A 57275-nucleotide genomic window follows, 5' to 3' on the forward strand; every position below is an offset into this window, starting at 1 on the left:
GCGCTAATCTATCTCTCCATGACCAAGCGCATGCTCACCAGAATCGCGGCCTGAGCATTTTTCAGACAGCCTCTAAGGAATGCCGCGCCGTTGGCGCTGAGAACGCAGGCCGCGCGTTGGCGGTTTGATTCGGCACAGGGTCTTCATGGCGGCGATCGTGAATGAATGGAAACGAGCGGCCGATGATAGGGCACGGGACCTGCATTTTCTAGGTGCAGCCGGTTGGCCAGCGGTCTTGAGCGCTTGCCATCCCCAACAGACAACTTCACGCCGCGGCGGCATTCTCATGGAATGCGGGTTCATGGGTCCTTCGAATCCCGCCGAAGCACGCTGAATCTCGAAATTGATGAACACGTCATCCATGGTCCGCCTGCTGGCGTCTTTGTTCTTCGGGCTCTTGCTTGCCGCGGATTTGCCCGCGCAGGCCGAGCCGGCGGCGCTGCCGATCAGCACGATCTGGCTCAGGCGCTTCGACACGGGATGGTGTATCAGCGTCGGTCAGGGTGGGGCGGGCGGTGTGGTGTACGGTTCTTCCGGCGGAGATGTGGCATCGTTTCCCAAGGGAACGGTGGACTTCGCGGCCTTGCTGGAAGCCGCCAGGACCCGGAAGATCGTGGATCACGAGGATCCAGAGTGCGTCAGAGTAGCTCTTAGAACTCCGTGGGACACCTCGGTTGCGGCAAAGCCGCTGGCCATGGCCGCAGATTGGGACGCGCTATGCCGGCAGATCCAGCCTCATCTGCGGGCGAGTAATCCGGAGCGTCTCAACTATCTGATAAAAAGGAATCCGATGGCGAAGGATCTTCCGGAGGTTCCCGTGAAGATGAGGGAGTCGCCACCCAAGATCCCGAAGCCCCTGCGGATCACCTTCCGCCGGCCCGGCTCGGAGTGGCTGCTCATGGTCCGGCATGATGGCTCGGGCACCGTGACCTACGGGGCAACCCGCGGAGATGTCGCGATCTTCCCGAAGGGGACCGTGGCCTTCGCGCCCTTGCTGGAGCATGCCAAGAGCCACGCACTGGTGGAGGCTGCGGATGCTGCGAGCGTCGAGGTGACGATTGGCATGTCGGCAGGCCTCCCGCCCGCGGCGGAGAGCCGCGACATGACGGCGGATTGGGATGCGATCGCACGGCAGATCCAGCCGCATCTGCGCGCGCCGAACCCGGACCGGCTCACCCAACTGATGAAGGAGCATCCGCTGGCGAAGGATCTCCCGGAGGTCCCTGTTAGGATCCTGGAGATTCCGCCGAGAAGCGCGAATTTGCCGCCCCGCGAGGCCAAGTGAGAAGGCTGACACAGACCGGCCCTTGCCAAACCGCCTCGTTCGCCTAACAGGTGAAAACGCATGGCGGCCGGGCAATTTGCCTCCGCCTTGGCTTCCGGTTGCAATCCCGCGATGCCTCGCTTGGTTGCAGTGGGTGAGCCCGGGCGCACGGTCGCGGGTTTGCCACCTTCTGAAAAGTCACCATGAACATCGCAGCCCTTTTCGACATTCCGCCGGAGCTAACAGGAGAGCAGCGCGGCCGCTTGAACGCTGAACTCCAGATTGCCGGTTTTTCCCGCGTCCGCGAGGTGCCGTCCTTCTGGCTATGCCGGTCGCGCTACGAGGACTTGCGCGCGGCACGCCATGCGTTCCGGAACGTCTTCCAGGCCTGCGGTCTCGGTTTGCCCCACACGTTCCTCATTCCGTTCTCGGAATTGAGCGAGCTGTCGTAGCGGTCCGCACTGCGCCCGGAGGTTGTGGATGGAACAACGAAATTGGCGAAAAGAGCGAAAATGAAGGCGGGATCCATCGGGATGCCAGAACCAAGTTGCACGTCGTCCGGGCTTTGACCGGACAGGGCAGTTCGCCTGAAGGCCAATGCCTTTAAGGATTAGACCCTAGGAGAGGGAACCCAGGATCAGGTTGGACTAATTTACCGCGGATTGCGCGGATAGCACGGATGGATAAAATGGCAACGAGAGCGATGCCGGGAGCTTGGAGGTATCTGGCCTGCCATTTTCCATATCTCTTATTATCAGTGCTATCCGCGTAATCCGCGGTCATGCTTTTTCCAATCCTTAAAGGCATTGGCCTGAAGGCGGGACTACGTGCCTCCGAGGCGGGCTTGGCATTGGATGACCATCCATCCGGGTCGGGCTGGGCTCGGAGAAACCGTCGGCACGCCACCTGCGAAAGCCGTGGGGATGAATCGCCCAACCCACCGCCCTGACCCCACCCTCGTTGCCATGATCGTGAGCACCGGAATCCTCATCGCATGGGCCTACGCCGCGGCCCGCAGCACCTACCATGGCGACCTTCAATCGGGAGTCGTCCCGATGGTCCCCGCGCTGCTCGAGGGGGATTAATTGCACCGTCCGAGTGCAGGATGCAAAAGGGCGATGTTTACACAGCCGCCCAAGAGCTGCCGAGGCCAGCTCGCCTCCGAGCCCGCCTGTCACGGCCCACCAGTACCGGGGTTACCGGGGTTGTCGGTCGGGTTGCCCGGGGGTTGGCCATTCGGATTGGTGCGGACGATCGGCGGCGGTGGCAGGCGGCCAGCTTCAGGGAGCTGGACCACGTTGCTGCCGGGACCGACGATCGCGAGATTGGTGGGCACGAAACCTTTCCGCGATTGTTGCGCGATGGCCTGGTCGATCAGGACCTTGTCGAGAGCCACGCCCCACTTGCCACTCGCCAGCTTCGAGGTTTTCACCAGCACGTCGAGATTGATCACCACCGGGGCGGGGGCCTTCTGCGCCTCATTCGGCAGGATCACCTCCTGGCCGGCCTTGACGTTCGTCTTGCGCTTCCGCTTGTCGCCATGGGGCGTGATCCAGGCGCTGCCTTCCAGGACGATGAGCTTGGTGAAGCCGGGGCTCGCCTCCAACATGATCGTCGTGCCGGTCACGGCGGCGGTCACGGCGGCGGTGCGGATTTCCGCGCCACCGGCACCCTTCGGCACCTGGAGCAGGATCACGCCATTCTTCAGCTCCATGTTGCGGGTGCCTTCGGTGAAGGAGAAGTGCGAGTTCGCCCCGATGCGGGTCAGCGTGTTGTCGTTGAACAACAGCTCGGTGCGCGAGGCGATGCCGGTCCGCACGGACTGCTCGGTATTGAGCTTTTCCCGCAGCTTGGCCGGACGCGGGGCCTTCTGGGGATCGACGGTGCGGACGTCTTTGACGATGTAGGTGATCTGCGCCTCGCTCAGCGGGGAGGCGAGCAGCGGACCGGTCAGCGCAAGCAGGGTGATCGCGGTGGTCGCGGCGAAGGAAAGTCGTGCTTTCATGGCGAATTCTCGGGAGAGGGATGGGGATTTGTTAGAACTGCACCTTGAGCCCGAGTCCGCCGCCTGCAGAGAGGGCATCGTAGTCGAAAAGGTCGCGGTTCGAGCGATTCAGGACGAAGCTGAGCGAGGCGTTGAGTTCGCACCACTCGTTGAAGCGATACGTCAGCGATGGCACGATCATGTAGTTCCAATCGTGCTGGCCGGAGTCGTAGTCGAAGAACGCGAACCGCGAGTAGAGGTCGGCGTGGAGGCACTCGGTCAGTTGCCAGCGGGCACCGCCATACAGGCCGTGCTCATCGCGCTCCGCCGCCGATGGATCGGCGAAGCCGAAGCTGCTGGCGTAGCCGAGGTAGTAGAGGCTCGATGCCGGGGTGACCCACGATTTTTGCAGGCCGAGGCTCACGGTCTGGTTCAGGAAAAACTGGTCGTCGAGATCGTCAGCGGTCAGGCGCTCGCAGTTGTAGCGGGAGAAGAACATGAGAGACGGGTCCTGCGGCAGCCGGTAGCTGATCCCCGCGCCGGCATTGAGGCTCTCGAAGTCCAGATTGGAAAAGTCGTCGTAGCGGAAGAAGGCCTGCCGCACGGTCGCCTCGACGTTCCACTGCTCGGTTAGCTTGCCTTCGTAGCGCGCGCCGACTTCGGTGAAGAGGTAGGCGTCGGATTCCGGATTGAAATTCGTCAGCCGGACGTTGTCCGTGAAGTAGACTTGGGAGGTGGCGAAGAGGCGCAGCAGATGGGCTCGCTCTTGCTCCTTCATAATGAGTTGCACGCCGAGGTCCAGATCGCCCGGGGTCGCGACCGCCTCGCCTTCGACGTTGTCGGGCACGCCATCGCCATCTTTATCCTCGTCCAGCATTCCCGGCTGCACGTCCAGCAGCGCGGAGCGCATGCGGGCTTGGTCGATGAGGGCGGCGGATTGGGCGTGGCAGGGCATCGCCAGGCAGCCGGCCCATGCCAGCACGGCGAGACGGCTGGTGGGCGACCGGAAAGACGGGAGGGTCATTTTCATTCGGCGAGAAATTGAAGGGTTGGCGACAGTCTTCCGCTACAGAAGGAGTGCGAATGTTGACAGCTTAGGAAAATGGGCCCCCCTATGCCGAGACATTTATATCCGCTGCGATTTCGTGCACATGCGGCTGTGGATCGACAGATGTTCCGACGGCGATCTCGTATTTCCGCCGGTTGGAGCGGTATTTGTTAAGAAATCCGTCGGAGATTGCCGGATCTCTGCGGATGGCTAGAATGGCCCGCATGCGACCTACGGGCGGGGAACCGAAAGCGTTGGCCACTGGAACTTCCGCCCGGATCTCCCGGTTCAAACGCCTTTCCCGCAAGCCCCTGATCGCGATCTGCGGCTTCTGCGCGGCGGCGGTGGCCGTGGTGCATCTGCTGGAATACGTGAACTTAAGGAAGGACACGCCGTTGATGCCGTCCAAGCCGTTGATGGAGTCGCAACTCGCCGCCGAGGATTTCCTGCAACGATCCGTCGGCCGGCGCGCGAAGGTGGATCCGGAGCTGGTGTTTCTGGCGATGGATACGGCGTCGGTTCGCCTCGACCACTTTCGCGAGGAGGATATTGCCGCGTCACCGGCCCTCCAGATGATGCAGCAGGAATGGCCGTGGCCACGTGCCGTCCATGTGAAGATTTTGGAACGCCTGATGGACGCCGGGGCGAAAGTCGTGGTGATCGATGTGCTGTTTCCGTCAGAGAGGGAAGGCGATGAGGAGTTCCGGGCGGCGCTCGATCGGTATCGCGACCGGGTCGTGATCGGGTGCAATTTCGGAAGCGGGGAACGTGAGAAGGGCGGAACCGACACGCTGGAGCTTCCTTCGGCGTCGCTCATCGATCGCACCGCACCGCTCGACGACCGGGTCGCGTTCGTCAACTTTTGGCCGGACACGGACTCGGTCATCCGCCACGGGGTCTCCCGCACCACCCGGGCGGAAGTGGACGGTCACTTGCCCGCGCCCGATGAAGAGGTGCTCGATTCCCTTGCCGCCAAGGCATTGAAGAAAAGCGGCCGCGCCGATGCCGTGGCCGGCGACCCGCGGCGACGGATCCGACTCGCCGGCCCCATGAAGACCTTCCGGCCGATCTCGGTGTGCGACCTCTTCGACGAGCGGAGATGGAACTCGCCCGATGAATTTCGCCAGGGTGATTTCTTTCGCGGCAAGATCGTGGTCCTCGGCGCGGAGGGGAACTCGGCGAAGGATGAGGTACTCACCCCGATGGGGTTCATGGGGGGGCCGGAGCTGCATCTCAATGCCATCAATGCCGGGCTCCAAGGGGAATACCTCCGCAGCACCTCCCGCCTGGCCAGCCTGTGGTTCATCGGGGCAGGCGGTGTCGTGGCGCTGATGCTGTGCTACTGGGCCCGCGGGCCGCTGCTGCGGCTGGGACTGCTGGTTGCCACCTGCGCGGGCTGGGTGGGTGCGGCGATTCTTGCGTATGGCCAGGCGGGGCTCTTCATCCCCACGGTCGGCCCCTTGGTCGCACTGGCGTCGGGCGGGGTCGCTTGCCTGGGCTGGGACTTCTTCCTCGAACGTCGCGACCGGGTGAGGGTGCGTTCCATCCTCGACCGCTATGTCGCGAAAAACGTGGTGGAACTGGTTGTTGCGGAAAGCGACGCCTTCTCCGCCGCGCTGAAAGGCCAGCGACGATACGTGGCGACGCTCTTTTCGGACATCCGCGGGTTCACCACCATGACCGAGGAGTCGGACCCGGAAGAACTGGTCGCCCAGCTCAATGAATACTTCTTCGCGATGGTCGAGGGAGTCTTGGCAGAGGGCGGGACGCTGCAGGACTACATCGGCGACGCCATCATGGCCGTCTGGGGTGACACCCGGACGCTGTCGCGCGAGGAGAGTGCTTTTCACGGCGTCCGGACCGCCCTGCTCATGGAGACGGCGCTCGTGGATCTCAACCGGCGCTGGGCCAGCGTCCCCGGTCGCCGCCAGTTTGAGATCGGCATCGGCATCAATCAGGGGGATGTGGTCGTCGGCAGCCTGGGGCACCCGATGCGGTTGCGCTTCGCGGCGGTGGGGGACGGCATCAACACCGCCGCCCGCTTGGAAACGGCCACCAAGCACTTCGGCTGCCGCATCCTCGTCGGCGAGACGGTGGAAAGTGTGACCCGCGGGCGCTTCCACTACCGGCGGGTGGACCGCGTGAGGTTCAAGGGCAAGGGCGTGCCCATCGAGGTGTATACCCCGCTGGGCGATGCTTCTTCCCCCGTGCCGCCGTGGCTCGATAACTACGAGCAAGCGGTCACCCTCTACCGGGAGCGACGGTTTGCCGAGGCGGCCGGGATGTTCCAAGCCGTGGCCGACGCCATCGGCGGGGAGGATGCGCTGTGCCGGATGTATCTCGGCCGCTGCGAGCATTTCGCGGCCGAGCCACCGGAGCCGGATTGGGATGGTTCCTACACGATGAGTGAGAAGTAGCGAAGATTACCGGGGCAATCCCGAATGGTGCTGGAAGGCATCGACCTAATCGATACTCGCCCTCGTTCTATCGATACACCACTCACCCCGTTTCAAGGCAGACTAGATAAGTCCGCGACTTGAAACCATGACTCAAACCTCGAAGCCCACCGACAGACGCGCCCGGCAACTCGCCCTTGCCTCCTTTTTCCTGGTCCCCCTCCACATACCGCCGTTCATGCTCTCAGGCTCGAACAGTCTCACCTCCGCCCTCATCGGCACTGGCGCAGTCCTCAACGTCGCCCTCGTCGCCGTCGCGTGGTTCACCGGCAATCGCGCCCCCGCCATCATCGCCCTCCTCATGCCCTTTGCCGGCATCGCCCTCGGCATCCTTGGCTTCCTCAGTGGCTTCAGCCAAAGCTGGTAAGCCCATCAACCATTGCGGAACGGGATGCACTGCCCTCCGATTCGCCAAAGAAGAGCGACTCCAGCGGCGTTCGGGAGAAGTGGAAATGAAAAAAGCGCACGGAGCCCGGAAGCTGTCGTTGGGAGTGAGTGTGACTTGGTTGACGCTGGGCTTCCTTTGGCTTGCGGGCGTTTTCGTTCTGCAAGCGCAGGAAGACCAGTCGCTGCCCTTCCGGCCTCTGGAAGGAGAATTGAAAAGGAAGCAGCTCGATGAATTCAAAGGCTGGAGCGAGGAGGATTTCGCACGTCTGGATGTCAATGATCCGCAATTGAAGAGGGCGTATCTCGATCTCTTTGGCACAGTCGCGGGCCTCGTCATTCATCCCTCTGAAGCGCACATGCAGGCGGCATTGGCGGATTTGAAAAAACGGGGAAACTTGGTCACTCCGATGTTTCTGGAGGTGATGAGGGAGAATCCCGAGACTAGGTATGAATTACTTATTCTCCTCCATGTCCCGAAGATCGAAGGCCTGGATCTGAAACTTTACTTGGACTACTCGAGACAAGTCCTGCGCAAAAGAAGCATGACGATGAACGATACCCTCGCTTCGGCATCATCCATGTTGATCGCTTCGCAGGGAGACGTGTCGGACCGCGAACTTCTGGAATGGGTCATCGAGACGCGGCCATTCGTTGCTTATTCGGTTTCGAAGCAGCTTGATGTTTTGAATCAACACATTCCCCTGAAAGAAGAAACCGGGGCTAGTCTTCCAAATCGGGATCCGATCACCGATTCCGCCACGGCGACGGAACGGAAGGGCCCTTCTGGAGAGCCTGCCCATGAGTCTGCCAATCCCAAGGCGGTGAATGAGCGGACGAATTTCGTGAAATGGCCCACGGCACTGGGCCTTCTAACCGCAGTTCTCGCGATCGCTGCCGCGGTGGTGCTGTGGCTCCGGCGCGGGAAGGCGCGGATCTGAGGGGCAAGCCTTCCGATGGCTCACGGCAGCAGCGTCACGTGGTCGATCAAACGCACGTCGCCATAGAAGACGGCGGTGGCGAGCACGGCGGGGCGCTTGATCTGGCCGACGGGTTGCAGCGTTTCGGCATCCACGAGTTCGAGGTAATCGATCCGCAGGAAAGGGGAGTCCTCGAGGTGCTTGCGGGCGGCGGCGAGGAAGGGGGCGGCGGCGCGTTCGCCGAATTGGAGCAGCGAGCGCGCGCCATCGAGCGCCCGGCGGATGCGCGGGGCATCGGCGCGGTGCTCGGGGGCGAGGCGGACATTGCGCGATGACATGGCGAGGCCATCGGGCTCGCGCACCGTGGGGTAGCCGATGATCTCCACCGGCACGTCGAGGTCGCGGACCATCCGGCGGAGGATGGCGAGCTGTTGGACGTCCTTTTCTCCGAAGACGGCGGCGTCGGGCTGGAAGAGATTGAAGAGCTTCAGCACCACCGTGCAGACGCCGTCGAAGTGCCCCGGCCGGGTCGCCCCGCAAAGGTGTTGGGAAAGCAGCGACTCCGTCACCGTGATCGAGCGGTCGGGGAAATACATGCTGCCCGCGCCCGGGGTGAAGACCAGATCCACGCCCCCGGCCTCGCACTTCTCCAGATCCTCCGCCAGCGGCTGCGGGTAGGCGGCGAGGTCGCCGGGGCGGTCAAATTGGATGGGATTGACGAAGATCGACATCGCCACGGTGCCCTCCGCACCGGCGGCCTCGCGGGCGCGGCGGACCAGCGCGAGGTGGCCCTCGTGGAGCGCGCCCATAGTCGGCACCAGCACCAGCGGGCGGGGCAGGGAGGCGATTTCGCGGCGCAGTTCTTCAGTTGTGGCGGCCAGACGCATGGCCGGAAGGTGGCGGGCCCGCCGACCGCCCGCAATCTCCCATCTGGCGTCTTCCATCTGCGATCCAACATCCCCCATCAGCCCGCTTTTGTTCCCCGCATGGGGCGTTGACGCTGCCGGAAAATCGGTGCAGCCTCCGCCTCATCCCAAGGGGAACCCCATTCATTTCATGACCATCATCCGCCGGATTTCTGCCCTCATCGCCGCCGTCGCCCTCTGCGGGACCGCCGTGGCCCAGGAAGGCAAGCTGAAGATCGCGACTGTCGATATGCAGCAGCTTTTCAAGGAGTATCACCGCACCAACGAGGCGCAGAAGGAGATCAACGTGGAGCGCGCGCGGATCCAGAAGGACAACAACGACCGCCTCGCGACCATCCGCGAGCTGGACACCCAGCTCCAGAACATGCGCAAGCAACTGGAGGACCCGACCATCGCCCAGTCCAAGAAGGAGTCCGTCTTCACCGAGTGGAACGTCAAGCAGCAGGAAGGCATCGCGCTCGACCGTGAGCGCCGCGAGTTCCTCCAGCGCCGCAACCAGTCGCTCAACGAGAAGATGGTCCAGCGCATGAAGGGCATCCTCGAGGAAATCCGCAAGCTGGTGGAAGAGAAGGCCAAGGCCGAGGACTACGACTACGTTTTCGACAAGTCCGGCCTCAGCACCTCCCAGGTTCCTTTCTTCCTCTACACCAAGGACGCCACCGACATCACCGCGGTGCTGCTGAAGGAACTCAACAAGGACGCCCCGGCCGAAAGCACGCCTTCCGAAGAAGCCCCGACGCTTGAGCCCGGGAAGCCGGTCGGCGAGGAGTGATTCCGCGTTTCCCGTGCCCCTGACCCTCTCCGAACTGGCCCGCCTCGTCGATGGTGACATCGTCCGTGGCGGGCCTGATCTTTTGATCGAAGGCATCGCCGCGCTCGATGAAGCCGGCGGCTCCGAGCTGTCGTTCCTCGGCAACGAGAAGTACCGGGCCCAGTATCTGGCAACCCGGGCAGGCGCGGTGATCGTGCCGCGCGGCGTGACCGAAGGCCCGGAAACGAGCGCCCTGATCGCCGCCGACAATCCGTCCTTCGCCTTCGGGCTGGCGGTGAAGCATTTCGTCGCGGCCACGGCGCGGGTTTTCACGCCCGGCATTCACCCGCGGGCGATCGTCGATGAGTCGGCAAAGCTCGACCCCACCAAGGTCCGTGTCCACGCTGGCGCGGTGGTCATGGCCGGAGCCGAGATCGGCGACGGCAGCGAGATCGGGCCGAATACGGTGGTCGGCGAGCAGGTGAAGGTCGGCCGCGATTGCCTCTTTTACGCCAATGTCACCATCCGCGAGCGTTGCCTGATTGGCGACCGGGTGATTCTCCAGCCCGGCTGCGTGATCGGCTCGGATGGCTACGGCTACGAAGTTGTCGATGGCCGCCATGTGAAGGTCGATCAGGTCGGCATCGTCGAGGTGCAGGACGACGTGGAGATCGGCGCGAATACCGCCATCGACCGCGCGCGGTTCGGCCGCACCGTGATCGGGCAGGGGAGCAAGATCGACAATCTCGTTCAGGTCGCCCACAACGTGCAGCTCGGTAGTCATTGCCTGCTCGTGTCGCAGTGCGGCCTGGCAGGCAGCTCTCGGCTCGGCGATTACGTCGTGGTGGCAGCCCAAGCCGGCGTCGGCGGCCATGTGAAGATCGATGACAAGGCGGTCCTTGCAGGACGTGCCGGGGCGACGACCGATCTCGAAGGCGGCAAGACCTACAGCGGCCATCCCGCGCGGCCCTACATGGAGGAGCAGCGCTCCCGTGCCATGATCCGCCAGTTGCCGAAGCTGGTGGACCGGGTGAAGGCGTTGGAGAAGAAGAAGGACTGAGACCGAACGCCACGGCCCACTGGGAGCGCGGAATTATTCCGCCTGGACAGTCGGGCGAAGTGCCATTCGGGCGGAATGAATTCCGCGTTCCCAGTAGCGGGACGACTGCGTCGTTCCGGCGGGGTAGGGGCCGCAACGCGAATCAAAGCGGCGATTGATCTCGGCACCGCGCCCAGCCGGAATGGCGCAGCCATTCCGCTACGAATCTGCCGGGGATCTCCGAGGGGCTGTGAGAGCTGCTTCGACCGCACGCGGAGCGTGCGGACCACCACGCTCAGCGCGCCGCGGTCTCGGCGTGGGCGTTCGTCTTGGCGCGAATGATCTTCACCGGTATCAATTGGCTGGCGTCTTCCAGGAGGCGGCGGCGGGCCAGCAGGCCGACCTTGGCATTCTGGTGCGGGGTCCAGTCGTCACCGGCCGCGACGCTTTCCGCAGGACTGAGCAGGGCCGGGGCGATTTGATCGACCCACGGGGAAAGCAGGACCAGCTCCTCACGCGTGAATCGGTGGAAGACCGGCTCCTTGAAGGCCACGATCAGATCCCCCTCGCTGGTCGGCTCGGGCACGAAGGGCGCGTCGGCTTCGGCACAGGCGGCGATCCGCTTGCGGGCATCGGCCAGAGGGTCGGTGCAGGGTTCATCCACCACCACACAGGTGCCGCGGCGGAAGAGGACAAAGGAACGCTTCGCGCTGACGTGCTGCGAACAGAACTCCACCAGCTCTTCCGTGGAGACGGCCATCGGCGCGCTGCTCTCCATGCCTTCGAGGGTGGTCGTGTGGCTGACCGGCACGATCGCGTTCACGGCATGCTGCTGCTGTTGCACATTCTTTTTAAAAGAGGGCGAGGGCAGCAGGATCGCCACGGCGAGCCCGAAAATGCCTGCCAGCAGCAGCGCAAACGACAAGGCGATCCGGGAGGAGAGCGGACTCTTGGATGCGGCGGAAGGATTAAGCATGCCGAAGTTTTAAAAAATCTTGACGTTTTAGCAAGCTTAAGTTTCTTTCACCACGTTGCTTGCCCCTTACCTCCATGAAAAATGCGACCCTCCCAGGTCGCAGCTTTCGTTCGAAGCTATCCACCCTCGGCGCGCTCACTGCGGGCGTCGTGGGCTTTGGGTGGCCTCAACAAGCTGCGGCTGAATCCGTCGATAGCGAATTACTGCTCTTGGTGGACTCCACCCAGCGCGGTCTGAATAACCGCGACTTCGACGCGCTGATGGACAGCTATGCCGACGCTTTCACGAGCTCGGACGTTATGAATGCGATCCAATCCGGCTCGTACGGACGGATCGCGGTCTCGCTGATGTTTTTTGGAAATGCCAATACCCAAGTGGTCGGCATTCCCTGGATGAGCATCGGCAGTGCAGCAGAAGCGCAGACCTTCTCGCTGCTGCTCCGTGCGATCAATCGCCCGTCCTCGCCTGGCTCGATCCAGGTGGACGACGCGCTGTTGGCCGCGATCCCGTTGTTCGGCACCGAGACCGGAGCTGCCGGGAATGGCTTCGAAAGCTCCGCCCAGCTTCTGGAAGTGGTTGCGGCCTCGACGCCTGCCGGTGGCAGCACCGCCGGGGTGCCGGGAGCGCGGAATCAAGCGCTTGCGACCGGGGTGGACGTGATCAATGCGATCGCCGTGGGAAACCAGGCGGGAAGCATTTCCACCTACTTCGCGACCAATGTCATTGGCGGTGAAGCCGGTGGTGTGGCGGCTAGCAGCAGCACCTCGGCCGTGAATGGCAATCTGGGAGCGTTCCTCGCTTCCCAGGTGTCCGGACAGGTCAATGCAGGGGCCGCTGAATCGCTGACGGCGGTGCCGGAGCCTTCTTCCGTGCTCGCACTGGTTTCGGGGCTCGGCCTGCTGTGCCTGCGCCGCCGGAGAATCGGCTAAGCGGTTTGTTTCCAACCTCCTCTCCCCTTATGAGCAGCGCTGCCCAGTCACGCCGCATTGAACGGCTCTACCCGGATGATGCCGAGATCGATCCTGAAATCGCCGAATTGGTCGGCCAGGAGATCTTGCGCGATCGCTTGGAACCCGCCGCCTGGGCACGGGCGCTGGCGTCCAGTGGCGGGAGAAAACAGGATGCCCTGGCCACCTATGCCCGCATCCGGATGCAGCATGTCGCCTCCCACCGGCGGCTCCGCCGGGCGAAGTCGCAGTCCTTCGAGGCACGGCGGCTCACCACCTGCCTCGGCATCAAGACCGTGCAGGATCTCCTCCAGCGCTCGAACCGCGGGGGACAGCTCAATCTCATCAAGCCCCGCCTTTCCTACGTCTGGCTCGCCATCCTGATGCTCGGCTGCTCGGGCTCGGTCGCCAGCCTCGGCCGCCTGATGGGCCGCTTCTTGCCGGAGTCCATCGGCGCGTGGTTGCCCGCGATCGCGCTGCTGTGCGGGATCGTCGCCGTGGCCGGCGTCCTCGGGCTTCGTGCCTTGCTCCCGAAGCGCTGGGTCATGCTCGGCTGGAACACCGGCTTTGCCATGGTGTGCACGCTCGCCTGCTTCGGATCCTTGTCGCTGGGCGCGAAATTGATCGCTCGCACCTCCCCGGATGTGATCCAGAGGCTGACCACCGGGATGGATGATGCCGCGCCGGAACCGGTTCCTGCGGCGTCTAGCGCCAAGCCGCTGCTGGTGAAGCCGAAGCTCGCCCCCCCGGCCTCCTCGACTTCGACGCGTGCGACCGCTTTGATCGGGGCCGAGGAGGACGAATAACGGTTTCCCTCCGCGCCGTGCCTGCTACATCCGGCGCGTGAACGAAGAACGCGAGCGAGGCACGCAGCCGCTGGACGGGATGCTGGGGCTGCCCAAGCGAGACGTTTCATTTCAAACTCCTGCACGATGAGCGAAGACGAGAGAGAATTCGGGACGCAGCCGCTGGTTGCGGTCATGGAACGCTGGCACCTGGAGAACCACGATCTGGTCGAGGCTTCCCCCGAGCAGCTCACGCACAAGCAGGTGCAGCGCGCACGGAGCGGCCGAAAGCTGACCCTGAAAATGATGATGAAGATGGCCCGATCGCTCAATATCGCGATCTGGAACCGTCTGAAGACGGCGGAGAAGGAAAAGTTCGTCGAATACCTCCACAAGGATATCTTCTCGTATTCGAAGGGCTTCGATCCGGACAAGGATGATCCGAACCGGGAGCTCCTCCCCAAATAGAACAGAATCCGGCCGGGAGTTACCGGCGTTCCTCAAGCGGACGCGAATCTGGTGCCGCGGGAGCGTAGGGCTCCGCCGCGCCTGCCCGTGGCAGCACGATGGTGAAGACCGTCGTTCCTTCCGCCGAGGAACTCGCGCTGATCGTTCCCCGGTGGGCCCGGACGATCTCACGGCATATGTACAGCCCCAGTCCCATGCTGCCGATCTCCTCGGGCGCTCCCGGCTGAATGTGCCGGACCATCGGCTCGAACAGAAAGTTCAGGAGGTCCTTCGGGATCGGTCGGCCTTCATTCTGGACCTTCAGCTCGACCGAGTCGCCTTCCGCGCAGAGCGACAGGTGGACTGCGCCGGCGGTGTCGCCGTGGCTGACCGCGTTGCCCAGTAGGTTGGAGAGGAGTTGCCGCAGGCGGTAGGGATCCCACCGGCCGGAAAGGTCTCCTTCCGTGGCGAGCGTGAATGCCTTGTCAGGACGCACGGTCTCCATCCGTGCCACCATCTCGTGCGCCAGTTCCCGGAGGTCCACCATGGCGGGATACATGGTCATCGGCTTTCCCAACTGCGAGCCGCTGAGGTCGAGGAGATCCCGAACCAGCGCGTCCATGGCATCCACGCCACTCTGGATCTTCGACGCAATCGTCGGGAAGTCGGCACCGGGTCCGCTCCGGACCAGGACCGAAGCGAGCAAACGGACAGAACTCAAGGGCTGGCGAAGGTCGTGACCGATGATTCCGAGGAACAGGCGCCGCCCCTGCTCAACTCGCGCGCTGTGGGTCTCGACCGACGTGGCCACCAGGTGGTCGATCGCTTCGTTGAAGCGCACGAGTTCGTTTCCCTGTTCTGCGTCGCGCGGCGTCCCCTGAGCCTGCCACATGCGCATGACGGACGCCCGCAAGGCCCGGAATTCCGCCACCACCTTGACGATGTCGAAGCCTGCGGCCAGTCGCTCCTTGGCGTGCTTGAGGGCTGCCCCGTCGAGCGCCGGATCGGCAACGTTTCCCTCGGACTTTTGCTTCTGATCTTCCAGGGATTGCGCCGACTTCATGTCGGCGGCGACGGCGCGGAGCATGTTGTCGGCATTGTCGCGAAGATCGACGGGATCGGGGGCTTCGTCCGTGGGCCAGTTGGCGCGGGCGAATTCCTCCCATGCCGACACGATGGCCTCCAAGTTCGTCAGGATGAAATCTGCGAGCCGCTCGGATGCGGGATGCGGCGTGTCCATTTGGGAAGGGTGTTGCATGCTGCTATCCAAAGCAACCCCGGGAAAAAATCATGCGGTCGGTTTTCCGGGCGTCTCCATTGCGCTGCGCCCGCAAACCCTTCCCGAGGCACCGCTCATGGGTTAGGGGCGGAACCACAGCGCGAAATTTATCAGCCGGGAGCTGTGGATGTTGAGGAAAGGCCCGTCACCCCCTCTTCGCCTCCGGGCGAGGCCTTGATTTCCGCTGCAAATGGTGACGTTCCCTACCAGGGTCACCATGCTCAGACGTCTGGCAGGTGCACGATGCCACGGCGCAGTGCAACCGTGACAGCCTCCGTGCGGTCGCGGACCTGCAGCTTCGCGAGGATGTTTTTCATGTGCGACTTCACCGTGAGTTCGGTGATGCCGAGCGCGCTGCCGATCTGCTTGTTCGCCTCACCAAGGACCAGCAGGCGAACGATCTCCCGTTCGCGTTCGGAGAGGATCTCACCGCGCTCCCGTGACGCGAGGTGGCTGGCAATCTCCGAGGGGATCCAGCGCTTTCCCTTTAACAAGGCGCGGACGGCCGGCGTGATCTGGTCGCCGGAGCTGTGCTTGAGCATGTAGCCCATCGCCCCGGCGGCAAGGGCGGCGTGAATGTCTTCGTCCCCATCGAAGCTGCTCAGCACCAGAATGCGCGCCTCTGGATGTTTCCCACGGATCAGCCGGATGGCCTCCACGCCGCCACAGACCGGCATGCGGAGGTCCATGACGGTCACGTCCGGCAGGAGCCGCGAGAAGGCTTCGACGGCTTCGTGGCCATTGGACGCTTCGCCCACCACCAGCAGGTCAGGCTCATGATGAAGGATGTCGCGCAGTCCCGCACGGACGACGAAGTGATCGTCCACGACGAGGATCTTGAAGGAGGTTTTCATGTGGGTTTGTTAGAAAGGGAAGGGGTTGTCGGCAGGGGGACTTCGATGCGGACGAGAGCGCCTCCGCCGGGACGGTTCCCAATGCTAAGCCTCCCGCCGATGCGTTCCGCGCGCTCGTCCATGCCGACGAGTCCGAAGTGTGCCCCGCCCTTGTTCTCCGGGCTACGATCCGCAAGGCCTCGCCCGTCATCGCTGATGGTGAGGGTAACGCTTCCGCTGGCGACTGTTAGATCGATCCCGATCATACCCGCCTGCGAATGCTTGAGAACATTGGTCATCGCCTCTTGTCCGATCCGCAGCAGGTTGTCGCCGATCAGGCCGGGGATATGCCCTCCTCCCCGCTGTTGCTTGAACTCCACGCGGATGCCGGAGCCGAGGAAATGGGACTGCGCCATGCGGTGCAAGGCCTCGCCCAGGTCGAAATGTTCGAGCGCCTCTGCCCTAAGGTCCCAGATGGACTGGCGAACTTCGGTGTGGCAGTGCTGAACCATTTGGCGCATCGCGGCGAGGCGGTCGCGCGTTTGCGGTGGGGCTTCCTTCAGCGAGAGGCCGATGCCGTGGATCTGAAGCTGGATGCCGGTCAGGCCTTGTTCCAAGGTGTCGTGAAGGTCGCGAGCCAACCGTCCCCGTTCTGATGCGACCGCCTGGCGCTCCCTCACTTCGGCTCGCAGGCTGGCGTTCCTGCGGGCCAGGAAAAATCCCGCGAGGGCTGCCAGCAGCAGGACGCCAAGCATCACGCTCAGCAAGATGAGCATGCGCCTTACCGTGAAGTACGGCGCCGGTTCCAGGACGGTGATCGATGCTGGATCCGGGAGCGCCATTTTGAACCCCACCGGGTCGCCGGCAGCATCCGTCTGCACCAGGCAGATCCCCGCGACGCGTAGCAGGCTACCGGGCTCGATCGGTTTGGTATCCGAGGTCGTGTTCAGTTCCGCGGTGAAAACCCCTCGCGGCGACTGGAGGGCCAACACCAGATGCCGGCCTCCGCCCGCGGCGGGTGTTTCGATCCGGTCTAACAAGTGCCCCGACACCGCAACGAAATCCGCGTGATGAAGCCCGTTCTGAAGCTGCCAGGCGGGCATATCTTTCGCCTGCAACGTGATCGCCGGTCCGCTGTCCGGCCTGATGACGACGTCCGATAGGACGGGGAGGAAGCTCTCGAGGTCACGGAACCCCACCGCTTGGATTTGCTCTCCGGGCTTCAGGTTTCTGGCTTCCTTGCCGCGAATCGCCAAGCCGGCATCGCCGTCGTGCAGCCAGCCCACGCCGTCGGCCACGTGTATGACCTTTCCCCGCACATGCAGACGTTCGCCTCGGGTTTGCCCCGGGTGATACTGGAACGCGTTGCGCAACGGGGTGGTAGGGAGTTCCCATGGCGAGGCGGTTTCGCGCTGCTCCGAGCGGAAGTCCTCCTCGCCGTTGACGAGCAACTGTACTTCCACCAGTTGCCGGATCGTCCCGCGCGAACGGACGGGGCTGGCGACACCGCGCACCCAAGCCTTGGCCGCGATGAGTTTTTCCGGGTTCAGGGTTTTCACGTTGCTGATCCGGAAGCTGATCCGCGACGCCCCGGAATCTAACAGTCCAATCATCGTCGTGGCATCGGTCATCTCCGCCGAGCGGATCCAGCCATCTGTTTCCACGCGTTCGCCGTTGAAGGAACCGTTGAGCAGGCCTCCGCCGGACGCTCTCACCACATAGGGCAACGCAGCCGGCCCGAGGCCTTGGTATTCCGCGCGCCCGATCACCGGGGCGAAATCTCCACGTGCCAGCATTCCCCTGACCCGCACCCGCTCGGCGATCTTCGGGCCGGGACCTTGCTCCCGTGTCACCAGCAGTCCGCCGCTTGGATCCTGGATGTAAAAGCCGAGGCCCGTGCCGCCATCAACCCAGGTCACCACCCCCTCCGCGCTCACTTGGGATTCCTTGAAGGGCTCGACCGTCGAGGCGGTTTGGATTTCCCGGATGGGCCGCACTTCGGCAGCAGGAAGATCGGCTGCGGAGGAAAGGCGGCCGAAGCAAAGCATCACCGGCAGTAGCCACGGGATTTTCATGCTTGGAGAGATCTCCTGATTATACGGGACAAACCCTTGCCCGGGGCGAGGGAAAAAAACCTCCAACGCTCGCCCAAAAGAGGGATTTCAAGTCCTCCGTCCGGACCGAGTCTCGGGTTACTGCTGCAAGTTCCAACCCATGTCTCGTTTCAGCATTTCACTTCTCTTGTCCCCGCGGAGGATCCTTGTCCGGCTATTCGTTTGTGCAGGTCTCTCTGTCGCGTTCGTATCCGCCCATCCCGAGGAGTTCGATGTCGTGGTGTACGGCGGCACCTCCGGCGGCATCACCGCCGCAGTGGCGAGTGCGAGGATGGGGAAGAGAGTCGCGCTGGTTTCTCCCACGGCCTACCTCGGCGGACTTACCACCAGCGGCCTCGGGTGGACCGACTTGAAAAACGCCGCGATTCTCGGCGGCCTCAGCAAGGAGTTCTACCACCGCGTCTATCTCCACTACGCCGCCCAGCCGAACTGGAACTCGGTCAAATCGATGGCTGGCCAGCACATGGCGGGCTTCGATCATACGAAGCAGCTTGGCATCATCTTCGAGCCGAAGGTGGCGACGCAGATCTACGATGAGATGCTCGCCGAGACCACGGTGCAGATCTTCACCGGTCTTCTCGATCTCACCGATGGCGTGGCGATGAATGGCCAGAGGATCACTTCGATCAAGCTGGAGGACGGCCGGGTCTTTACCGGGAAGATGTTCATCGACGCCAGTTACGAAGGCGATGTCATGGCCGGGGCCGGGGTGAGCTTCTATGTCGGCCGAGAGGCGAATTCCGTTTACGGGGAAACGATCAACGGGGTGCAGAACCCTGCGACCAATGACGTGGTCGCAGGCTTGGATCCCTACAACGTGAAGGGAAATCCGGCGAGCGGATTGCTGCCCGGCATCAAGGCGAGCATCGCGGCTAACGGAACCGCTGACGGGAACCTCCAGGCATACTGCTACCGGATGTGCCTCACAAACAATCCCGCGAATCGCGTGATGGTGGCGCAACCCGCGAACTACGCGGACGAGGATTTCGAGCTCGTACTCCGTGCCGTCGAAGCCGGGCAGACGCAGTTCATGAAGATGGATGGCATGCCGAATGCCAAAACGGACTCTAACAACCTGTCCGGCGTCTCCCTCGACTACATCGGGAAAAACTGGGGACCGGGCTGGGACTGGTCCACACTGAACCATCAGGAGCGTGCAGCGCTGGCCGCTGAACACATCTATTGGCAACTGGGCCTTTTGTGGACCATCCAGAACCACCCGAGGGTGCTGGCGAAAGTAGGAGCGAACGGACTCTACCCTGGCTGGGGGCTGGCGGCAGACGAATTCACCGATACCGGCAATTTCCCTCCCCAGCTCTACGTCCGCGAGGCGCGGAGGATGGTCTCCGACTATGTGATGACCACGAAGAACTGCGCGGGCTCGGTCGTTGCCCCGGATTCCGTGGGGATGGGTGCCTACGCCATGGACTCCCATCACACGCAGCGCTTCAACAGCAACGGTTCCGTGAAGAACGAGGGCGGGGTTTACGAAATCCCCCCGGCACCTTATCCGATCTCCTACCGCTCGCTGGTCCCGAAGGTGGGTCAGTGCGAGAATCTGCTGGTCCCTTGGTGTCTCTCGACCTCGCACATGGCCTTCGGATCGGCCCGGATGGAACCCGTCTTCATGACGATGGGCCAGTCCGCGGCCACCGCCGCCGCGCTGGCGATCAATGACGGCACCACCGTGCAACAGGTTCCCTACGAGAAACTGGCCGCGGTGCTCAGGGCCGATGGTCAAGTGCTCAGCCTGCAACCCGAGGCCTATGGCATCATCGTCGATTCCGAAGATGCCACCGGCGCCGTCATCACCGGGAACTGGACCGCCTCCTCCTCGGTGCCGGGATTCAACGGCACCAGCTATCTTCACGACGGCGGCGAAGGACGTGGCCAGAAATCCGTCCGCTTCACCCCCGTCATCCCCACGGCAGGAAGTTACCGCGTCTCCCTCCGCTGGAACGCCAACTCCAACCGCGCCACCAATGTTCCCATCGCCATCACCCATGGCGGCGGCGTGACCAACACCACGGTGAACCAGCAGGCGAACGGCAGCACCTGGTTTGACCTCGGGGTGTTCTCCTTCACTCCGGGAGGAGGAGGAAATCTCCTGCTCTCTAACACCGGCGTCAATGGCCACGTCATCGCCGACGCCGCCATGTGGACGCGGATCGGACAGTTGCCTACTGTCCGGATCTACAGCCCGGTTCCCGGTGCTATCCGGGGCGGTTCGGTGCCGGCCACCCTCGTCTTCACCCGTGAGGGCGATGCCGCCGCGCCGCTGCAGGTGTTCTACCAGCTTTCGGGCAGCGCCCAGGGATCCGCCTTCACGCCGCAACCCACCGGCTCGGTCACCATCCCTGCCGGCAAGCGCGAGTTCAAGCTGCCGCTTGCCGCGCTCTCTTCCACGCTTCCGATGGGGGAGAAAGCCCTCGTGCTCCAGCTTTCCGCCCACGCATCCTACTCGCTGGGTGGAAACAATTCGGCCACGATCCTCGTGCGCGATACACCCTTCGACTCCTGGCGTTTCGCTCGCTTCAACTCCGCGGAGCTCGCCGATCCCTCCATCTCCGGCCCTTTGGCCGATCCGGATGGCAGCGGTGCCGTGAATCTCCTCCGCTTCTTCAGCGGCACCGAGAGCTGGCCCCGCACCTCCCTGCTCGCGCAGGGAAACATTCTCTACTTCGAGTTCGACCGCCACCGCGCCGCCGCCGGCCTCGGATATGACATCGAGGAATCCGACGATCTCCAGGAGTGGAATCCCTCTCCGCGGCTGACCATGCACGCCCCCACCCAAGACCAGGGCGAGGTCCAGAAGATCCAGATCCCGGTCCGTTCGTCAGGTCCGCCGGCGGAGGGGCGGAAATTCTTCCGCCTCAATGTCGCTCCCTGACCGCTTTCCAAGCCGGCCAGCGGAAACCCTTCCAACCGTTAGAAACCCAAGACCCATGAAACCCAGCATCAATCCATTCCTCGCCTTGCTCACCCTCACCACCGGCGTCCACGGGGCCGCCAAGATCTGGGACATCGTCCCGGGTGATGGAGCCACGATCACCGCCGGCAGCGGGACCTGGCTCACCGGTGGTCCCAACTGGAACACCGGAGCCGCGGACTCGACCTGGGTCGCAGGAGACACGGCGACCTTCCAGGCGGCGGACGATCTTGGAAACCACCTCGTCACGGTGGGCGGTGCGATCACCACGGGCCAAGCCGTGCCGGCAATCACCCTCAGCAATTCCGGCTTCACCTTGCTGGCCACCTCCGCCCAGATCGTCACGATGGGTTCCTCGACCTCCGACTCCTCCCTCAGTGTGGCAGCCGGGAAGACCGCCACCATCGGTGACAACCTGACCATCCGTAAAGGCAGCACCGCGGGAATCCTCGGTCTCTTTGGTGGCGGGACTTTGAATCTCGGTTCCGGTCTCCTTAATGGCGGAGCAGTTCTTCAAAACAGTGGCACCAGCACCAGTTTGGAAATGCGCAACGGCACCACGCTGGACATCAAAACCGGTGGCTTGTTGTCATGCGCGAGAAGTATCGTCGTCGGCTCCACCGTGGCTGACACCAATACCCATCGGCTGAAGATTTCGGGAGGCACCGCCCTGTTGGCCAATAGCTCGGCGGTTGCTGCAAACATTGTGATCGGCAACACCACCGGTGGCCAGACCTCCACCGCCATCCTGGACATGACGGGCGGTGAACTCAACAGCCAGACGACCGACGGGTCCGTGCGTTTCGGTCCGGCAACAGCGAACAACAGCACCAACTGCACCGCCACCCTGAACCTAGACGGCGGCACCCTGATCATCGGCCGGGTTTTCCAAGGGACCCAATCCGGCACGGGCGTGGTGACCTCCACCTTCAACTTCAACGGCGGCACCCTCAAGGTGCTGCCCGGCACCAGCAATGCGACCCAGTTCATGGCGGGTCTCGATTTCGCCTACGTGAAAGCCGGCGGCGCGATCATCGATACCAACGGGATCATCACTAACAACGGCAATGCGGTCATCGCCCAGCCGTTGCTGGACGGCACCGGCGGCGGGGGACTCACGAAGCAAGGAGCCGGCATCCTCACTCTCACCGGCGCGAATACCTACACCGGCCCCACCATCGTCAACGGCGGCAAGCTGGCCATCACCGCCCCCTACAATGCCATCACCGCCACGACGGTGAATGACACCGGCCGCCTCAAGGTCAACTCGTCCGGTGCCGGCGCGTCAGCCTTGGGCACCGTCACGCTGAATACCGGTGGCGGCCTGGAATTCGACGTGGGCACCTTCAATCCCGCCAACCAGCCCGCGCTCGACATCGGCACGCTCAATGCGAATGCCAACTACGCCATCGACCTGAGCGGCGCGAGTATCCCGAGCAGCACGACCATCACCCTGCTGACCTACACCTCGAAAACCGGTTCCGGCATTCCCACGATAGGCAGCCTGCCGCCGGGAGTGACGCTCAGTGGCCCCCCGGTCGATACCGGCTCGTCCATCCAGATCACGATCAATGGCGGATCGCCCAGTATCTTCAGTTGGTCGAGGGGCGATGGGGAATGGGACACCATTTCCCTCAACTGGAATGCCAATGCGGCCGCCTATTCCGAGCCGGCCGTGGTGACATTCCCCGGCCTGGCCGATGCGGTGGATGGCATCAATACCGTCACCCTGACTGCCGACCGCGCTCCCTTCTCGGTGGCGATCTCGAACAACGGCGACCACGACTCCAGCGCCTATCTCTTCACCGGCCCCGGCGCGCTCACCGGCACCACGGGCGTCACCAAGACCGGCACGGGAGTCGTGAGATTCGCCAATGACGACAACTCCTATTCGGGGGCGCTCGCCATCAATACCGGAGCGGTGGTCAAGGAAGCGGAGGACAGCACCACTGGCGACATCTCCGTCGCGAACGAAGCCACCTTCGCCATCTCGGGCGGCATCACCGCCGGCAGCGACCAGACGCTCACCATCTCCGGTCCGGGCCAAATCACCACCAACTATTTCTACAGCGGCTCCCTGAACCAACGCGGTGCGCTCCAGGCCCACACGGGCGAAAACACCTGGGCTGGCGACATCCTCCTGTCCGGCACCGCGGGCACCGCCGGAAACACCCGCCTCGGGGTCCAGAACGGTTCCAGCCTCATCCTCGCCGGAGCCATCTCGGAAGCGGTGGCCGGAATGAGCCCGTATTTCCGCGCGGGCGACAGCACCTTCGATAACATCACCATCGCAGGTATTGGCTCATGGACCGGTCCCACCCGCATCTACTCAAATGGCGGCAGCCTCGCGCTTGCCGGCAATAACCGGCTGCCCACAGCCGTGGACTTGATCGTGGGGCCATCCGCGGGCGCAAGCGGCTCACCGACCTTTGATCTCGCCGGATTCAACCAGACCGTGGCCGGTCTCAGCGGGGTGGCCACGACCCATGTTCCCGTCATCAAGAATTCCGGCTCCGTCCAGTCCACCCTGACACTCAGTCCCACGGCGTCTAGCAGCTTCCCCGGTAGCATTCAGGATGACGTGAAACTCGTGATCGGCGGAACCGCTCCGCAGACTCTCACCGGTGACAGTGTCCACACCGGCAACACGCTCGTGAATACCGGCGCGAATCTGGTCATCAGCAGTAGCGGCGAGCTGCAGTTCTATCCCGCGGCAAACGGCATCACCAACTCGGTGGGCGGGACAGGCACTCTCAAATTTGACGGCACGCTCCGGATCAATTTCTCCAACATCGATGCCACGCCCGGGAATTCGTGGACGCTGGTGAATGTGGGCAGCTTGGCTAGTGCCACCTATGACTCCACTTTCGCGGTGGCCGGTGGGGCCGGTGCCTTCGCGGAGACGGCTTTGGATTCCGGAGTCTGGGAGCAGGTGGATGGTGCCGTCGTCTGGACCTTCACTGAGTCCACCGGGGTCTTCTCGGTCGCGACGTATGTCCCGCAACCCTTCCAAGTCTGGATCGATACTTACTTCCTCGGTCAATCCGACCCCGATGTCGTCGGCAAGGATGCGGATCCCGATGGCGATGGCACCGACAACCTCGCAGAGTTCGCATTGAACGGTAACCCTGACGACGGCTCGAATAACGGCTATCGAGCCATCGCACTCGAAGACACCGACGCGGACGGGCAAAAGGAACTGACTCTCACCATCGCGGTTCGCAAGGGCGGTAGTTCGCCCGTCTTCGCGGGTTCACCGCTGTCCGCTACCTCGGATGGAGTGAAATACACGATCGAAGGATCTCTCGATCTGGTGTTCCCGACCAGTGCCGTCAGTGAAGCCGCGCCCGCCGCCGGTCCCGGCGGACTCCCGGCGGAGTATGAATACCGCCGCTTCCGGCTGGATGCCTCCGAGGGTCTTCCCAGCAAAGGCTTCCTCCGGGTGAAGACCGAACCACAATCCTGATCTAAGACTGCCAGGCTTCACCGGCCCCTTCGTGGATTCCCAATGGAATCCACGAAGGACCGCTGGTGGCGGCGCGTAATGGCAGCGGGAAGATCATCCCCCGCAAGCTGTAACACACGGCTCGCCGGTGAAATCCATTGGAACCGCGGTCTTCTCGAGGCCGCGGTTCCGACGGTGAAGGTCAACCTGATTTCCATGCGATGATCCGCAGATTTGCAGAGAAATCAGGTCTTTCAGTGTCGTATTGGCTTGAGATCGAGATCCGGGGTGTTACCCGGGGCTTGAAACGACACCCGCAAAGACCATGACCGAAAAAACCAATCTCGCCGACCGCCGCGGCTTCTTGAAGTCCGGCGCCCTGATTGCCACCGCGACCGCCATGCCGGGAATTCTCCGCGCCCAAGGTGGTGCCGCGGACGAGCTCAAGATCGCACTGGTCGGTTGTGGCGGCCGGGGCAGCGGTGCCGCCGCGCAATCGCTCAATGTCCCCGGCACCCGGCTGGTCGCGATGGCCGATGCGTTCCCGGACAACATCGATGCCGCGCACGATAGCCTGAAGAAGCAGTACGGCGATCGCGTGGACGTGCCGAAGGAGCGCCGCTTCGTCGGCTTCGAAGCCTACAAGGCGGCGATCGAAGCCGCGGATGTGGTGCTGCTCTGCACGCCGCCGGGTTTCCGCCCCGCGCACTTCGAATACGCGGTGTCGAAGGGAAAGCATGTCTTCATGGAGAAGCCGGTCGCCGTCGATGGCCCCGGCATTCGCAAGGTGCTCGAAGCGGCCAAGCAGGCCGATGCGAAGAAGCTCAAGGTGGTCTGCGGCCTGCAGCGCCGCTATCAGACCAGCTACCTCGAGACCCTCAAGCAGGTGCAGGAAGGCGTGATCGGCGATTTCGTTTCCTCGCAGGTCTACTGGGTCGGCAACGGCGTGTGGGTGAAGGATCGCTCGGCCGGCATGAGCGAGATGGAGTACCAGATGCGGAATTGGTACTACTTCAACTGGATCTGCGGCGACCACATCTGCGAGCAGCACGTCCACAACCTGGACGTCAGCAACTGGTTCAAGGGCGGCAAGCACCCGGTCAAGGCGCTTGGCATGGGTGGGCGCACCCAGCGCGTCGGCAAGCAATTCGGCGAGATCTTCGACCACTTCTTCGTCGAATACACCTATGAGGATGGTACGGTGATGAACTCGCAGTGCCGCCACTGGAACGGTGTCGCCTCGCGCATCAGTGAAACCATCACCGGCACCAAGGGCTCCGCCTTCCCCGGCATGATCAAGGATCGCTCCGGCAAGGTCGTGTGGCGCTTCCGTGGCCAGGATAACAATCCCTACCAGACCGAGCACGAGCGGCTCTATGACTTCATCCGCAAGGACGAGGCGCACAATGATGCCTACTACACCGCGGAGAGCACGCTGACCGCGATCATGGGCCGCATGGCTGCCTACACCGGTCACGAAGTGACGTGGGAGCAGGCGCTCAATTCAACGATCGACACCATGCCGAAGGTGCTCGCCTGGGATGCCGAGCCCGGCCCGAAGGCAGGCCCCGATGGCATGTATCCGTGCCCCGTGCCCGGATCGGCCAGCGTCGCTTGAAGGCGTCCGCGAATAGCAATCCAGTAACATTCGGAACCGGCGGCGAAATCCCTTTCGCCGCCGGTTTGCGTTTGAGGCTTGGCCGGGTGGAGACTTGCCTCCAGGTGGACGGCAGTGCCGCGACGCTGGCCGTGGAAGAAGGTCCCCGCTTCGATCCAAGTTGTAAGTAGTCCCGGCTTCAGCCGGACACGCAGGACGTGCGAGCCGTCATCTCGCTTCGAGTCCGGCTGAAGCCGGGACTACGTACGCTGTAAGCGAGACCCGATAGTGCTTGGGTTTGTCGAAACGCCCGGGGGATGGGGATCAGCGTGATCCTTCTTCCTCCACGATCACGCGAAGGTCGTCGGTCGAGAGGCCGGCATTGAAGACGATGCGGACCGTCTGGCGATCCTCGGAAAGATGCACGAGGTCGGCGTGTTGCTCCGGCTGGTCGAGGTCGATCCCGCGGAACTCGATGGCCCCGTCGGCCGACAGCCATGGGCCGGTGGCAAACATCGGGTCGCTGGCTTCCAGCACTGCACCATGCGCACAGATCGCGAGCACCGGGCGGTCGAAGGTGACCTCGCCTTCGAAGCGTTGGAACTTGTCCCCAGGTCGTCCGATCGGATTGTAGCGGATCAAGAAGCTACGCAGGAAAGTGCCGGGGCGCGGCGCGAGCGTCTGCCGCACCGGTGCATGCTTCAGGGAAATTTCTCCCGGTGCGGATAGCTCGACCTCGATCGGGTGGTTGAAGGGCACGCCGCGCCTCTCCGGGATCACCAGCACGGCTTCATTGTCCTCCATCTTGGCAAGCTGCTCCGCGGTGCCTGGCGGTGCGGCTTTCACCGCGCCGCGGGCGGAAAGGATGCCGGAGGCCAGCGGCCAGGTGCGGTGGAAGGCGTCCGCCTTGAATGCCACGGTATGCAGGCCGGAATTGCCGCTCTGCATCGCCTTGCCCTCGTCGAGCCGGTGGGTTCCGCCGCCATCGCTGACTTCGATGAGACCGTCGAGCACCACGAAGTTCGCGCTGCCGTCGGCCGCCGCATTCACGCCGAAGGAAGTGCCGAGGTCGGTGACCGTCGCCTTCGACGTGAGGACTTGGAAGCCGTGCGCCGTTTCCGGGCACCAGGCATTCAGCTTGCCCGAGCCGAGCTTCATCACCATGCCGGAGACGATCTCGAAGTCCGCCGGGCCCTCGATCGCGACCACCGCGCCATTGGTGAAGTCCAACCGCAGCAGGCCACCTGCCAGCTGGTGCTTGTAGCCCTGCGCGATCTCCTCGGTGGACACGATGCTGCCGCGGTCATCGATCTGCCGCAGCGTGGCGATCGTCGCGCCATGTGCTGCGTCGCCACCGCGGAAGATCAGGAAGGTGGCCACCGCACACAGCCCGATCAAGGCGGTCGCCGCGAGCAGTCCCGGACGCCGGCGCCGCAACGGGAGCCTCTGCATCACGCGCTCGGTGAATTCATTCTCGCCCTCGCCCCCGAGGTGGAAGGCGTGCTCGGTGACCAGCTCCACGAACTGCTCGCCATCCTCGTTGCTGGCGAGGTTCTTCAGCGCATCCGAAAGCACGAGCTGCCGTGCTGCCTCCGCCCGCAGCGCGGGGTCGGCCTCCATCAAGGCGATCAGTCGTGCGCGCGAGACATCGTCGATGTTTCCTTCGAGCAATTGCTCGAGCAGCGGACCGAACGCGGATGGATCGTGAGGGTGCATCAGGTGGCTTCGTGAATGGATTTTCTTTGCAAGCAGTCGGCCAGCAACTGGCGCGAGCGGAAGAGGACCTGGCGGACCGCGGTGGTGGTCATCTTCAGGTCGCTGCCGATCTCGCTGGAGTTCTGGTCGTCGAAATAGCGGGCATGGACCACCTGGCGAGACCGCTCCGGCAGCTTCGCCATGCAATCGCGCAGCGCCTCGTGCCGGATGCCGCGGTCGGCGACGGAGGCCGGGCGCTCGTCTCCTCCGCCTTCGGCCGCGAGCAGCAGCGTGGTCATGTTCTCATCCAACAACCGCTGACGGCGGCTGGTCTTACTGAGTTCGTTCATGACCAGGTTCTTGGCGATGGCGCACAGCCACAGGCCGGCGTTGCCGACCTCGTCGAGGTCCTCCCATTTGCGGTAGGCGAGCAGGAACGCCTCCTGCGCAAGGTCGTCCACCCACGCCGACTGCACCCCGAGCGAGCGGATGAAGTAGCGCAGGCTGGCATGATGCTGTCGCACCACTCCGGCGAATTGATTGATCTCTGGCATGGGTTTCAGAGAGGGGATTTGACTGTTTCGCGGGACGTTACGGAAAGATTTCAGGGGAATACTGGTTTTAACCGTAGGCGCGTTCGTGACAGACTGTTGCAAAAGCTGCCGGGCAAGAGATCCGAACGAGTCATCTTTCCCGGAGGGAAAACAGCCAGTAGCCGGGGGTAAGCGTTGAGCCACCCCCGGTTGAGGCACGGAGCGAAAGGCATCCCGGAGGGGATGCGAGCCGGGCATGAACAGCGGACGCTGCCCGCATTTTCATTCTGGTTCCGACTTGGTGGAAATTGTTAGACGCCGCGGGGTGCTTCCGGCCCGGCTGGAATCCCCTCCGGGATTCCTTGCGATTTCCCTTGGGTCCGGTGGTCTTTGCCGCTGCGCGACTGCGACCACCGGCTACTCGCTGTGATCCCTCCGGGATCGCCAGGGCCGGATCACGGAGTTTCTCAGGAGCCGTGGACAGCGTGATGAATCGACCCTGTGGAATCCTACCCGCTACGGGAGATTGCGGACCTTGCCGGGCCTTGACTGCCAAGCCCCGCGTGTGCCCAATATAGCCGCGTGCAAGGACGATGACGGCTGGTTTCTCAAATCTTCCGGGATATCCAACGCAATCGTCATCTCCAAGATCAGGCCGCCATGACCAGCAAGATAAAGCGCCGGTTGCTTGTTGGGATCGGCAGTGCGTGGGTGCTTGCAGTGGGTATCTACGTTGCTTGCTTCAGGGCCCCTCCCGCACCCGTGGTAGCCCTTCGGGATCTCATCAAGACCGGAGGCTCTCCAACCGCTGGATGGGATGGAAGAGTCGTGACCTTGGAGGGATATTGGCGAGGCGACATCGATGGTTTGTCCGTGGGCACCTCCGCTGATAATACGTTGGAGGTGGGGAACTTCCTCCTGATGCGCCCTGATCCAAGCTTCATCCGCAAGGGTTTCAGCTTAGGATCGATACTTCCGGACCAATTTCAACCCGAACGAGTTTGGATTGCCACCGGCAACTATGTGAGGATGACGGGAACTTATCACGCTCAGTACTACAAGCCGCCTGGATCCATGCTCGAAGATTGTGAATGGTTTCAATTTCGGGAAGTCGAGCGGTGGGATCCGGACCTGCGAACGTGGCAGAAGGTCGATTACCCTGGTTGGTAATCTTCATGTTTCGCGGCCGCTACTTCTCCACCACCTTCTCCCCGCAAAACGACCCCGGCTCGGTGATTGGGTTGTTCTTCATCTCCACGTCTTCGCACTGCGCGGTCCAGATCACGGCGTTGCTTGCGATGCCGTAGCTCCCGCCGGTGCCGTCCGGCTTGTCGTGGTGGGGGCGGATGAAGCGATTGCCGCGGACTTTGACGCCCTTGGCGGAGGAGATCACGAGGTTCGGGCCGGAGCAGTCTTCGAAGGTGTTGTCCTCGATGACGATGTTCGCAAAGACGGCGGGAGCGCGGAGTTGCTGGGCTCCGCCACCGGCGGTGATGGAAAGCGCGCCGGCCTGCGTGGACCACGGCGCGGCGCAGAACCAGCCGGAGCGGCGGATGGTGTTCTTGCGAATGACTAGCCCATCGATGCCGGCGGCGGCATTGCCGGGAATCTCCGGGCACACGACGATCGAGTGGGGCGTGTCGAGCAGGTTGCCCTCGATGCGGCCGGCTCCCTTGATCAAGAGCCGTCCGGAGCTGTGGATGCGATTGTTGAGGAAGGAGAAGCCATTGCCCATGCGGTCGGGGGAATACAGCGAGTCGCCGGCTTTCACCGGCAGCGCTTGGTCGAGCGTGACTTCGAGGCACTTCGGCGAGACCCTCCACTCCGACCACTGCGGGGCATCCTTCAGCTTCGCAGTCACCGCGGGATCGAGCGCGGCCTTCTCTCGTGAAAGTTCGCGTCGCGAGGTGATGGTCGCGTCCGGTCCGCCGATGCGCGTCTTGAGGCGGTCGCCGCTTTCCACGCCGACGGTGAATTCGTCGCGGCTGGCGATGACCAGCGTGCTGCCGGTGACTTTCAGCACCATGAAGTCCGACGATTGCACGCTCCACGAATCATCGCCCGCTTCGCGGATTTCGCAGCCTTCCACGCGCGGGCCGTGGCGGACGGTCTTCGTCTGCATGGCGTCCCATGAGGTGCTGAGCAGCCGTGCCTCGCTCGCGCCGGTAGGCGTCGGGCCGGGCACCACGCGGCAGGCGAGATACTCGGTCTTGCCATCGCCATCGCACTCGAGGATGCCCATGCCGGGCGCGCTGTGAATGGTCACGCCGCGCAAGTTCACGCCCGAGCATCGCTCGAGTGAAAACGCGTGCGGGATGCCGTCGGCGGCCGGGCCGGTATTCAGCGAGGCGAGCGTGCCGGTTTCCGCTGCTTTCCCGATGTCCTTCAAGGTGACGCGCACCGTATCCTCGCCGCGCATCTCCGCCTTCGTGCCCCAGAGGAATGGCATGCCTTTCTTGCGGTAGCGTGTCGCAGGATCCACGACATCGATCCGCGAGTAAGGCTGACGCGGATAGCCGGCGTGGAGCTTCACCTCGATCCAGCCCTTGTTCTCTGCTACGGCAGTCACCGTACCTTGGGTGAAGGGCAGGGGATCGTAGTCCACGGTCAGGCCGCGCAGGCTGACGCCGGTGCACCGGTCGATCGCCACCGCGCGGGTGAGCTTGGTGGAAACGAGCGTGACGCCATCGGCGATGATTTCGACGTCCTTGAGTCCTTGAAGCGTCCACACGCACTTCCCGCCGCCGGTTGGCGCGAGCCGATAGGTTCCGGGCGGGATGATGACTTTCTTTTCCCCTTTCGAGATCGCTTCCGCGACCATCGGGCGGAAGTCATCGAGCGCCATCACGGCGCTGCACGAGAAGAGGAAGAAAAGGAGTCGGGCAATCATGATGGGGACAAGGGAAGCGATGCCACCCGTGGTTAAGCTACGGATGGCATCGCCGGAATTGTGTCGCGAAGATGGAAAAGTAACACCCGTTCAGAGCGGACGGCGGCGGATCACCGAAAGGGTGATGGCAGCCAGTCCGGCCATCACCGGCAGGGACGGCTCCGGCACGCTGGTGACGGACAGCGCCACGGAATCGATCCGCGCGAACTCGTCATTGGTGAACCCGCTGCCCGCCGTGATCGAGAGGAACAAGGTCTTGCCCGATGCTGCCAGGTGGGCGGCACCCGAACTCAACGTGCCGGTGGGATTGTAGGGGCTGGTGGCGAGCAAGCCGGTGGCCCCGGTGAGCGCATTGCTGCCGGAGAAGAGCTGCGTCTGGGTGCCGCCCAGGGTATTGTCGCTGGTGTAGAAGAGCGACCACGCCACCTGGTCGGTGGCTTCTGCATTCAATGCCCCACGAAGGCTGAAGCTCAGGTCGAAGACATCGCCAGTGGCGATGCTGTAGCCGGTATTCACGGCCACGCCGGAGAGACCGCCGGAAGAGTTGCGGCCGACGACCAACGACCAGCCGCCGTTCTGGGCGTTGTCGTTCTTGCGCTCGATGATGGCGTTTCCCGGTGCGACGGACCAAGAGGTGATCGTGGTGGTGCCCGTTCCATTCTCGAAGCTGCCATTGAGGGTGGTGTTATCGATGAGGGTCGTGGCGGCGTGGCTGCCGGTGGCGAGGCCGAGAAGCAGGACCGGCAATGCGGCCCGAAGGGATAGGGTCATCTCGTGGGAGTGATTTGGTTTCGCACGGCGAAGGCCGTTGCGAGGGGATTTCAGCACCCGGCGGCATCGTTACGCCGGATTTCGAGATCTCCGCTCCGTTGTGTCATCGGACCGCTCTTCAATGAGCCGTGGACCATTCAAGTAATCTGGAAGTCCGTTCAACAAACGCAAGGTCCTGTGGACCGGTGAACAACGAAATCGGCGAAACGCGCGAAAACAAAGGCGGGAAAATCCCGCCGGATTTTACCGGTCTCGATCGATTCCATGGCGCATCAACTTTCGCCATTTTCGTTCGTTTCGTTGTTCCCTCACTCTGGCATCTCCCGCAGAGGCGGGGTCATCCCCAACGAACTTCCCGCTTGGGACCCTAGTTGCCAGATGGCAAGGCCGGGTCGGTCCCTCCGGGGCCCACTTGCTTCAGCGTGGCCTCGATGTGCGGGTTCACGCGGTGCTCAAAGGTTTCCATGCCGACGCGGATCGCGTTTCTCACGGCCACCGCGGTCGAGCCGCCGTGGGCGATGATGACCACGCCATTCACACCGAGCAGCGGACTGCCGCCGTAGGATTCGGCGCTGGCGCGCTCCTTCACGGCAACGAATGCGCCCTTGGCGATCTTCGCGCCGATCATGCGCACGGTGTTCGCGGTGAGCTCTTTCTTGAGCCACTTGAACATCGCCTTGGCCGTCGCTTCGCAGGACTTCAGGACCACATTGCCGGTGAAGCCGTCGCACAGGACGACATCAAGCTGAGTTTCGAAAAGATCGTGGCCCTCGACGTTGCCGACGAAGTCGAACGGGGCCTTGCCGGTGTCGGCGAATTCGCGGAGGAGCGCGAAGGTCTCCTTGGTGAAAGTGGTGCCCTTCTCGTCTTCCTCGCCATTCGACATCAGGCCGACCTTCGGGTGCTTCACGCCCAGCACGTGGCGGGCGAAGGCGCTGCCCATGATGGCATAGACCAGCAGGTGCTCCGGCTTGGCCTCGGGATTTGCCCCGGCATCGAGCAGATGGCAGATGCCGTGCTCATTCGGCAGGCCGGAGGCGATGCCGGCGCGGTCGACGCCCTCGATCAGCCGCAGCTTGATCGTGGCGGAGGCCACGGCGGCCCCGGTATTCCCGGCGGAGACGAAGGCATCCGCCTCGCCCGCCTTCACCAGGTCCATCGCGACATTGATGGAAGACTGCTTTTTCCGGCGCACCGTTTTCGCACCCGGCTCGGCCATGCCGATCACCTCCGGGGCGTGCACGATGGCTACCCGCGGCGAGGTGGTGGAAAGTCCCTGCTTCTGGCACTCCGCGCGGATCGTCTCCTCATCGCCGACCAGGAAAATCTTTTCGATGGTCGGGTAGAGCTGGAGGGCTTCCTTGGCACCGCCGATATTGACGGCGGGGGCGTGGTCGCCGCCCATGGCATCGAGCGCTACTTTCATCGCAGGGAAGTCGTGGGATCCAAGTACGAGAAATCACCGGGCCGGGGAACCCGGCTCGGCGACTTCTGGAAATACGGGGCGGAGCGCTTCAGAGCGCATCCACTTCAAGCACCTTGCGACCGTTGTAGGTGCCGCAGGATGGGCACGCGATGTGCGAAGGCACGCGGCTTTCGCACTCCGGGCAGGTCTTGAGAATCGGTGCACGCCAGCGAGTGGCGCCCCGGCGCATCTTTTGCCGGCTCTTGGATTGACGGCGCTTTGGTACGGCCATGGCGGTAAGGAATTAGCGTTCGGAATCTTGTTTATCCAGCGCATCGAGGGCAGCCCAACGGGCGTCCCCTGCGTCGCGGGGGCGGGTCTCTACCCCATCGCCGACAGGTTTGTCCACTGCCAAATATCGGGGATCGATTTCGCAGTGCATCGGTACGTCCGCTTCGTCGCACCGCGGGTAGTCCGGAAATGCCAGCAGGATCTCCTCGCGGATGGCCTCCGTGACGTCCAGAGGTCCTTCTTGCTCAATCTCCACGGCCACGCTCGCGCCTTCCACCTGGAGCGTTTTCACGAACGGGTGGAGGGTGCGCACGCACGTGAACTCGAAGGGCGCGGAAAGGCTGCCGGAAAGTAGCAGCTCCGAGGCGAATCGCTGGGCGTAGAGGCTGTAGGAAAGCGGGCCGAGCGCTTTCGCGTCGTAATCCGGGAGGTCGAAGATCTCCACCGGCAGCTCGCCGCTGAAGTGCTTGCCCTCCTCCGGCAGGGTGGAAAGGTCGATCAGGAGGCGGTCGGACATGCAGGGGATTTCAACCAGCGGCGCGCGCGATGCAACGGGAAATCCTGCGGCGGACCGCTGAGGGATTTTCCGTTTCCCCTCACCGGTCGCCCGGCTCACCATGGCTGCAGCGATGGCGACCACTTACGACAAGGCCCAGGAGCTGAATCTGGATCCGACGATTTACGGGACCTTCGCGGAGATCGGGGCGGGGCAGGAGACGGCGAACTGGTTCTTCCGCGCTTCCGGTTCGTCGGGCATGGTGGCCAAGAGCATCTCGGCCTACGACATGACCATGAGCGATGCCATCTATGGCAAAAGCGCTCGCTACGTCTCGCGCCAGCGGCTGCTGCAGATGCTGGATCACGAATATGGGATCCTGCTGGAGCGGCTGGGGCCGAAGCGCGGGGGCAACACGACCTTCTTCTCGCTGTGCAATACGGTGCGGGCGCGCGGCTATCAGGACACCGCCGAATGTCATGGTTGGCTCGGCCTGCGCTTCCAATTGAAGCCGGGCGATCCGCCATCGGACATCTTTCTCCACCTGCGGCTGCTGGATGACGAGACCCAGGAGCAGAAGGAGGCGCTAGGCGTGGTGGGGGTGAATCTGATCCACGCCACCTTCCGCCATCGCGGCCATCTCGGGCGCTTTGTTAGCTCGCTGATAGACAACCTGCGGCCGGGGCGGGTGGAGGTGGACATGCTGAAATTCCACGGCCACGGCTACAGCTTCTTCGACAATCGCCTGTGCTCGTTGGCGTTGGTGGAAGCCGGGCTCACCGAGGCGGCGATGTTCCTGCCGGATGGCGAGGTGGTGCAGGCGGCGGAGGCGCTCTACAAGAAGCCGATCCTCTTGCTGCGCGGCAGCTTCGACCCGGTGACGACGCTGCACTTACAGATGTTAGAGCAGGCGAACGGGGTGTTTGCCTCGGCGCTGGAGCCGGGTGAGCAGGCGATGGAACTCTGCGAAATGACGATGGCCAACCTGCTGCGCGGCAGCGCGGTGGACCATGTGGACTTCATCGATCGCTGCAATGCACTGCAAGCGCTCGGCAAGACGGTGCTGGTGTCGCGCTACTCGGAATTCCACCGGATTTCGTCGTATCTCGCACGATCGACGCAGCGGCCGATCGGCATCGTGCTGAGCATCGGTCTGCTCAATGAACTCTTCAAAGCGAAGTGGTCGGAGAATCTCCCCGGTGGCGTGTTAGAGTCCTTCGGCCGGCTCTTCAAGAGCCAGGTCACGCTTTACGTCTACCCGTGGAAGAACCGCCGCAGCGGCGAACTGGTGGATGCGAACGCCTTCGTGCCGCCGGAGGACTCGAAGTTTCTCTACCGCCACTTTGTCGAGAGCGGCCGCGTTCGGGCGGTGCCGGTGGGAGATGAGAATCTGCTGAAATTCACCGGCCGGGATATCCGCGAAATGATCGCCGACGGAGACGAGACATGGCGTCTCTACGTGCCGGAAGAAGCGCACCGATCGGCGCTGCATGTGCATGAGGCCGGTAGTGGTACTGCCGCGATCGCGCTGGATTAGGTTGGGCGCTCGCATTGGGGTGCAACCGTCCAGGCCAAGCCCGGATGAAGAAATTGAACCGCGAAAGAACGCGAAAAGACGCGAATTTTGTTAGAAGGAGAATCTCTTCCTGCCTTTAGATTTCGCGCTTATTCGCGTGATTTCGCGGTTCACTTGAAACTCCCGATACGCCCGGGAAGCTGGGGCCACTCATCGCGGATCGGCGGATGAATTTCGCACGATGCGCTAGCCGCGGATCTTCAGCCCGTCGTAAGCAACGCCCACGCCTTGGGGCAGCATGGCCTCCAGCTCGTAGTGATCGTTTTCGTGACCCAGATGCGTCAGCCATCCGCGCGAAACGCCGGTCTCGGCGATGATCGCCAGTGCTTCCTCCGTGGACAGGTGGGTCGGGTGCGGGATCGAGCGCAGGGCATCGATGATGAGAATGTCGGCGCGCTGGAGGATGGCGATGGTGCTTTCCGGGACGAGCTTGGCGTCCGGGATGTAGGCGGTCGCCGGGGCACCGGGCATTTCGAAAAGGAAGCCGACCGTTTCCGCCTTGGCATGCTCGACCGGCAGCGGTGTCACGGTGAGATCGCCGAAGATCATGGGGCCGGCGATGATGTGCGGGTCCGGCTTGATGTAGCCGCGGAAGATGTTTTCCGGCGAGAAGGCCCAGCCAAACATGGTCTTCAGCGTGTCCATGCAGTCGGCGGTCGCGTGCAGCGGCAGCGGGTCCTCGCGGTGCCAGCAGAAGGCGCGCAACTCGTCGAAGCCAACCACGTGGTCGACATGCGCGTGGGTGTAGACGACCGCATCGACCTTGGTTAGGCCCTCACGCAGCGCCTGCTCGCGCAGGTCCGGCCCGGAATCCACAAGCACCGAGACGTCCCCGGCGCGGACATGGACGGAGGAGCGGGTGCGCTTGTTGCGCGGGTCTTCCGAGGTGCAAACGCGGCATTTGCAGCCGATGACCGGGACGCCGACGGAGGTGCCGGTCCCCAGAAAGGTCAGTTCGAAATCCGCCGCCATGAATGCGGCCGAAAGCTGGCAGGGCAGGGGAGCCGCGGCAAGCTCGGGTGCGGCAGAGTGGTCCGCACTCTCCGGGTGCGGTTCATCGGTCAGGCGAAGCTGAGGGTGATGTCCGCCCGGTCGTCGCTTCCGCCGTCCTTGGGCAGACCGGCAGTGAGGGACCATTCGGGCCGGTCTGAAGACCGGCGCTCCCGGGGAACGTCCCGGAGGCAACGATCGCCCCTTCCGGCGTCCGGCCGGTTGACTCCCCGCCGCGGGCTTGCATCATGCGCCTGCCCGCGGCTCCGCCAATGCTCACCCTGCTGAAAATCCGCAATCTCGCCCTCGTCGATGAACTCGTGTGGGAACTTGGCCCCGGCCTCGTCGGTGTCACCGGCGAAACCGGCGCCGGCAAGTCCGTCATCGTCGGCGCCCTGAAGCTGGTGCTGGGCGAGCGCGCCGACAAATCGCTCATCCGCACCGGCGAGGACACCTGCACCGTCGAGGCCGTCTTCGAGCTGCGCGATGCCGCGGAGATCAATGCCGTGCTGGCCGAGGGCGGGCTGGAGCCTTGCGAAGATGGCTCGCTGATCGTCCGTCGCGTGATCGGGCAGAGCGCGAATCGGCAGTTCGTCAACGATTCTCCGGTCACGCTCAATTTGCTCAAGCGGCTGGGCGAGCACCTTGTGGACCTCCACGGCCCGCACGATCACCAGTCGCTGCTTTCCACCGAGCGCCAGCTTTCGATGCTGGATGCCTACGCAGGCTGCGACGGGATTCTCGACGGCTACCGGTCCACTTGGCGTGCATGGCGCGACAAGGAGACCGAGCTGGAAGACCTGCGCAAGGCCGAGTCCGCGAGCACGCAGGAGCTCGATTTGCTGCGCCATCAGGTCGGGGAGATCGATGCCGCACAATTGAAGCCGGAGGAGGAAGACGAGATCGCCGACCGCTATCGCCGCGCCAGCAATTCCTCGCGCTTGGTCGAGCTGTCCGGCGCTGCCTCCTCCGCGCTCGGCGCGGATGATGATGGCGTGCTGACCCATCTCATCGAAGTCCAGCGGCTGGTCCGGGATCTGGAGAAGCTCGATCCGAGCATCCGCGAACGCACCCAGGGCCTGGAGACCGCGGTGATGGAGCTGCAGGAGCTTGAACGCTCGCTGGCCGACTATTCCGAGGATCTCGACATCGATCCGGCGGAAGCAAATCGCCTTGAAGAACGGGTCAATCTATTCGAAACGCTCAAGCGCAAGTATGGTGGCGACCTTGCCGCGGTGCTCACGCATCGGGATCGCGCCGCCGCCCGGCTGGACGCCGTGGAGAACCGCGGCGAACGGCTCGAGCAACTTACTGCCGAGGCCGCGCAACTCCGCGAAGCCACCGACAAGGCGGGCCTGGCACTCACCGCGAAGCGCAAGAAAGCCGCGCCGAAGCTTTCCAAGGAGATCTCCGGCCAGCTCAAGGATCTCGGCTTCAAGCAATCGTCCTTCGAGGTGCAGGTCGTCTCTAACAAGGAGCCCGCTTCTTCGGGTTTGGAAGGCATCGAATTTCTCTTCGGCCCCAATCCCGGCGAGCCGCTCCAGCCGCTGCGTCAGATTGCTTCCAGCGGTGAAATCAGCCGCGTGATGCTGGCGGTGAAGAGCGCGCTGGCCGAGCAGGACGCCACGCCGCTGATGGTGTTCGACGAGATCGACGCCAATGTCGGCGGCGAGATTGCCCGTGCCGTCGGCAAGAAGATGGCCACGCTTGGCCTGCGCCATCAGGTGGTGGCGATCACCCACTTTCCGCAGGTCGCCGCGCTCGCGGCACGGCACTACGTCGTCGAGAAGGAGGTGGCCGGTGGCCGGACCCGTTCGCGGCTGTTTCCGGTCGGCGGCGAGCAACGCATTTCCGAGCTGGTCCGCATGCTCGGCGGCGGCGGGGAACAAGCCCGGGCGATGGCGGCGAGTCTTCTTCTCGACGCCTCATAAGACTTATGGGTCTTATGGGGCGTATTCCTTCCATGAAACGCAAGCCCCGCAGCTACACTGCCGTGCCGCAGCCGGTCGATACGCCTTCCGGGCAATTGGCGCGGGAGATGGGGCTGCCGTGGAGACAGCTCGGGATGCCGCGGCTGGTGTTAGGGCGGCTTGAGTGGCTTACGCTGCCGGAATTCGGCGTCGGACCGCTGCATGCCAAGACTGACACGGGGGCAAGGACTTCATCCCTGCACGCGGAGGATATCGAGATCATCGAGGACGGCACGCGTGTCCGTTTCGTCACCTCGGACCACTATGGACGCCGGATTCCCTGTGAGGCACCCGTGGCTGGCTCGGGGCGGGTGAAAAGCTCCACCGGAGTGGCGCGGAAACGGCATTACATCGAGACCGAGGCGGTGTTGCCGGGGGGCTTCAGCTGGAAGATCCGGCTGACTTTGGCGCACCGCGGCAAGATGAAGTGCCCGTTGCTGCTAGGTCGCAGGGCGTTGGCCGGTTTTTTTCTCATTGACCCGCTAGGGCACCATTTGATGGGTGCGCTTCGCGATCTTGAATCGCAGTTCCCCGGCATCTGCCGCCCATGAAAATCTTCGTCCTCTCGCGCAATGCGAGCCTCTACAGCACCTCCGCCCTGGTCAACGCCGCCGAAGCGCGCGGCCACGAGGTTCGGGTGGTCGATTACCTCCGCTGTTACATGAACATCACGGCCCACAAGCCGAAGATTTTCATCGAGGGCGAGGAACTCACCGCTGACGCCGTGATCCCGCGGATCGGCGCGAGCCACACCTTCTACGGCAATGCCGTGGTCCGGCAGTTCGAGATGATGGGCGTCTTCACGGTGAACGACTCGGTGGCGATCGCCCGCTCGCGCGACAAGCTGCGCAGCATGCAACTGCTGGCGCGCAAGGGCGTGGGGCTGCCGATCACCGGCTTCGCCCACTCGACCGATGCCACCGCCGAGCTGATCAAGATGTGCGGCGGTGCCCCGCTGGTCATCAAGCTACTCGAGGGTACTCAAGGCGTGGGCGTGGTCCTGGCCGAAACGACCAACGCCGCGGAATCGGTGATCGATGCCTTCAAGGGGCTGCGCGCCGATATCCTCGTGCAGGAATTCATCAAGGAGGCCAAGGGCGCGGACATCCGCTGCATCGTGGTCGATGGCAAGGTGGTCGCGGCGATGAAGCGCCAGGCAGCCGAGGGGGAATTCCGCTCGAACCTCCACCGTGGCGGCACCGCGGAGAAGGTGAAGATCACCCCGGAAGAGCGCACGGTGGCGATCCGCGCTGCGAAGATCATGGGCCTGAATTTCGCCGGCGTGGACCTTCTGCGCTCGAATCATGGGCCTGTGGTGATGGAGGTGAATTCGTCGCCGGGCTTGGAGGGGATCGAGAAGTCTTCCGGCAAGCCGGTGGCGGACATGGTGATCGACTTCATCGAGAAGGCGGCCGTGAAGCGTCCCAAGCCGCCGAAGCCGACGGACAAGTGATGCGTTTGAGGTAGGCGCATTACGGAGAACGGGGAAGTGAGTGTGGGGCGGGATGCCGGGGACCGTTCCGCGGTGTCACCACCGCGCCTACCTTTGGGCAGGAAGGCGGCCCAATTTCCCAACAATGCTGCGCATTTTCCCGATTGTCCGGACCCCCGGCATTCGTTGAAGTGCGACCCATGAGAAAAGCCCTCGTTGCGCTCGCCCTGCTGTCGGCATCCGTCACCGCTGCGGACCTCCCGCTGATCCCGCTTCCAAAGGAAGTGAAGACGGGCGAGGGGAGCTTCGCCGTGACCGCGGAGACGGGCATCCGCTTCGATGCCGCGCTTGCAAACGAGGCCAAGGTGTTTTCCGCCGAGCTGAAAGCCCGCACCGGCCACGAGCCGAAGGCCGTCCGCGAGGAATTGCGCATCATGCTGCCGTCGGAAATCCGCCTCGATCTTGACTCCTCGCTCGCGCTGCAGCCCGGCGGCTACACGCTCGAAGCCTCGCCGAAGGGCGTGGTCATCAAGGGCAAGGACGCCACCGGTGCGTGGAATGGCACGCGGACCTTGCTGCAACTGCTGCCGCTGGAGGGGGGCAAAAGCATCCCTGCCGTCTCGATCAAGGACGAGCCGCGCTTCGGCTGGCGCGGCATGCACCTCGATGTCGGCCGCCATTTCTTCCCGGTGGAGAACATCAAGGGCTTCATCGACTGGCTCGCCTTCCACAAGATGAATACCTTCCACTGGCACCTCACCGAGGACCAAGGCTGGCGCATCGAGATCAAGAAGTATCCCAAGCTCACCGAGATCGGTGCCTGGCGCGATTCCTCGCCGCCCTATGGCAACCGCAATTCCGACGATGGCAAGCGCTACGGGGGCTTCTACACGCAGGAGCAGATCAAGGAAGTGGTCGCCTACGCGAAGGCGCGCCACATCACGATCGTGCCGGAGATCGACATGCCCGGCCACATGGCGGCGGCGATTGCGGCTTACCCTCAGTTCGGCAATTCCGACATCCCCGGCTACGCGCCGAAGGTGATCGGCCGCTGGGGCGTCCATCCTTACACGCTGGCTCCGACCGAGGAGGCCTTCCGCTTCGTCGATGACGTGCTGACCGAGGTGTGCGCGCTCTTTCCTTCCGAATACATCCACATCGGCGGCGATGAGGCACCCAAGGGTCAGTGGGAGAGCTCCCCGCGCGTGAAGGAATTGATGAAGAAGGTGGGCCTCAAGAATGGCCACGATGTGCAGAGCTACTTCATCAAGCGCGTCGAGAAGATGCTGGAGAAGAAAGGCCGCAAGTTGATCGGCTGGGATGAGATCCGCGAGGGTGGCCTCGCTCCGAGCGCCACCGTGATGTGCTGGCAAGGCGACGGCGTGAAAGCGGCGGTGGACTCGGTTCGCGAGGGACACGACGTCGTGATGGCTCCGAACCACCGGCTCTATTTCGATCACTACCAGCGCCCGGAGAAGTCGGAGCTGGCGAAGGGACCGGAATTCGAAACCATCGGTGGCTTCCGCCCGGTCAGCAATGTGTATGACTATGATCCGGTGCCTACGGGCCTCACGCCGGACCAGCAGAAGCACGTGCTGGGTGTGCAGGGCCAACTCTGGACCGAGTACATGCACGACTGGAAGAAGGTCGAATACATGGCCTTCCCGCGCATCGCGGCCTTGGCGGAGATCGCCTGGAGTCCCGCGGACAAGAAGAACTACGAGGGCTTCCGTGGCCGCCTCGATGGCATCATGAAGCACTACGACGCCGCCAAGGTGAACCGTGCGGAGCCTTACGATCCGCCGAAGCGCGAGACTGCCGACGGCTCCACCGTCACCACCTCGCTCGGCATCTATCAGGAGCACTGGCCGGAGTTCGCCTACGATGGCAAGCCGGAGACCTTTTTCTGGGTGAACCGGGAGCTGAAGGAGAACGACCACCTCACAGTCGCCTTCAAGGAACCCAAGTCCGGCAAGGTCACGGTGAAGACTGGTGGCGAAGCCAGCCAGAATGGCGATAAGCTCGATGGCGGCGTGCTCGAAGCCTCAGCCGATGGCTCGACTTGGAAAGAGGTCGCGGCTTTCGAAGGTGGTGCTGCCAGCGGTGCCTTGCCGACTGGCACCAAGCAGCTCCGCATCCGCGTGACCAAGCCGCAGAAGAACTGGCTGATCATTCACGAGATCGAGGTGCAGCCTTGAAGCGGATTTCGATAAGGGGTGTCGACGTCCCGTCGACACGGGTGGACGGAACGTCCACTCTCCTTATGGGCTGCGCCCCAGATGAGAAGCCGTGATGGCCTAGCCGGGTGGCCACTCCATCTGCCTTCCGCCGAGGATGTGGACGTGGAGATGTGGGACGGTTTCGCCGCCGTTCTTGCCGCAGTTGATGACCAGCCGGAAACCATCGTCGGCGAAACCTTGCTCGCGAGCGATCTTCGGAGCGGTCAGTAGCAAGTGGCCGAGCAGGCTCTGATCCTCCGCGGTCGCCGCCGCGATCCGAGGGATCGGCTTGCGCGGCACCAGCAGCAGGTGTGCTGGCGCTCCCGGTGAGATATCCTTGAAGCTCACGCAGAGGTCATCCTCATACACGATCGTGGCGGGAATCTCGCGGTCGCATATCTTCTGAAACAGGGTCTTTTCCATCTTGGGAAGAATCGATCTAACGCTCGCCATCGAGCCGCAGCCGCATCGGCCGGTGGAAGCGATGGCGCTCGCGGTCCATGTTGCCGAGGAAGGTGCGGATCTCCAGCAGCAGGTGGTCGCACTGGCTATCCCACTTGTCGGTGCCACACAGGAGCTGGGCGCATTCGCGCAGGCCGGTGAAGCGGATCTCTTCGGCTCCAGCGGCACGCAGGTCGACGAGTTCCTTGTTCAACGCGCCGAAGAAGGCGAGTTCGAAGCCATTGCCGGCGTCCTTGGCGAGGCGCGGCAGCGACAGCGTTACGGGTGGGGCCAGCGGCTCCAGTTTGTCAGCGATGGTTTCACAGCCGATGCGCACCAGCATGTGGCGCATCCGGTCGAACAAGTCGTCCAGCGGCAGGAGGTGCAGCGGGCACTTGTTCTCGAGGTACTGTTCGATGCCGAGCCGGATTTCGTCCACGAAGGGAAAATCCTGCCGGTCGGCGGCGGTCGCGGCGCGACGCAAGGCGGTGCCCAGCCACGACGTGTCGTAGTGGATCACTTGATGACGTCCGACCTGAATGGCCGGGCGGTTACCGATGAGCGAAATCACGGTTGGTTCAAATCAAAGTGTTGCGGCGGGTGTGCGCGGGGTTGAGGGTTGGAACAGCAGGGCGGGAAAACGGTTAGTCCTTGAACAGGCGGCGTTGCATGGGATCGCGGGAGGGGCGGCGTTCCAAGGCTTGGATCTCACGGATGAATTCACCCACGTCCTCGAACTGGCGGTAGACCGAAACGTAGCGGACGTAGGCGACGGGATCGATCTGATGGAGTTTGTCCATCACCTTGGCACCGATCACGGAAGAAGGCACCTCCGAAACGTGGTCCTGGTGAAGTTCGGTTAGGATTTCGTCCACCGCGCGGTCGAGGCGATCCATCGAGACGGGGCGCTTCTCGCAGGCCTTGACCAGACCGCTCATGATCTTCTCGCGGTTGACCGCTTCGCGGGCACCGTCGCGCTTCACGACACGGAGTTCCGTGCGCTCGATCTGCTCGTAGGTGGTGTAGCGATAGTTGCATCCGAGGCATTCGCGGCGGCGGCGGATAGTGGTGCCGTCCTTCGACATCCGAGAGTCGAGCACCTTGTCCTTGAATGATCCGCATTGCACACACCGCATAGGGTCGAAAAACGATGGCCGCGAACGTAGAATCTACCTATGGGTGGGTCAATCTGAAAACCACGCCATATTTAGTAGATGACCCGAATGGTCGGGGGAAATGAAGCGAGTTTTTTAGGAAAGGTGGCTTTCCGGGTGAGGCGAGCTTCGCAGGTAAAAAAATAGGTCCCATGTGACCCATGGGACCCTATTCGGGAAAGCTTCGCGTGCTCTTCAGCGTCGGCACTTTTCCAGCAGCGCCGCCAAAAACCAGGTGATCTGCTCCAGTGCCTCGACGTGTTCGCTGCCGGGGAGGCCCACGAGGTGGTCGCGGCAGGTGCCGAGCATGTTGGCCGCGGTGTCCACGGCCGACTCGATGGCTCCCTCGTATTCGGCGATGCCGACCAGCACCGGCAGATCGAGCGCCTCCTGATTGACGATGCGCTTGGTGAGCTTCGCGCGCTGCGACTCGCTGGCGCTTTCGAGCAGGTTCAGGATCGGCAGGGTCAGCTTGCCCTTCTCGAGGTCGGTGCGGAGCGTCTTGCCGACATCTTCCTCGCTGCCGACGAGGTCGAGGCAGTCGTCGTAGATCTGGTAGGCGGTGCCGAGCTTCATGCCGTAGTCGAACATGCGCGACTCGGTTTCGGCGTCGGCTCCCGAGAGGGCGGCGGCGATGCCGGTGGCGGCGGCGAACAGCGCGCCGGTCTTCATCTCGATGATCCGGAAGTAGTCGGCCTTGGTCAGGGTGAGGTCCCAGCGGCGCTGGGTCTGGACGATCTCGCCCTGGCAGACCTCGCGCGAGGCGTGGCCGACCTTGCGGCAGATCGAGATGTCCTCGAACTCGGTGGCTAGGTGCAGGGCGTGCGAGAACAGCGCGTCGCCGAGCAGGACCGAGAGGCCCGAGCCCCACTTGGCATTGGCGGTCGGGATCATCCGGCGGGTCACGGCGCCGTCGATGATGTCGTCATGGACCAGCGTCGCCATGTGGATGAGTTCCAGGATGACGCCGATCTTGAGGTGATTTTCCTCCACGCCGCCGAGGGCGCCGCCGGTCAGGACCGAGAGGGCAGGACGGATGCGCTTGCCCGAGGTATTGCAGACGTAGCTGACGTAGGGCTCCACGGCCGGGTCGAAGGCCCGGACCTGATCGCGGATGGAGGCTTCCACCTTCTCCAATTGGGGCCGGACAAGTTCGAAGGGAAACCGCTCGCTGCGGCCCTGTTGGACGGTGGTCGTGCTCATGGCGCTGGGGCTTGTGAAAAATTTCACAATCTCCCCGTGCCCGCAACCCCGATGTCAGGAAAGACTGAAAGAATGCGGATCGCTGTCCAAACGCGGGCGCGGTGGTGACATCGCGGAAGCCATCGGAAAGCGTGCTTTACCCTTGCTGCCGCGTTCTCACGAACGCGCCTACGTTCTTGGAATCGAGTTACTTAGCCTCTAGAGCCATTCCGAGATCCTCGGGCGTCGGGATCTTGACCTCGCGGATCCAGATATTGCGGAAACGCACCGGATTCCCGTGCTCATAGAGCTCGATGAAGCCCTTCGGCGGGTGGGGCTTGTCGTAATTTCCGACGCCGCGGTAGACGGTGTTTCCGTGGAGTTCCCGGTGGTGGTGCACCAGCACGCCATTGTGGAGCACGGTGATGTAGGCCTTTTTGACCAGCTTGCCGGCGGAATCCCAGCGGGGGCCTTCGAAAATAATGTCGTAGGTCTGCCATTCGCCGGGCGGGCGCGAGGCATTCACCATCGGCGGGGTCTGGCCGTAGATCGCGGAGGCCTGGCCGTCGGCGTAGGTCACGTTGTTGAACGAGTCGAGCACCTGGATCTCGTACTTGCCGTAAATGTTGACCCCGTTGTTGCCGCGGCCCTGGCCATTGCCCTCGACCTTGGCCGGAGTGGCGAATTCGAGGTGGAGCTGGAAGTCGCCGAACTCGTCCTTGGTGCGGATGCGGCCGGTCTTGGTGGTCTCGGCGTAGTCGCCCTCGATCTTCCACTTCACCTCGCCCTTCTCGCCCTGCCACTTGGAGAAGTCCTTGCCGTTGAATAGTACCACGGCGTCCTGCGGGGCATTGGCCAACTGGCTGAATTCCTTGCCGGGTTCCACCACCGGCGGCTTCGGGCGGTCCGGATCGTGGACGTGCCACTTGGAGCCGGGGATAAGCGGGGTATCCTTGAAGCCTTCTGCAGCGGAGGCAGCAGCGGAAACAAGGGTAGTGGCGACGAGAATGTGTCGGATTTTCATGGGCGGGGTCTGGAAAAAATGGCCGCCCCGGTCGGGGCGGCAATGAGAGACGTCGGAGCGGAAACGGTGGTTTACGGCATTCCTTCGAGGGCCTTCACGATCTGCCTGCGGAGCTCGACGGGATCGACGGCGCCGGTGTGACGCCAGACGATCTCACCCTTCGGCGAAACGATCACCGAGTGCGGCTGGGCACCGGACCACTCCTTGTCGATCGCTTCCGCCAGCTTGTCCGGATTGTCGCCGGCGAAGAGGTAGTTGTTGGTGGTGCGGCCGTCCTTCTCGAGCGATTTCTTGGTCCGGTCGGAGAGGGCGGCGTGCTGCTTTTCGAGGAACTTGAGGGCCTTCGCCTCGTCGCTGACGGGGTCGAGCGAGATGGTCACGAAATCGAACGAGCGGTTCTGGAAGCGGCGGTAGGTATCGACCAGATCCGGGAACTCCGCGACGCAGGGGCCGCAGGTGGTGGACCAAAAGTTGATCAGGCGGACATTGCCGGAGGCATTGGCGCGGAGCTTCTTGGCGGTCTCCACGTCGAGCTTCTCAAGCGTCACCGGCTTGGCTTCCCAGTTCTTCTGGTCCTTTTCGCGCCACGCCTGTTTCCACAGCCACTTGGTCGAGCAGCCGAAGGAGCGGGTCACCGGCTCCTTCACCGGCTGGCCGGCCAACACGGCATCGAGCGCGTCCTTCAGGTAGCTCTTCTCCACCGGGCCCGTCTTGCGCTGGGCATCGTCGAGGCGGCCGGTGTAGGCGAGCTTGCGATCCTGGCCGAAGACGAAGACGTGGGGGGTGGACTGGGCACCCACCGCCATGCTAAGCGTCTGGGTTTCGCCATCGTAGAGGTAAGGCATGGTCCAGCCGTTGTCCTTGGCGAAGGCGGGCATCTCCTCGAACGAGTCCCCGTGCGCCCCGTAGCCGAGCTCGTCTGGCGTCAGGCCGAGCGGGCTGCTGCTGTTGATCGCGACCATCGCGACGCCCTTGTCCTTGTATTGCTGGTGGATCTCCTCCATCCGCGGCCCGGCTGCGATGGCGTCCGGGCAGTGGTTGCAGGTGAAAACCAGGCACAGGACCTTCGCGTCGGCGTATTCGGCCAGCTTGTGCTTCTTGCCGTCGATTCCCGGCAGTTCGAAATCCGGCACGGGCGAGCCGATCGCCAGCACTGGTGGCGTCGGGGGATCGGCGGCTAAAGCGGTGGCGGCAAAGGCGAAGCTGAGAATGACGGCTTTCATGGCGGATACGATTACCGCTGAAACAACCGGGATGTTGCGGCCGGGACAATCGGAATTGCCCCGGTGACGCACTTCGCCGCAAGCCGCTGCCCGCGGGTTATGGGCCGGTCTTCTCGGCCGTTTCCTTGGGTTCGGCCTTTGGCGGGTCGATCAGGGAGCGGAAGCGCTCCGCCCAATCGCGTGCCTTGGGATGGGTCAGATGGGTCTCAATGTGGGTCAGCATGTTCACTGCCGCGCGCTGCTGGTCGCCGGCCTTGTACATGTCTTCCTCCATCTGCCACTTCAGGTCGGGCAGCGTCTCGGAAATGAACTTCTCGTATTCGGCCGAGTTTTCCTCGGCGCGGCCGCCGTCTCCACGGCCCTCGCCCCGGCCTTCACCGCGACCGCGGCCTTCGCCACCACCCCCGCCGCCGCCACCGGTCATCTCCTTGCGCATCAAACCTTCGTAGCGGATGCGCCGCTGCCACTGCTCTCGCATCAGGTCCAGCTTGCCGGTGGCACGCAGGGGCGGGAACATGATCTGGTTGAAGACCGCGGGAAGCTCCAGCGGCGACAGTGGCCAGTTCTCCACCTTGACGCCGCCGATGTTGTAAGCTCGGGCGAAGACGGTGTTGGTCACCGGCTCGCGCAGTGGTCCCACGTTGCCGGCGAACTGATCGGGGTTGCTGAAAATGTCATCCAGCGCGGCGCTGGCCTTGGGTGCCAACTCCTTGAAGTTGCCCTGGGCTTCCGCCGCTTCGAGCGACAGCACCAACCAGCGCAACTGGTGGCGCAGGCAGCGGCCGAGGCCGTCTTGCTTCAGTCGGTCCTCCTGGCGGCGCTTCCATTCACGGAAGTCCTGGGCGCTCTTCTTCTGGTCCTCAAATTCGACCTTTTCCACGCATTTCAGGTAAAACTCCATCGCCACCTCATCGCTGCCCATGGCCGCCTTGTAGGCTGCCATGGCGACGCCGAGCCGGCCCATGGCCTTCTCCTTGGCTGTGTCGCGGAGGTTATCGAGCTTCTCGATGAGTGCCTCGCGGTCCGCCTCGCTGAGCGGATCGGCGTGAAGGACGGGCGGTGCGGCGGAGAGCAGCAAGGCGAGGAATGCGGTGCGTTGCATGGGTTTAGCGTTGATTGGCAGGGACAGGTGAAACGTCTGAGTAGGGGAGATGTTTTGCAACCCGGCGGAAAAAGACAGGATTTTTCCACGGGGAGTTGGCCGTGGTGGACAGGCTACGGCGGCTGCTCCACGTTCCGCGACATGTCCAGAGCACGCATCGGAGTCGTCGGAACCGGCCGCATGGGAGCAAACATGGCTCGCCGCCTGAAGGATCAGGGATACCCGGTGACTGCCGTCTTCGACGCCTTTCCGACGCTGGCCCAGGACCTCGCCGCCGAACTCGGCAGCACCGCCCCGGCGACCCTCGCCGAGGTAACCGCCTCCGCCGATGTGATCCTGACCGTGGTGACCGATGACGAGGCGATGCGCGGGATTTTCGCGGCGGAAGGGGATTCGCTGCTCACCGGAGCGACCGGCAAGATCTTCCTGAACTGCGCGACCGTCAGCCCGGCGGTCCACGAGGAGATCGACGCCGCCTGCCAAGCTGCGGGCGCCACCGCGCTGGAAGCGTGCATGGCATCGTCCATCACTCAGGCGCGGCAGGGCACGCTCTATCTGATGGTCGGCGGCTCGGAAGAGACCTTCGCCAAGGCCGAGCCTGTCCTCAAGGACCTGGCTTCTTCGCTGCGCCACGTCGGTGGCACCGGCCAGGCGGCCAAGGTGAAGGCGCTGGTGAACATGGTGATGAACATCAACACGGCCGGCCTTGCCGAAGGCCTCGGCCTCGGGGCCGCGCTCGGGCTTGACCTCTCGATGCTGAAGGAAGTCTTTTCCCAGACCGGCGCGAACTCCCGCGTGCTGGAGACCGATGGCGACGACATGATCGCCCGTGAGCACGACTGCTATTTTTCCGCGGCCCACGCGTGCAAGGACAGTGGCATCGCCAATGCCCTCGCCGCCGAGACCGGCGTGAATACCCCGTTGTCGCTCGCCACCGAGGCGCAATACCACCGGATGGTGGAGCTTGGCCTCGGTGAACTCGACAAGTCCGGCGTGGCGGAGTTGACCTTTCCCGGCCGCACGGTTCATTGAGCCCCGCATTTCCGATGGATCTCCCTGAATTCCGCAACCGCGTCGGCGAGAAGCTCGACACCGCCTTTCACCCTGGCAACCGCGAGGACGTGCTCGTGCTGCTCGGCCACGGGGTGACAGGAAACAAGGATCGCCCGCTGCTGGTCGCCGTGGCCGAAGGGCTGGCCGCCCGAGGCTGGCCCTGCCTCCGGATTTCATGGCCGGGCAATGGCAATTCGGAAGGGGACTTCCGCCACGCCACCATCACCAAGGAAAGCAGGGACCTGCGCGACATCCTAGAGGCCCTGCCGTCCCGCCTCAAGATAGCCTACATCGGCCATAGCATGGGCGGTGCCGTCGGCGTCACGGTGGCCGCGGAGGATCCGCGCATCCGTGTGCTGGTCTCGCTCGCCGGCATGGTCCGCACGGAGGCCTTCTATGAGCGCGAGTTCGATGGTGTGATTCCGGACAAGGGCTTCATGTGGGACAATCCGGAGTGCCCGCTGTCCCAGAAGCACGTCGATGACTTCTGCGCGATCGGCGACCTCTTCGACGAGGTTGGCCAGGTCAGCGTCCCGTGGCTGCTTATCCATGGATCTGCCGATGACGTGGTGCTCCCCGAGGACAGCAAGGATGCGTACGACACCGCCGAAGAGCCCAAGCGTCTGGTGGAGATCAAGGGCGCGGGGCATTCGTTCGACGAGCCCACCTATCCGCAGGTCGTTTCCTCGGTCGCGGACTGGCTGGACGAATACCTGGGCTAAGGTTTCCGCGCGAGCTGGACGGGCGAACTGACCCTGGTCTCATTCCACTTCTTCCACCACGAAGAACAATTTCGGAGGGAGGAAGAAGGCGGGGATGCCGGTTTCGAAAGTGGTGACCGGTTCCTCCCGGGGGACCGGTGCGCCCATGAGCGGCCACTCGCTGGTCGGCAAGCTAAGGTCGTCGGAGTAACGGACGTTGAAGCTCGTGGCATTGCTGGAAGTCTTCCACTGGAGGATGACTTGAGCGTAGCCAAAGGGATCCCATGGCGGAGGGGGCTCCATCTGGAAGTCGGTGATCTGCAGGGGAATGACCGGACCGGGTGCGGTGGACCAGCGGGCGATGCCCTCTTTGCCGTTATCGAGCACGAATTCAAAGGCGACCTCACCCGACTCGTTCAGACCGGTCCTGCCGTCGGTGGGGTATCCTCCGGAATTGAAGAAATTGAACGTATCAACCGTGCTGCCGAGGAAGGGTGCTCCCGCGCGACAGATCAGGAAAAGGCCTTCTAAGGGATCAAAGAAAAAGAGGCCGAACTCGGAGCCGCCGCCGGGTTTCAGGATGGAGGCGCGGAATGCCAATTGGCCGGCATTGTTCAGGGCGGGGTTGGTGAACGTGTAAAGGGTGCCATTGCCCCCGGGCACCGCCTGTCCGGTACGGGCCACCATGGTGATCCCTCCCGGAGTTCCGTCACCGAGGATGATTCCTTCTTCATCGTATGGACCTTCGCCGTTGTTCAAATTGATATCGACGGTGACCGCGACCACGCCTGCCTGATTGATGGTTTCACGGCCGAACATCCAGAAGGTGCCCGACCCTCCGGGCACCGCCTCGCCCCTCCGCGCGATGGTGACGGGTCCGGTAGCCCCGTCGCCGCGGAAGATGCCCAGGTTGTCGTTATCCCCGCCGCTGGTGTTGCGGAGATTGGCGAAGAAGGCGACCTGTCCCGCATCGTTCATGACCGGGCTGTTGAAGAGGAAGAATTCGCCGTTTCCAGCGGGCACAGCCTGACCTTCGCGGGCGATCGTGACCGTGGGTGCGGCACCGTCGCCGCGAAACACGCCCTCGTTGTCATTGCCGCCGCCGGTGGTTCCGGTGAGACTGGACCAGAAGGCCACTTGGCCTGACTCGTTCAGGGCAATCTCATCGAAAAACGCGTAGGTGCCGTTGCCTGTAGGGGTCGCCTGTCCCCGGCGCGCGATCTGGACCGGGCCGGTCACGCCGTCGCCGCGGAAGATGCCATCCTGATCGAGCAGGCCCCCGCCGTTGTTCAGGTTGATGGACCCATTGAATGCCGCCTGACCGGCATCGTTCATCACGTAGTATTCGCCGAAGAACGAAAAGACGCCGACCGCGTCCGGGGCAGGCTGGCCCTCACGGACGATGGGGATGGGAGCCGCGACGCCGTTGCTTTTGAAGATCCCGGAATCGTCGCTGGTGCCGCCCGTGGTTCCGGACAAATAGATCAGGAAGACGGCCACGTCGTGATTGTTCAATGCGGGATCCCTGAAGGTGGAGAAGACGCCATTGCCGTCCGGAGAAGCCTGTCCTTTGCGCACGAGTTGGACCGCTTCGGTGCCGCTGTTGCCGCGCATGATGACGAGGTTGTCGTCGGCGCCGCCGCTGGTGCTGCCGAGAACCGATCTGAAGGCGACCTGCCCGGAATTGCTGATCGAGGGGACTTCGACGAAGGTGTAGGTGCCGTTGCCTCCGGGCACCGATTGGCCATAGATCGCGATCACAACGGTGGCCGCTGAGGAGGTGCCGGGCAGGGCCGCGACAAGGAAGGGGAGGGCCTGGACGCACAGGGACAGGGCGGTAAATTTCATGGGAGGAGGGGAAGGGTTGGAGGGGAAGGGGAGGGAGAGCCGGACCTTGATCCGAGCCCATGGCGGGGGAAATCGGAACTGGGCGATCAGCTAATGGCATAGCCCACATATCACGGCTTGTCCACTCGTCGCGGAATGGATGGCAAGATCGCGACTTCCAGCCACGAGCCGTGGTCCCGGTTGCTTCCCGCTCCGGGCGGCCCTCCGGGCCTCCCGCGATCGTGGCGGACGGCACGAAAAAGGGCGGCCTCGCGGCCGCCCTTTTCGTTTTGGAAGTGGAAGTTATTGCTCTTTCTTCTCCTCCGCCGGCTTGTCCTCGGCTGGCTTCTCCTCTGCCGGTTTGTTTTCCTTCGGCATCTCCTCGCCCTCTTCGAGCGGCGGGATGGCGATCGGCGGAGTCACCGCTTCCACCGGCTTGCGAGCCGGTCTGGGCGGAACCTGGATCGGCGGGGTCGCGACGCCGCCGCCGGGAGGGAAACCAGGGGGAAGGCCGGATGGCGCCGCGTTGTTCGCGGCGGGAGCTTCCGGCTTCTTGATGAGCTCGGCACGCGGCTTGAGCAAGGCATCGACGGTGTACTTCGTCACCTGGAAGGTCTTCCCGTTCATCGCCTTTTCGGCGGCCAAGCGCTTCTCCAGTTCCGTCTTGCGATCGGCGAAGGCCTTGTCCTTTGCCTTGGCGTCTTCCGCGGACTCCTTCTCCTCCTTCTTGCGCTCGGTGGGCAGGGTGCCTTCCACATCCACGGTCATCAGGTAGTTTTCCTCCGGCGGCGCGGCGTTCGGGTCGGCCTCCTTCGGCTTCTCGGCCTCGATGGGAGTGAGGGTGATGTTGTAGACGAAGCCCTCGAAGGTCTCGATCTTCACCGTGCGCATCTCGAGCGCCTTGCCCATGTCGCTGGCCTTGTCCGCCGACACCACGTCCTCGAAGCGGGCGTAGGAGAACAAGCTCTTGAGCGTGCTGGCGGCGGTGGTATCGAGCGTCTCGCCCGCCTGGGCGCCATCGAGCGTGAACTCGCCATTCTCGTCGGCGCGGGTGACCTTCCAGTCGACCTTGTCCGGCTGGGCCGCCGGGCTGACGGTGACGCTCTTGATCTTCTCGACCTTGAGGAATTCGTCATTCAACCAGCTCTTCGGCTCCGGGGTCAGGGCGGAGAACATCTCGCTCACCTTGTAGACGCCAGTCTCGTCGGCATGGTTGCGGACGAAGCGGCCGGTTGACCCGCCGCCGCCGCCCATCATCGAGGCCATCGGATCATCACCGGCGGCTTGCAGGTTCTTGCCCAGCGTGATGTGGGCGAGTTCGGTGCCGGCGTCATTCGACAGCACGACTTCGGTGCCGCGATCCTCCGGCTTGGAAGCACCGGGATCCATGCCGAAGCGAGGGGCATACGACGGAGCGGCTTCCACGCCCTCGGTGACTTTCACCTCTGCCAACGAGCGGAGGAAATCGTTCACCGAGGTGGTCTTGGCCGGGTAGCCCTCGCGCTCTTCGATGGTCCACTTGCCGTCCTTGCGGACCAGCGTGGTGGTGTTTTCACCGGAGCTCACCTTGATCTTCGCCACCTGATCGGCGGGGAAGTCGGCGAGCACGGTCTGTCCGCGGCTGCGTTCGGTCTTGCTCTCGGCGCCCTTCGAGTTGCCCGAGCGCGTGAAGAACGCGGCGGCGGCAAGCACGATGGCGACGATCCAGAGGACAACGACTTGGCGTTTGTTCATGGCTGGAGTGGGTAAAGGTAGGTAAGGGGATTAGCGGGCGCGGGTGGCAGTGCGGCGTTTCACGAACAGGCCCAGCCCGATCAGGATGACCGTCAGCGGCATGAAGGCGACGTTGTAGAGGGTGGCCTTGCCCGAGATCTTATCCTTCTCGCGCTTGAGGTCCTTCTCCATTTCACGGAGTTCCTTGCGGGCGCTGACCTGCTTGGCGCGACCCTCGCGGATCTTCGCTTCCAAGTCGGAGTCCATGAAGACGCGGTCACCTTGGGCGCGTTGTTGGACCAGCGTGTTGATCTCCTCGCTGACCTTATCGAGTTCCTTCTGCTTTTCGTCGATCTTCTCGCCGGACTTGCGGGTGAACTCGGACTCGAGGTCCTTGATCTTGGTGAAAGGGCGGGCGATCGCCGCGCGGCTGCGGGCACCGATCAGGTGCGTGGACGAGGCTGCCTGGTCGACGATGTTGAACAGGAGCGACGAGTTGCCATTGATCGGCTGCGCCATCTGCATGCCGCCGAAGCGCTGCACGCGGTAGGCGAACTGGTCGAAAAAGACATCGATGTCGGAAATCAGGAAGACATTGCCTTCCTTGGTCGCCTCGGTGAGAGCGGCCGGCTTTTCGTCCTTCTTTTCCTCCTCCTTCTTCTTCTCGCCTTCCTTCGATTCGTCTTTCTTCTCTTCAGGCTTGGCCTCTTCGCCCGGCTTGCCCTTCGGGAAGGCGGACTTGAAGTTGCCCTTGAGGTGCATCACCAGGTCATAGGGTTTCGCTTCCTTGATGGTGCGTGCCAGGTTGGGGTCGAGCTGGGATGCCTTCATGGCATCGACAAGGCCGGCCTTGTCCGAGGACTTCACCAGCGAGTTGATCGCCACGCCGGCTCCGCCGGTCTTGCTCAGGCCGCCGGCCAGGAAAAAGACCAGGCTATTGAGGTCGCGGGTGATCACGTTGTCCTTCTGCGGCATGCCTTCCTTCGGCACTGTCAGCACCGCCAAGCCCGGGCGGCTGCCGTTCATCGTGGTCTGGTAGTTCTGGTCACCGACCACTTGGGTGTTCATCCCGACTCCCCAGGCACCGAGCAGCGTCGGCAGCGTCGAGGCCGTCGGCGGGCCGCCACCCATCATCGGATTGCCGCCGCCACTCATCTGTGCGGCCACCGAGTAAGGGTCGATGCATGCAACCACCGTGCCGCCCTGCAGCAGGTACTGGTCGATTGCGAACTCCGCCTCGGGCGTGATGGCCGCCGGGTGGAATACCAGCAGCACGTCGATCGCCGGATCGATTTTCTCCGGGGTCATCGTCAGGTCCTTCACCTCGTAGGACTGTGCGAGCTGCGAGTAGAACACCCACGGCGGGGTGCCCTGCTGGCCCTGCATCATCATCATCGGGTTCTGGTTGCCGGCGATCGGCAGGCCGGACATCAGGCCGATGACCGGCTTGTCGGCGCGGGAGACCTCGGAGATCGCCTTGGAGATCTCATACTCCAGCATGGTCTCCTGGGTTGGATCGATGAAGGGAATCGTCGCCGTGCGGTCGATGCACGAGACGGCCAGGCCGAAGTAGAGGTTCTGGTCCTCGAAGCGCTGGCCGCGGATGCCGTCGAGATTGGCGGCGTCCTCGGCATCGGTGTCGGGCTGGGGATCCAGTTCCTCCACCCGCAGCTTGCCGCCGGAGAGGTTCTGGTATTCGGCCAGCAGGTCGTCCACGCGGCGCATGTGGAGCTTCAGGTCCTCCGGCATGTAGTCCGAACTACGGGTCGCGTAGTAGCGGATGGTGACCGGGGCGCCGAGCTCCTTGAGGATGCCGCGGGTGCCTTCGGAAAGGGTATGCACCTTGTCCTCGGTGAAGTCGGCATTCTTGTGGCCGGCTCCCAGCGAGGAGATCAACAGGTTGGCCGAGACGACGATGACGCCGAGGGCGGTGATCGCGAGAATCGCGCGCGCCATCGGGTGGACGGTCTTTGCTTGCGTGCTCATGAATCGGAATCGGAATGGGTGATGGGTTTCAGGCGCGCTTGGCGGAAAGGATCGCGCTGGTGCCCAGCAGCGAGGCGAAGATGATGGTGAGGAACCAGACCGCATCCTGGAGGCGGAAGGATCCGCGGCTCAGCGAGCGGAAGTGATCCCACACGCCCAGCGAACTCAGGGCGCTGGCGACGTTGTTGGAAGTGGCCTTGCCGACCTCGCGGACGAAGTCGTCGTAGCCGCTCAGCACCATCGTCACGCAGATGACCACGGCGATGATGAGGCAGACCACTTGGTCGCGGGTGCAGGCGGAGGCCAGCATGGTGACCGCCAGGAAGGTGCAGCAGACCAGGAAGCTGCCCAGATAGCCGGCGAAGATGACGCCGTTGTCCGGGTCGCCGAGCCAATTGACCGTGATCACGATCGGGAAGGTCAGCAGCAGCGCGGTGAACCACACCACGCAGGAAGCGAGGTACTTGCCAAAGATCGCGCTCCAAACGGAGATCGGGAACGTGCCCAGCAGCTCGATGGTGCCGGTGCGCTGCTCATCCGACCACAATTTCATGCCGACGGCCGGCACCAGCACCATGAAGATCCACGGGTGCCAGAAGAAGAACGAGTACTCCAGCGAGGCATCGCCCACGCGCATGAAGTTCCCGAAGGTGAAGGTGAAACCCAGCGAGAGCAGCAGGAACACGACGATAATCGCGTAAGCTGTCGGTTGGGTGAAGTAGCTGGAAAGCTCGCGCTTGAAGATGGTCCAGGTGTTCATTTTGTGGGGAAAGGAATTGGGTGATTGGGATATTGGCGATTGAGGTCTCTAGATCCTCAATTCCCTGAATTTAATAATCTCCTAATATCCAGCCGATCAGGCCGCGGTATCCAGTGTGGTGACCTTTCGGAACAAATCCGTCAGCGAGCCTTTGCCCTTGGCAATCAGCTCCGCTGGCGTGCCGTCTTCCACGATCCGGCCACGATCGACGATGACCGCGCGGGTGCAGGAGGCCTCCACTTCTTCCAGGATGTGTGTGGAAAACAGGATCGCCTTGGTTTCGCCGAGCCGCTTGATGAGCTGGCGGACCTCGTGCTTCTGGTTCGGGTCCAGACCGTCGGTCGGCTCGTCCAGGATCAGCACCTCCGGGTCATGGAGCAGCGCTTGGGCGAGGCAGGTGCGGTGGCGGTAACCCTTTGACAGCGTGTCGATCGCTTGGAAGGCCACGCTTTGCAGGAAGCAGGTCTCGATCGCCCGCTCGACTGCGTCCTTTTTGGTGTTCCCTCTCAGCCCGCGCACATCGGCGCAGAACCGGAGGAAGCCAGTGACGGTCATGTCGTTATAGAGCGGAGCGGATTCCGGCAGGTAACCGACTTTCTTTTTCGCCTCGTTCGGCTGGTCGACGATGGAATGGCCGCAGATTTTCGCATCGCCCGAGGAAGGCGGCAGGAAACCGGTGACCATGCGCATGGTGGTGGACTTGCCGGCGCCATTGGG

Annotated in this window: 48 protein-coding genes and 1 pseudogene (1 of these 49 running past the window's edge); 22 read left to right on the plus strand and 27 right to left on the minus strand. The window is 63.3% G+C overall.

From position 1 onward, the window contains the following. Window positions 1-346 precede the first annotated feature (346 nt). From OKA05_RS15960 to OKA05_RS15970, 3 genes are all read left to right on the plus strand, one after another. Entirely contained in the window at window positions 347-1285 is a 939-nt protein-coding gene (locus tag OKA05_RS15960) for a hypothetical protein (protein ID WP_264488170.1), read from the plus strand. Between the two features lie 182 nt (window positions 1286-1467). Then, window positions 1468-1716: a hypothetical protein gene (locus OKA05_RS15965; protein WP_264488171.1), complete on the plus strand. Its 249-nt coding sequence runs from the start codon at window positions 1468-1470 to the stop codon at window positions 1714-1716. A gap of 471 nt (window positions 1717-2187) precedes the next feature. After that, a complete protein-coding gene (locus OKA05_RS15970) occupies window positions 2188-2349 on the plus strand; it encodes a hypothetical protein (RefSeq protein ID WP_264488172.1) in 162 nt (53 codons plus the stop codon). Window positions 2350-2438: 89 nt separating this feature from the next. On the opposite strand, the gene OKA05_RS15975 is transcribed toward OKA05_RS15970, so the two are convergent. Beyond that, window positions 2439-3269, minus strand: coding sequence for a FecR domain-containing protein (locus OKA05_RS15975; protein ID WP_264488173.1), 831 nt, complete (start codon window positions 3267-3269; stop codon window positions 2439-2441). A 31-nt stretch (window positions 3270-3300) separates the two neighbouring features. Then, complete coding sequence (locus OKA05_RS15980; protein WP_264488174.1) at window positions 3301-4278, minus strand: hypothetical protein; 978 nt, start codon at window positions 4276-4278, stop codon at window positions 3301-3303. A gap of 272 nt (window positions 4279-4550) precedes the next feature. Here OKA05_RS15980 and OKA05_RS15985 point away from each other — a divergent pair, with 272 nt between their 5' ends. The 3 genes from OKA05_RS15985 to OKA05_RS15995 all read left to right on the plus strand — a co-directional run bounded on the left by OKA05_RS15985 (window position 4551) and on the right by OKA05_RS15995 (window position 8077). Then, window positions 4551-6713 carry a CHASE2 domain-containing protein gene (locus OKA05_RS15985; protein WP_264488175.1) on the plus strand — a complete coding sequence of 721 codons (2163 nt, stop codon included), beginning with the start codon at window positions 4551-4553 and terminating at the stop codon, window positions 6711-6713. A gap of 127 nt (window positions 6714-6840) precedes the next feature. Continuing rightward, window positions 6841-7119 (plus strand): hypothetical protein, encoded by a 279-nt coding sequence (locus tag OKA05_RS15990; protein ID WP_264488176.1) that lies wholly within the window; start codon window positions 6841-6843, stop codon window positions 7117-7119. Between the two features lie 85 nt (window positions 7120-7204). Continuing rightward, window positions 7205-8077, plus strand: a complete 873-nt coding sequence (locus OKA05_RS15995; RefSeq protein WP_264488177.1) for a hypothetical protein — start codon at window positions 7205-7207, stop codon at window positions 8075-8077. Window positions 8078-8097: 20 nt separating this feature from the next. Here the strand turns inward: OKA05_RS15995 and panC are convergent, their stop codons facing one another. Next, on the minus strand, window positions 8098-8943 hold the full coding sequence (gene panC, locus OKA05_RS16000; protein WP_264488178.1) for a pantoate--beta-alanine ligase: 846 nt from the start codon (window positions 8941-8943) through the stop codon (window positions 8098-8100). Between the two features lie 169 nt (window positions 8944-9112). Between panC and OKA05_RS16005 the strand changes: the two genes are divergently transcribed. Then, on the plus strand, window positions 9113-9754 hold the full coding sequence (locus tag OKA05_RS16005; protein ID WP_264488179.1) for an OmpH/Skp family outer membrane protein: 642 nt from the start codon (window positions 9113-9115) through the stop codon (window positions 9752-9754). Between the two features lie 13 nt (window positions 9755-9767). Further along, complete coding sequence (gene lpxD, locus OKA05_RS16010) at window positions 9768-10793, plus strand: UDP-3-O-(3-hydroxymyristoyl)glucosamine N-acyltransferase (RefSeq protein ID WP_264488180.1); 1026 nt, start codon at window positions 9768-9770, stop codon at window positions 10791-10793. 274 nt (window positions 10794-11067) lie between these two features. Here the strand turns inward: lpxD and OKA05_RS16015 are convergent, their stop codons facing one another. After that, window positions 11068-11748: a hypothetical protein gene (locus tag OKA05_RS16015; RefSeq protein WP_264488181.1), complete on the minus strand. Its 681-nt coding sequence runs from the start codon at window positions 11746-11748 to the stop codon at window positions 11068-11070. A 74-nt stretch (window positions 11749-11822) separates the two neighbouring features. On the opposite strand from OKA05_RS16015, the gene OKA05_RS16020 reads away from it, so the two are divergent. The 3 genes from OKA05_RS16020 (at window position 11823) to OKA05_RS16030 (ending at window position 13948) form a co-directional block, all read left to right on the plus strand. Continuing rightward, window positions 11823-12677, plus strand: a complete 855-nt coding sequence (locus OKA05_RS16020; RefSeq protein WP_264488182.1) for a DUF1194 domain-containing protein — start codon at window positions 11823-11825, stop codon at window positions 12675-12677. A gap of 29 nt (window positions 12678-12706) precedes the next feature. Further along, window positions 12707-13501 (plus strand): hypothetical protein, encoded by a 795-nt coding sequence (locus tag OKA05_RS16025; RefSeq protein ID WP_264488183.1) that lies wholly within the window; start codon window positions 12707-12709, stop codon window positions 13499-13501. 126 nt (window positions 13502-13627) lie between these two features. Continuing rightward, window positions 13628-13948 (plus strand): hypothetical protein, encoded by a 321-nt coding sequence (locus OKA05_RS16030; RefSeq protein WP_264488184.1) that lies wholly within the window; start codon window positions 13628-13630, stop codon window positions 13946-13948. A gap of 19 nt (window positions 13949-13967) precedes the next feature. Here OKA05_RS16030 and OKA05_RS16035 read toward each other — a convergent pair whose 3' ends face one another. From OKA05_RS16035 to OKA05_RS16045, 3 genes are all read right to left on the minus strand, one after another. Further along, the gene (locus tag OKA05_RS16035; RefSeq protein WP_264488185.1) at window positions 13968-15167 is read right to left on the minus strand and encodes a sensor histidine kinase; all 1200 of its coding nucleotides are present in this window, start codon (window positions 15165-15167) and stop codon (window positions 13968-13970) included. Window positions 15168-15427: 260 nt separating this feature from the next. After that, entirely contained in the window at window positions 15428-16060 is a 633-nt protein-coding gene (locus tag OKA05_RS16040) for a response regulator (RefSeq protein ID WP_264488186.1), read from the minus strand. Continuing rightward, entirely contained in the window at window positions 16057-18114 is a 2058-nt protein-coding gene (locus tag OKA05_RS16045) for a histidine kinase (protein WP_264488187.1), read from the minus strand. Before OKA05_RS16045 ends, OKA05_RS16040 begins: the two co-directional genes overlap by 4 nt. Before the next feature lie 139 nt (window positions 18115-18253). On the opposite strand from OKA05_RS16045, the gene OKA05_RS16050 reads away from it, so the two are divergent. The 3 genes from OKA05_RS16050 to OKA05_RS16060 all read left to right on the plus strand — a co-directional run bounded on the left by OKA05_RS16050 (window position 18254) and on the right by OKA05_RS16060 (window position 26145). Continuing rightward, window positions 18254-21043 (plus strand): FAD-dependent oxidoreductase, encoded by a 2790-nt coding sequence (locus tag OKA05_RS16050; protein WP_264488188.1) that lies wholly within the window; start codon window positions 18254-18256, stop codon window positions 21041-21043. Between the two features lie 55 nt (window positions 21044-21098). Then, window positions 21099-24548, plus strand: coding sequence for a beta strand repeat-containing protein (locus OKA05_RS29300; RefSeq protein WP_319800657.1), 3450 nt, complete (start codon window positions 21099-21101; stop codon window positions 24546-24548). 304 nt (window positions 24549-24852) lie between these two features. Then, complete coding sequence (locus tag OKA05_RS16060; RefSeq protein WP_264488189.1) at window positions 24853-26145, plus strand: Gfo/Idh/MocA family protein; 1293 nt, start codon at window positions 24853-24855, stop codon at window positions 26143-26145. 303 nt (window positions 26146-26448) lie between these two features. Here the strand turns inward: OKA05_RS16060 and OKA05_RS16065 are convergent, their stop codons facing one another. Both OKA05_RS16065 and OKA05_RS16070 read right to left on the minus strand, forming a co-directional pair. Then, the gene (locus tag OKA05_RS16065) at window positions 26449-27840 is read right to left on the minus strand and encodes a FecR family protein (RefSeq protein ID WP_264488190.1); all 1392 of its coding nucleotides are present in this window, start codon (window positions 27838-27840) and stop codon (window positions 26449-26451) included. Next, window positions 27840-28373 (minus strand): sigma-70 family RNA polymerase sigma factor, encoded by a 534-nt coding sequence (locus tag OKA05_RS16070; RefSeq protein WP_264488191.1) that lies wholly within the window; start codon window positions 28371-28373, stop codon window positions 27840-27842. Before OKA05_RS16070 ends, OKA05_RS16065 begins: the two co-directional genes overlap by 1 nt. Window positions 28374-29012: 639 nt before the next feature. On the opposite strand from OKA05_RS16070, the gene OKA05_RS16075 reads away from it, so the two are divergent. Beyond that, complete coding sequence (locus OKA05_RS16075; RefSeq protein WP_264488192.1) at window positions 29013-29522, plus strand: hypothetical protein; 510 nt, start codon at window positions 29013-29015, stop codon at window positions 29520-29522. A gap of 19 nt (window positions 29523-29541) precedes the next feature. Here OKA05_RS16075 and OKA05_RS16080 read toward each other — a convergent pair whose 3' ends face one another. The 5 genes from OKA05_RS16080 to OKA05_RS16100 form a co-directional block, all read right to left on the minus strand. Next, the gene (locus OKA05_RS16080) at window positions 29542-31242 is read right to left on the minus strand and encodes a right-handed parallel beta-helix repeat-containing protein (RefSeq protein WP_264488193.1); all 1701 of its coding nucleotides are present in this window, start codon (window positions 31240-31242) and stop codon (window positions 29542-29544) included. A gap of 90 nt (window positions 31243-31332) precedes the next feature. Next, on the minus strand, window positions 31333-32013 hold the full coding sequence (locus OKA05_RS16085) for a hypothetical protein (RefSeq protein ID WP_264488194.1): 681 nt from the start codon (window positions 32011-32013) through the stop codon (window positions 31333-31335). Window positions 32014-32380: 367 nt separating this feature from the next. After that, entirely contained in the window at window positions 32381-33439 is a 1059-nt protein-coding gene (plsX, locus tag OKA05_RS16090) for a phosphate acyltransferase PlsX (RefSeq protein WP_264488195.1), read from the minus strand. Window positions 33440-33527: 88 nt separating this feature from the next. Next, window positions 33528-33710, minus strand: coding sequence for a 50S ribosomal protein L32 (gene rpmF, locus OKA05_RS16095; protein ID WP_264488196.1), 183 nt, complete (start codon window positions 33708-33710; stop codon window positions 33528-33530). 12 nt (window positions 33711-33722) lie between these two features. After that, window positions 33723-34226: a YceD family protein gene (locus tag OKA05_RS16100; protein WP_264488197.1), complete on the minus strand. Its 504-nt coding sequence runs from the start codon at window positions 34224-34226 to the stop codon at window positions 33723-33725. 112 nt (window positions 34227-34338) lie between these two features. Here OKA05_RS16100 and OKA05_RS16105 point away from each other — a divergent pair, with 112 nt between their 5' ends. Continuing rightward, complete coding sequence (locus OKA05_RS16105; protein WP_264488198.1) at window positions 34339-35742, plus strand: TonB-dependent receptor; 1404 nt, start codon at window positions 34339-34341, stop codon at window positions 35740-35742. 225 nt (window positions 35743-35967) lie between these two features. On the opposite strand, the gene OKA05_RS16110 is transcribed toward OKA05_RS16105, so the two are convergent. Continuing rightward, complete coding sequence (locus tag OKA05_RS16110) at window positions 35968-36753, minus strand: MBL fold metallo-hydrolase (RefSeq protein WP_264488199.1); 786 nt, start codon at window positions 36751-36753, stop codon at window positions 35968-35970. A 290-nt stretch (window positions 36754-37043) separates the two neighbouring features. Here OKA05_RS16110 and recN point away from each other — a divergent pair, with 290 nt between their 5' ends. From recN to OKA05_RS16130, 4 genes are all read left to right on the plus strand, one after another. Beyond that, window positions 37044-38702: a DNA repair protein RecN gene (gene recN, locus OKA05_RS16115; RefSeq protein WP_264488200.1), complete on the plus strand. Its 1659-nt coding sequence runs from the start codon at window positions 37044-37046 to the stop codon at window positions 38700-38702. A 32-nt stretch (window positions 38703-38734) separates the two neighbouring features. After that, window positions 38735-39292, plus strand: coding sequence for an ATP-dependent zinc protease family protein (locus OKA05_RS16120; protein ID WP_264488201.1), 558 nt, complete (start codon window positions 38735-38737; stop codon window positions 39290-39292). Next, entirely contained in the window at window positions 39289-40194 is a 906-nt protein-coding gene (rimK, locus tag OKA05_RS16125) for a 30S ribosomal protein S6--L-glutamate ligase (protein ID WP_264488202.1), read from the plus strand. The genes OKA05_RS16120 and rimK overlap by 4 nt, the downstream gene beginning before the upstream one ends. A gap of 179 nt (window positions 40195-40373) precedes the next feature. Further along, window positions 40374-42371, plus strand: coding sequence for a glycoside hydrolase family 20 protein (locus OKA05_RS16130; RefSeq protein WP_264488203.1), 1998 nt, complete (start codon window positions 40374-40376; stop codon window positions 42369-42371). A gap of 99 nt (window positions 42372-42470) precedes the next feature. On the opposite strand, the gene OKA05_RS16135 is transcribed toward OKA05_RS16130, so the two are convergent. The 7 genes from OKA05_RS16135 to OKA05_RS16165 form a co-directional block, all read right to left on the minus strand. Beyond that, window positions 42471-42815, minus strand: a complete 345-nt coding sequence (locus OKA05_RS16135; RefSeq protein ID WP_264488204.1) for a histidine triad nucleotide-binding protein — start codon at window positions 42813-42815, stop codon at window positions 42471-42473. Window positions 42816-42831: 16 nt separating this feature from the next. Then, window positions 42832-43404 carry a hypothetical protein gene (locus OKA05_RS16140; protein ID WP_264488205.1) on the minus strand — a complete coding sequence of 191 codons (573 nt, stop codon included), beginning with the start codon at window positions 43402-43404 and terminating at the stop codon, window positions 42832-42834. A 73-nt stretch (window positions 43405-43477) separates the two neighbouring features. Then, window positions 43478-43969: a transcriptional regulator NrdR gene (gene nrdR / locus OKA05_RS16145; protein WP_264488206.1), complete on the minus strand. Its 492-nt coding sequence runs from the start codon at window positions 43967-43969 to the stop codon at window positions 43478-43480. Between the two features lie 213 nt (window positions 43970-44182). Then, a complete protein-coding gene (locus OKA05_RS16150) occupies window positions 44183-45190 on the minus strand; it encodes a polyprenyl synthetase family protein (RefSeq protein ID WP_264488207.1) in 1008 nt (335 codons plus the stop codon). A 187-nt stretch (window positions 45191-45377) separates the two neighbouring features. After that, window positions 45378-46193 (minus strand): 3-keto-disaccharide hydrolase, encoded by an 816-nt coding sequence (locus OKA05_RS16155; RefSeq protein WP_264488208.1) that lies wholly within the window; start codon window positions 46191-46193, stop codon window positions 45378-45380. Between the two features lie 71 nt (window positions 46194-46264). Then, window positions 46265-47416 (minus strand): redoxin family protein, encoded by a 1152-nt coding sequence (locus OKA05_RS16160; protein WP_264488209.1) that lies wholly within the window; start codon window positions 47414-47416, stop codon window positions 46265-46267. A gap of 97 nt (window positions 47417-47513) precedes the next feature. Further along, entirely contained in the window at window positions 47514-48518 is a 1005-nt protein-coding gene (locus OKA05_RS16165; RefSeq protein ID WP_264488210.1) for a hypothetical protein, read from the minus strand. 141 nt (window positions 48519-48659) lie between these two features. Here OKA05_RS16165 and OKA05_RS16170 point away from each other — a divergent pair, with 141 nt between their 5' ends. After that, on the plus strand, window positions 48660-49550 hold the full coding sequence (locus OKA05_RS16170; RefSeq protein ID WP_264488211.1) for an NAD(P)-dependent oxidoreductase: 891 nt from the start codon (window positions 48660-48662) through the stop codon (window positions 49548-49550). A 14-nt stretch (window positions 49551-49564) separates the two neighbouring features. Further along, window positions 49565-50293, plus strand: coding sequence for an alpha/beta hydrolase (locus OKA05_RS16175; RefSeq protein ID WP_264488212.1), 729 nt, complete (start codon window positions 49565-49567; stop codon window positions 50291-50293). Window positions 50294-50332: 39 nt separating this feature from the next. On the opposite strand, the gene OKA05_RS16180 is transcribed toward OKA05_RS16175, so the two are convergent. The 5 genes and pseudogenes from OKA05_RS16180 to OKA05_RS16200 all read right to left on the minus strand — a co-directional run. Beyond that, the gene (locus OKA05_RS16180) at window positions 50333-52120 is read right to left on the minus strand and encodes a DUF7453 family protein (RefSeq protein WP_264488213.1); all 1788 of its coding nucleotides are present in this window, start codon (window positions 52118-52120) and stop codon (window positions 50333-50335) included. A gap of 282 nt (window positions 52121-52402) precedes the next feature. Next, window positions 52403-53833, minus strand: coding sequence for a DUF4340 domain-containing protein (locus tag OKA05_RS16185; protein ID WP_264488214.1), 1431 nt, complete (start codon window positions 53831-53833; stop codon window positions 52403-52405). 30 nt (window positions 53834-53863) lie between these two features. Next, the gene (locus tag OKA05_RS16190; protein WP_264488215.1) at window positions 53864-55798 is read right to left on the minus strand and encodes a Gldg family protein; all 1935 of its coding nucleotides are present in this window, start codon (window positions 55796-55798) and stop codon (window positions 53864-53866) included. Between the two features lie 28 nt (window positions 55799-55826). Further along, the gene (locus OKA05_RS16195) at window positions 55827-56558 is read right to left on the minus strand and encodes an ABC transporter permease (RefSeq protein WP_264488216.1); all 732 of its coding nucleotides are present in this window, start codon (window positions 56556-56558) and stop codon (window positions 55827-55829) included. 150 nt (window positions 56559-56708) lie between these two features. Beyond that, a pseudogene (locus OKA05_RS16200) lies at window positions 56709-57275 on the minus strand (ABC transporter ATP-binding protein) (its annotated part continues 102 nt past the right edge of the window); the annotation flags it as partial.

Source organism: Luteolibacter arcticus (assembly GCF_025950235.1).
Lineage (GTDB): Bacteria > Verrucomicrobiota > Verrucomicrobiia > Verrucomicrobiales > Akkermansiaceae > Haloferula > Haloferula arctica.

Excerpts from the sequence above, each read along its gene's own strand:
- OKA05_RS15960 (WP_264488170.1), top strand. The coding sequence starts at position 347 with ATGAACACGTCATCCATGGTCCGCCTGCTGGCGTCTTTGTTCTTCGGG.
- OKA05_RS15965 (WP_264488171.1), top strand. The coding sequence starts at position 1,468 with ATGAACATCGCAGCCCTTTTCGACATTCCGCCGGAGCTAACAGGAGAG.
- OKA05_RS15970 (WP_264488172.1), top strand. The coding sequence starts at position 2,188 with ATGAATCGCCCAACCCACCGCCCTGACCCCACCCTCGTTGCCATGATC.
- OKA05_RS15975 (WP_264488173.1), bottom strand. The coding sequence starts at position 3,269 with ATGAAAGCACGACTTTCCTTCGCCGCGACCACCGCGATCACCCTGCTT.
- OKA05_RS15980 (WP_264488174.1), bottom strand. The coding sequence starts at position 4,278 with ATGAAAATGACCCTCCCGTCTTTCCGGTCGCCCACCAGCCGTCTCGCC.
- OKA05_RS15990 (WP_264488176.1), top strand. The coding sequence starts at position 6,841 with ATGACTCAAACCTCGAAGCCCACCGACAGACGCGCCCGGCAACTCGCC.
- OKA05_RS15995 (WP_264488177.1), top strand. The coding sequence starts at position 7,205 with ATGAAAAAAGCGCACGGAGCCCGGAAGCTGTCGTTGGGAGTGAGTGTG.
- panC (WP_264488178.1), bottom strand. The coding sequence starts at position 8,943 with ATGCGTCTGGCCGCCACAACTGAAGAACTGCGCCGCGAAATCGCCTCC.
- OKA05_RS16005 (WP_264488179.1), top strand. The coding sequence starts at position 9,113 with ATGACCATCATCCGCCGGATTTCTGCCCTCATCGCCGCCGTCGCCCTC.
- OKA05_RS16015 (WP_264488181.1), bottom strand. The coding sequence starts at position 11,748 with ATGCTTAATCCTTCCGCCGCATCCAAGAGTCCGCTCTCCTCCCGGATC.
- OKA05_RS16020 (WP_264488182.1), top strand. The coding sequence starts at position 11,823 with ATGAAAAATGCGACCCTCCCAGGTCGCAGCTTTCGTTCGAAGCTATCC.
- OKA05_RS16025 (WP_264488183.1), top strand. The coding sequence starts at position 12,707 with ATGAGCAGCGCTGCCCAGTCACGCCGCATTGAACGGCTCTACCCGGAT.
- OKA05_RS16030 (WP_264488184.1), top strand. The coding sequence starts at position 13,628 with ATGAGCGAAGACGAGAGAGAATTCGGGACGCAGCCGCTGGTTGCGGTC.
- OKA05_RS16035 (WP_264488185.1), bottom strand. The coding sequence starts at position 15,167 with ATGGACACGCCGCATCCCGCATCCGAGCGGCTCGCAGATTTCATCCTG.
- OKA05_RS16040 (WP_264488186.1), bottom strand. The coding sequence starts at position 16,060 with ATGAAAACCTCCTTCAAGATCCTCGTCGTGGACGATCACTTCGTCGTC.
- OKA05_RS16045 (WP_264488187.1), bottom strand. The coding sequence starts at position 18,114 with ATGAAAATCCCGTGGCTACTGCCGGTGATGCTTTGCTTCGGCCGCCTT.
- OKA05_RS16050 (WP_264488188.1), top strand. The coding sequence starts at position 18,254 with ATGTCTCGTTTCAGCATTTCACTTCTCTTGTCCCCGCGGAGGATCCTT.
- OKA05_RS29300 (WP_319800657.1), top strand. The coding sequence starts at position 21,099 with ATGAAACCCAGCATCAATCCATTCCTCGCCTTGCTCACCCTCACCACC.
- OKA05_RS16060 (WP_264488189.1), top strand. The coding sequence starts at position 24,853 with ATGACCGAAAAAACCAATCTCGCCGACCGCCGCGGCTTCTTGAAGTCC.
- OKA05_RS16065 (WP_264488190.1), bottom strand. The coding sequence starts at position 27,840 with ATGCACCCTCACGATCCATCCGCGTTCGGTCCGCTGCTCGAGCAATTG.
- OKA05_RS16070 (WP_264488191.1), bottom strand. The coding sequence starts at position 28,373 with ATGCCAGAGATCAATCAATTCGCCGGAGTGGTGCGACAGCATCATGCC.
- OKA05_RS16075 (WP_264488192.1), top strand. The coding sequence starts at position 29,013 with ATGACCAGCAAGATAAAGCGCCGGTTGCTTGTTGGGATCGGCAGTGCG.
- OKA05_RS16080 (WP_264488193.1), bottom strand. The coding sequence starts at position 31,242 with ATGATTGCCCGACTCCTTTTCTTCCTCTTCTCGTGCAGCGCCGTGATG.
- OKA05_RS16085 (WP_264488194.1), bottom strand. The coding sequence starts at position 32,013 with ATGACCCTATCCCTTCGGGCCGCATTGCCGGTCCTGCTTCTCGGCCTC.
- plsX (WP_264488195.1), bottom strand. The coding sequence starts at position 33,439 with ATGAAAGTAGCGCTCGATGCCATGGGCGGCGACCACGCCCCCGCCGTC.
- rpmF (WP_264488196.1), bottom strand. The coding sequence starts at position 33,710 with ATGGCCGTACCAAAGCGCCGTCAATCCAAGAGCCGGCAAAAGATGCGC.
- OKA05_RS16100 (WP_264488197.1), bottom strand. The coding sequence starts at position 34,226 with ATGTCCGACCGCCTCCTGATCGACCTTTCCACCCTGCCGGAGGAGGGC.
- OKA05_RS16105 (WP_264488198.1), top strand. The coding sequence starts at position 34,339 with ATGGCGACCACTTACGACAAGGCCCAGGAGCTGAATCTGGATCCGACG.
- OKA05_RS16110 (WP_264488199.1), bottom strand. The coding sequence starts at position 36,753 with ATGGCGGCGGATTTCGAACTGACCTTTCTGGGGACCGGCACCTCCGTC.
- recN (WP_264488200.1), top strand. The coding sequence starts at position 37,044 with ATGCTCACCCTGCTGAAAATCCGCAATCTCGCCCTCGTCGATGAACTC.
- OKA05_RS16120 (WP_264488201.1), top strand. The coding sequence starts at position 38,735 with ATGAAACGCAAGCCCCGCAGCTACACTGCCGTGCCGCAGCCGGTCGAT.
- rimK (WP_264488202.1), top strand. The coding sequence starts at position 39,289 with ATGAAAATCTTCGTCCTCTCGCGCAATGCGAGCCTCTACAGCACCTCC.
- OKA05_RS16130 (WP_264488203.1), top strand. The coding sequence starts at position 40,374 with ATGAGAAAAGCCCTCGTTGCGCTCGCCCTGCTGTCGGCATCCGTCACC.
- OKA05_RS16135 (WP_264488204.1), bottom strand. The coding sequence starts at position 42,815 with ATGGAAAAGACCCTGTTTCAGAAGATATGCGACCGCGAGATTCCCGCC.
- nrdR (WP_264488206.1), bottom strand. The coding sequence starts at position 43,969 with ATGCGGTGTGTGCAATGCGGATCATTCAAGGACAAGGTGCTCGACTCT.
- OKA05_RS16150 (WP_264488207.1), bottom strand. The coding sequence starts at position 45,190 with ATGAGCACGACCACCGTCCAACAGGGCCGCAGCGAGCGGTTTCCCTTC.
- OKA05_RS16155 (WP_264488208.1), bottom strand. The coding sequence starts at position 46,193 with ATGAAAATCCGACACATTCTCGTCGCCACTACCCTTGTTTCCGCTGCT.
- OKA05_RS16160 (WP_264488209.1), bottom strand. The coding sequence starts at position 47,416 with ATGAAAGCCGTCATTCTCAGCTTCGCCTTTGCCGCCACCGCTTTAGCC.
- OKA05_RS16165 (WP_264488210.1), bottom strand. The coding sequence starts at position 48,518 with ATGCAACGCACCGCATTCCTCGCCTTGCTGCTCTCCGCCGCACCGCCC.
- OKA05_RS16170 (WP_264488211.1), top strand. The coding sequence starts at position 48,660 with ATGTCCAGAGCACGCATCGGAGTCGTCGGAACCGGCCGCATGGGAGCA.
- OKA05_RS16175 (WP_264488212.1), top strand. The coding sequence starts at position 49,565 with ATGGATCTCCCTGAATTCCGCAACCGCGTCGGCGAGAAGCTCGACACC.
- OKA05_RS16180 (WP_264488213.1), bottom strand. The coding sequence starts at position 52,120 with ATGAAATTTACCGCCCTGTCCCTGTGCGTCCAGGCCCTCCCCTTCCTT.
- OKA05_RS16185 (WP_264488214.1), bottom strand. The coding sequence starts at position 53,833 with ATGAACAAACGCCAAGTCGTTGTCCTCTGGATCGTCGCCATCGTGCTT.
- OKA05_RS16190 (WP_264488215.1), bottom strand. The coding sequence starts at position 55,798 with ATGAGCACGCAAGCAAAGACCGTCCACCCGATGGCGCGCGCGATTCTC.
- OKA05_RS16195 (WP_264488216.1), bottom strand. The coding sequence starts at position 56,558 with ATGAACACCTGGACCATCTTCAAGCGCGAGCTTTCCAGCTACTTCACC.